The following is a 55,258-nucleotide window of genomic DNA, read 5'->3' as shown; positions in this document are numbered from 1 at the left end:
GCGCGCGTAGTCGCGGATATTCGCCACGACGATGCCCCGCTCGCGGCAGGCGGCCAGGTCGAGGATATCCGTGCCCGTGGCGGCCACGGCGATCATTTGCAGGTCCGGCAACTGCGCCAGATCGGCCGCGCGCAGCGGCACCTTGTTCGTGATGGCGATCGTGGCGCCTTGCAGGCGAGCCACCGTCTGTTCGCTGCCCTTGGTGTGCGCATGTTCTTGCCAGCTATGGGCGAAGGCGGGCGGGCGCACGGTGGCGATCAGGCTGTCGCGGTCGAGAAAGACGATGCGGTGCGGGGGCGGCGGTGTGCTTGCTGCGGTCATGGCTGGGCCTCGGTCAGGGTGGCACGCGCGGGCAGGGTGCTCTTGCCCTTCAGTTGCGTGGCCGGGTGGTTGGTAAACATGTCGGCGACCCATTCGACGAATACGCGCACCTTGGCGGACAGGTGGCGGTTGGGCGGATAGATCACGTGGATGGGCAGCGGGTCGGATTCCCATTCGCTGAGCAATTCCACCATTTTGCCCTGTTCCAGCAGCGGTGCAAGCATGAAATGCGTCATTTGCACGATGCCCAGGCCCGCCAGGCCGGCGGCCGCGTAGGCGTTCGAGTCGTTCAGGGCGATATGGCTGGGCATGGACATCTGGATGCGTTCGCCGGCGCGCGTGAAATCCCAGTCGAAGGTCTTGCCCGTCTTGGCGGAGAAAAAATTCACGCCCCGGTGCTGCGCCAGGTCGTTCGGGTGCTGCGGCGTGCCGTACCGCGCCAGGTAGCCGGGCGCGGCGCAGGTGATGAAATGCAATACGCCGACCCGGCGCGCGATGAGGTTCAGGTCGCCCAATTCTCCGCCGCGCACGGCGCAATCGACGCCTTCCTCGATCAGGTCGACGGGGCGGTCGCTGCAGCCCAGTTCCAGCGAGATGTCCGGGTAGCGGGCAAAGAAGTCGGGCAGGGCGGGGATGATCAGTTCGCTGGCCAGGGCCGTGGGCGCATCCACGCGCAGCCGCCCGCTGGGACTCAAACGCGTGCGCGACAGCGATTCTTCGGCCTCGCGCACGTCCGACAGGATGCGCACGCAGCGTTCGTAATAGGCGGCGCCATCGGACGTGATGCTGACGTGGCGCGTGGTGCGGTTGAGCAACTTAACCGACAGGCTCGCTTCCAGCGACTGGATCAGGGTCGAGACAGTGGCTTTCGGCAGCTGCATGTTTTCCGCCGCGCGCGTAAAGCCGCCCGCATCGACGACTTGGATGAAAACTTCCATGGCTTGCAGCTTGTTCACTTGATTTCCTATCACTTTACGTTCGATTATTCAGAATCCTGAATAATCAATTCGTCATTGCACTCTTTATCAGATTGTAGATCAAGTCTATAGTTGTTGTACTGCAGCATAAATGTGATTGCCGCAGGAAGTTCACAGGAGAAATATCATGGGTCATCGGAATGGAATCTTTGCAGTGCTCGCTCTCGCTATGAGCTCGCTCGCTCTGGCCGCGATGGTATCGACGGATGCATACTCGATGGCGGCGCAAAGCGAAGCGAGCGGGTATAGCGCCCTGACCCATGAAGTGGGCGGCGTCGCCCTGTTGTGCCTGAACGACACGGTGCTCGATGCTGCGGTGCCGCCGGTGGTGGCGCAATGAGCTTTGCCGACACCGCGGCCGAACTGGCGCCTGGCCAGGCGCTGAAGATACGCGACATCCAGGTGCAGGGCGCGCAGGATGCGCTCGGCGCGCGCGTCTACACGGCCGGCGTGCCGGGCGCCAAGCAGCCGAACCTGATGGTTTTCTTCCATGGCGGCGGCTTTGTCGACGGCGACCTGGACGACGCGGACGACTTCCTGCGCTGCCTCGTGCTGAGCAATCCCGACCACGTGGTGCTGGCCGCGAACTACACCCTGGCCCGCGTGCGGCCATTTCCCGCCGCCGTGGAAGACGCGCATGCCGTGCTGCTGTGGGCAAAAAAGAACAAGTCCAAGCTGGGCTGGACGGGCAAGCAGATGGTGGTATCGGGCATCGAAGCGGGCGCCAACCTCGCCGCCGTATGCGCGATGATGTCGCGCGACCGGGGCGGACCGCCCCTCGCGGGCCAGGTGCTGATCATGCCCATGCTCGACCCCGGCCTGTCGACCTGCTCGATGCGCCACTTGCCGAGCTGTCCCGACCTGGCGGAAGTGGCGGACCAGTGCGCCGCCGCCTACCGTGGCTACTTGCCGAATGCCGCTGACCGTACCCATCCGTACGCGTCGCCATTGCAGTCGAGCCGCCTGAAGAACCTGCCGCCAGCCTTGATCTTGTCCAGCGAAGACGACCCATTGCGCGACGAGGCTGAACAATACGGCAGCAAATTGATCGCCTGCGGCATCAAGACCACCGTGCGGCGCATGGCCGCCGCGCCGCTGCAAGACGCCACCGCCCGTAATGAATGCGCCTGCAAGGTGCAGGTATTGAGCGAAATTAGCAGTTTCGTCGCCGGACTGGGGCAGGAGCCCGAGTCATGACGCCGCCATCCGCGGCACCGCAAAAAAACTTACACTAATCAGTTTACTTTTTGAGTTTTGGTTGCTACACTACGCAGTGTAGTTCCCTTCCTGCCTGAGTTGTGCGTTCGCACAGCCAGCTTCGTCGTCCCCGTCCGCTTTTAAGCAGCTGGCGGCCTGTTTACCTTTGATCGAGCGCCGTCGGGCGCCATGGCACCACCATTCACTTTTTCAGTTGGGTTGCTTCCTGCCGCCCATACCATTAGAAATTTTCATAAAACAGGGAAATAAAATGAAAAACGTTCAACAATTTTCCACTCTGCTGAAGCCCCTGGCTGCCTCGCTCGCGCTGGCAGGTCTGGTGGCCGTGAGCCTGGCCGGCTGCGATTCGGCCAACAGCAAGGTGCCCGACGCGCCAGCGGCCGGCGGCCCGCCCATCTCGGCCGCCGCCGTCGTGGAAAAACAGATCACGGAAACGCAGGAATTCTCGGGCCGCCTGGAAGCGATCGAGCGCGTGGAAATCCGCTCGCGGGTCGGCGGCTTCATCACGGCCGTCAACTTCAAGCCGGGCAGCGAAGTCAAAAAAGGCGACGTGCTGTTCGTCATCGACCCGCGCCCATTCCAGGCCGAAGTGTCGCGCGCCGAAGGCACGGCTGCCTCGGCCCGCGCCAAGGCGGAACTGGCCAAGCTGGAATTGTCGCGCGCTGAAAAGCTGCTGGCCGAAAAAGCCATCGCCCAGCGCGAATTCGATGAAAAGGCCTCGGGCTTGAAAGAGCTGGACGCGAATGCCCGCTCGGCGCAAGCCGCGTATGAAGCGGCCAGGCTGAACCTGTCGTACACGCAGGTGCAGGCGCCGATCAGCGGCCGCGTCAGCAAGGCGGAAATCACCGTCGGCAACCTGATCGACGCTTCCGCCATCCTCACCTCCGTGGTGTCGACGGACCGCATCTACGCCAGCTTCGACGGCGATGAAGATACGTATCTGCGCGTGGCCGGCACGGCGCAAAAGGGCACGCCCGTCACCGTCAAGGTGGGCCTGGCCAACGAAACGGGCTTCCCGCACGAAGGCAAGCTGGAATTCGTCGACAACCAGCTCGACCCGGCCACGGGCAGCGTGCGCATGCGCGCCACCTTCGCCAACGCCGAGCGCCAGCTGGTGCCGGGCCTGTTCGCGCGCATCCAGCTCGACGGCGGCAATGGCCCGCAGGCGCAAAGCACGGCGCTGTTGATCAGCGACCGCGCCGTCGGCACGGACCAGAGCCGCAAATACGTCTACGTGGTAGGCGCAGACAACAAGGCTGAATACCGCGCCGTCAAGCTGGGCCCGGCCTCGGACGGCTTGCGCGTGGTGCGCGAAGGCTTGAAGGCGGGCGAAAAGATCGTCGTCAACGGCTTGCAGCGCGTGCGCCCCGGTGCGCCCGTGACGCCGCAGATGGTGGCGATGGATTTCGACCCGACCGCGCCCGTCGCTCCCGCAAAACCTGAAGTAAAAGACGCCAAGATCGCCGCGAAAGCAGCATCGACTTCCAAGGAATAAACATGAATTTTTCCCGCTTTTTCATCGACAAGCCGATTTTCGCGGCGGTGCTGTCGATTGTCATATTCGTGGCCGGGCTGCTGTCGATTTTCGGCCTGCCCATCTCCGAATATCCCGACGTCGTGCCGCCATCCGTGGTGGTGCGCGCGCAATACCCGGGCGCCAACCCGAAAGTGATCGCCGAAACCGTGGCCGCGCCGCTCGAAGAGCAGATCAACGGCGTCGAGAACATGCTCTACATGTCCTCGCAAAACACCTCCGATGGCGCGATGATGCTGACCGTGACCTTCAAGATCGGCACCAACGTCGAGCAGGCCGAGACGCAGGTGCAGAACCGCGTGCAGCGCGCCTTGCCGCGCCTGCCCGAGGAAGTGCGCCAGATCGGCGTGACGACCGTCAAATCGTCGCCGAATCTGACCATGGTGGTGCACCTGGTCTCGCCGAACAAGCGCTATGACGACATGTACCTGCGCAACTACGCGGTGCTGAACGTCAAGGATCAACTGGCCCGTTTGCCCGGCATGGGCGACATCCAGATCTTCGGCGCCGGCGACTATGCCATGCGCATCTGGCTCGACCCGCAAAAGGTAGCGGCGCGCGGCATGACGGCGAACGATGTCGTCGACGCCATCCGCGAGCAGAACGTGCAGGTGGCCGCCGGCGTGATCGGCGCCTCGCCAGCGAAGAACTCGGACTTCCAGCTGACCGTCAACACCCAGGGCCGCCTGCAGACGCCCGAGGAATTCGGCGCCATCATCGTGCGCACCAATGCCGACGGCGCCGTCACGCACCTGAAGGACGTGGCGCGCGTGGAAATGGGCGCCAACAGCTACTCGCTGCGTTCGCTGCTGAACAATAATCCGGCCGTCGGCATGGGTATTTTCGAAGCGCCGAACGCCAACGCGCTGCAATTGTCGTCCGACGTGCGTTCCAAGATGGAAGAACTGAAAAAAGACTTCCCGCAAGGCGTGGAATACCGCATCGAGTACGACCCGACGCAGTTCGTGCGTTCGTCCATCGAAGCCGTGATCCATACCCTGCTGGAAGCCATCGCCCTGGTGGTGCTGGTGGTGATCATCTTCCTGCAAACCTGGCGCGCATCGATCATTCCGCTGCTGGCCGTTCCCGTCTCCATCGTCGGCACCTTTGCCGTGATGCTGGGCTTTGGCTTCTCGATCAACACCCTGTCGCTGTTCGGTCTCGTGCTGGCCATCGGTATCGTCGTCGATGACGCCATCGTGGTGGTGGAAAACGTCGAGCGCAACATCGAAGAAGGCTTGTCGCCGCGCGACGCCACCATCCAGGCCATGAAAGAGGTCAGCGGTCCTATCGTCGCCATCGCCCTGGTGCTGTGCGCCGTGTTCGTGCCGATCGCCTTCGTGCCAGGTTTGTCCGGCGAGTTTTACCGCCAGTTCGCGCTGACGATCGCCATTTCGACCGTGATTTCCGCTTTCAGCTCGCTGACCCTGGCGCCAGCCCTGTCGGCCGCGCTGTTGAAACCGCACGATGCGCCGAAAGACGCGCTGACGCGCGGCATGGACATGGTCTTCGGCCGCTTCTTCGCCTGGTTCAACCGCTTTTTCGGCCGCGCTTCGCACCGCTATGAAGCGGGCGTGAAGGGCGTGCTGGGCCGCAAGAGCGCCTCGCTGGGCGTGTATGCGCTGCTGGTCGTTGCCGCCATCTTCACCTTCAAGTCCGTACCGGCCGGTTTCGTGCCGGCGCAGGACAAGCAATACCTGGTGGGCTTTGCGCAATTGCCCGACGCCGCTTCGCTGGACCGCACGGAAGATGTCGTGCGCCGCATGTCCGACGTCATCAAGTCGGTGCCTGGCGTCGAATCGACCATCGCCTTCCCCGGCCTGTCGATCAACGACTTCACCAATGCGCCGAACGCCGGCATCGTCTTCGCCACCCTGAAGCCGTTCGATGAACGCGGCAGCAAGGAATTGTCGGGCGGCGCCATCGCGGCCGAGATCAACAAGCGCCTGGGCGGCATCCAGGACGCCTTCATCATGGTCTTCCCGCCGCCGCCTGTGAATGGCCTCGGCACCATCGGCGGCTTCAAGATGATGATCGAAGACCGCGGCAACCTCGGTTACGACGCGCTGTACAACGCCACCCAGGCGCTGGCCGCCAAGGCCTACCAGACGCCGGAACTGGCGGGCGTGTTCTCGGGCTACCAGATCAACGTGCCGCAGCTGTTCGCCGACGTCGACCGTGTAAAAGCCAAGCAGATGGGCGTGCAGCTGCAAACGATTTACCAGACCTTGCAGATCAACCTCGGTTCGCTGTACGTGAATGACTTCAATCAGTTTGGCCGCACCTACCAGGTGCGCGTACAAGCCGATGCGGCTTTCCGTTCACATGCCCAGGATATCGCGCAGCTGAAAGTCCGTAATGACAAAGGCGAAATGATCCCGCTGTCGTCGTTGATGCGCGTCAAGGATAGTTACGGTCCTGACCGCGTGCAGCGCTACAACGCGTATGCAGCAGCCGATTTCAACGGCGGCGCCGCGCCTGGCGTGTCGAGCGGCCAGGCGCAAGCCGCGCTGGAACGCATCGCCAAGGAAGTGCTGCCGCAGGGGATTTCGTATGAATGGACGGAGCTGACCTACCAGGACATCTTGTCCGGCAATACGATGATCTATGTGTTCCCGCTGTGCGTGCTGCTGGTGTTCCTGGTGCTCGCTGCCCAGTACGAAAGCTGGACCCTGCCGCTGGCCGTGATTTTGATCGTGCCGATGTCGATCCTGTGCGCCTTGCTGGGCGTCAAATTGACCGGCGGCGACAACAACGTGTTTACCCAGATCGCGCTGTTCGTGCTGGTGGGGCTGGCGTCGAAGAATGCGATCCTGATCGTGGAATTTGCCCGCGAACTGGAAGAGCATGGCCGCACCGTCGTGCAAGCGGCGCTGGAAGCGTGCCGCCTGCGTCTGCGTCCGATTTTGATGACGTCGATCGCCTTCATCATGGGCGTGGTGCCCCTCGTGTTCTCGCACGGCGCCGGTTCGGAAATGCGCCATGCGATGGGCGTGGCGGTGTTCGCCGGCATGCTGGGCGTGACCTTCTTCGGCCTGTTCCTGACGCCCGTGTTCTACGTACTGCTGCGCACCCTGGCGCAGCGTTTTGAGAAAAAACCAGCCGATGCTGCCGCCAAGCCTGCCGCCGCGCCAGCATTGAACCTGGAAGGAGATATATATTGAAAACCAAGGAAATCATCCGGCGCGCGGCGCCCGTCTTGAGCGCCATGGCCGCAGCCGTGCTGCTGGCCGCCTGCGCGGCGCCGGAATTCAAGCAGCCGCAGATCGAGACGCCGGCGGCGTTCAAGGAAGCGCAAACGCCTGCCGTGCAGACGGCGGCGGACGGCACGCGCTGGAAGCAGGGCGTGCCAGCCGAGCGCCAGGCGCGCGGCGAGTGGTGGCTGGCCTTCAATGATCCGGCCCTCACAAGCCTGATCAACGAGGCCACGCAAGCCAATGCCAACCTGGCGGTGGCCGCCGCCCGCGTCAAGCAGGCGAGGGCGATTGCCGGCATCGCCGAAGCGGACCGCATCCCGCAAGTGGGCGTCAACGTGGGCGGCCAGCGCAACCGCGCTTCCGCCGTGTCGCTCGGCTTGCCGAACGGCGCGCCGGTGGCGGCGACCAACGTCTACCAGGCCAACCTGACGGCCAGCTATGAAGTCGACCTGTTCGGCCGGGTGGCGGCCAACGTCAGCGCCTCGCGCAGCGATGCGCTGGCCGTGGAAGCGACTTACCGCTCGGTGCTGCTGTCCTTGCAGGCCGACGTGGCGCAAACCTACTTCCAGCTGCGCGCCACGGATGCGGAACTGGCGACCCTGGAACAGACGGTGCGCCTGCGCGAGGAAAGCGTGCATGTGAACCAGCGCCGCTATGACCTGGGCGACATCGGCGAATTCGACTTGTCCCGTGCCCGCACGGAGCTGTCGACCACGCGCGCCGAAGCCATCGGCCTGCAGCGCCAGCGCGCGACCAGCGAACATGCGCTGGCCGTCCTGCTGGGCAAACCGGCCGCCAGCTTCACGGCGGGCGTCAACCCGCTGCAGGACAGCGGCTTCCTGCCCGTGATCCCGGCCGGCATGCCGTCGTCCCTGCTGGAGCGCCGTCCCGACATCGCGTCGGCGCAGCGCACCATGGAAGCGTCGAATGCGCGCATCGGCGTGGCGAAATCGGCCATGTTTCCGGCCTTGACCCTGAACGCTTCCGGCGGCGGCGCGTCCGATACGTTCTCGGACATCTTCAAGTGGAGCAGCCGTTCCTGGCTGCTGGGCGCCCTGATGTCGATGCCCATCATCGACGGCGGACGCAATAAAGCTGCCGTGAGCCGCAGCGAAGCGCAGCTGGAAGAGTCGGTGGCCACGTATCGCCAGAGCGTGCTGGTGGCGTTCGCCGAGGTGGAAGACAACCTGGCCGGCCTGCGCATCCTGTCGGGCCAGACGCAGCAGATCGACGAAGCCGTCGTTTCGGCGCGCCGCTCGGCCGACCTGGCGCAAAAGCTGTACGACGCGGGCCGTTCCAGCTACCTCGATCTGCTCGACGCGCAGCGCAACCTGGCGGCCATCGAGCGCAACGCCGTGCAATTGCGCGGCAACCGCGCCGTCACCACCGTGGCGCTGATCCGCGCCCTGGGCGGCGGCTGGGGAGATGCCGAGCCGCAGGTGGCGGCCAACTGATTTCCGGCACCGCGGGCTGGCATGTCCGGCCCGCGGCAAGGAAAACATCGTCAAAACGGCGTCGTGCGCTTGCACGGCGCCGTTTTTTTGTTTTCAGCGAGTTGAATCCGTTTGCGGCAAGGCCGCGTAAGTACTCCTGCAATCACGCAAACGCAGTCATCCAGGAGATACCATCATGCGCACCTTTATTCCCGCAGCACTGTTTGTCACCGCCTTTACTTCCCTGCTGGCCGCCAGCGCCCCGTTTGCCGCCGACATGGCGACCATGGTGGGCGGCCAGAGCATGTATCCGAGCAAGGACATCGTCGACAACGCCGTCAATTCGGCCGACCATACGACCCTGGTCGCCGCCGTCAAGGCGGCCGGCCTGGTCGATACCTTGAAAGGCAAGGGCCCGTTCACCGTGTTCGCGCCGACGAATACGGCCTTCGGCAAGCTGCCGGCCGGCACCGTCGATACCCTGGTCAAGCCGGAAAACAAGGCAACCCTGACGAAAATCCTCACCTACCACGTGGTACCGGGCAAATACGACTTCAAGGCGCTGGCGAAGGAGATCAAAATGCATGACGGCAAGGCGACCCTGCCCACGGCCAGCGGGGGCAAGCTGATGTTCGCCATGAACGGCATGCACAACATCGTCGTGATGGACGAGGGCGGCAACAGCGCCAATATCAGCACCTATGATGTATATCAATCGAATGGCGTGATCAATGTCATTGACACGGTGCTGATGCCAAAATAAACGGACGAAAAAAAAGACAGGGAAAACCCTGTCTTTTTGGACGCTGCAGCCCTGATTACTTGGCTGGCGCTGCTGCCGGTGCGGAAGCTGCTGCTGCGGCCGGAGCTGCTGGCGTTGCCGGTGCGGCTTTCTTCGCCTTGTGATGCTTGGCTTTTTTGTGCGTCGCTGGCTTGACGGCTGCCGCTGGCGCTTCGGCCTTGGCGACAGGGGCGACGACAGGAACCGGTGCCACCGGTGCGACTGGCGCGACGGCTGGGGTCTGGGCGAAAGCGGCGGTGGCGAACAGGCTGGCGATCAGGGTGGCGATAACTTTTTTCATGATGAGATCCTTGGTGTATTTTCGGGGCGATGCAGTGAGAAGGAATTACTTGGCTGGAGCCGCTTCTGCGGTGGCCGATGCCATTTTTGCGTCAGCCTTGGCCTTGGTTTTCTTGGCCTTGTGGTGTGCCTTGGCTTTCGTGGTGGCCGCTTCCGCCTTGGCGCTGGCCACTTCCGTTTTCGCGGCGACGACAGCTTTCGCTTCTTTGGCGTCCGCCTTCACGACGGCTTGCGCTTCCTTGGCGTCAGCCTTGACGACGGCCTTGGTGTGGGCTGCCTCCACTTTGGCGGGAACCGAGGCTGCGGGAGCTGCGGGCGTTTGAGCAAAGGCAGCGGTTGCGAACAGGCCGGCGATCAGGGTAGCGATTACTTTTTTCATGGTGCAGTCCTCAGTGGTGGTTTGTCTGGTATGTCTGTTGGTGCCGGGATGATTCCCGTGTCACTGAGCATAAAACGCGCCCCCGGACGCTTGCGTTGACGCTCATTACAAACGCTTACATCTGCGTGGCATCCACGGCCAAAATGGCTTTCAGGATGTCTTCCGAACGGCGCTGCCCGTAGCCCTTGCCGTACGCGCTCGATGCGATGCTCACCACCATGCGGCGCGCCGGTATCACGTAGATCTTGTTGCCGCCGTTGCCCGAGGCGAAATGCACGGCGATCTTTTTCCCGGCCACGTCCTGCGACTTCGCGTACCAGAAATAACCGTAGCTGTCCGCGTAACGGTCGACGGCGCCGATGGCCACGCGCGGCGCCAGCGCTGCCTTGAGCCAGGCGGCATCGATCACCCTCTTGCCGTCAAATATGCCGTCGTCCAGCACCATCTGGCCGATTTTGGCCGTGTCGCGTGCGCGCAGCGACAGGTTGCCCTGGCCTTTCGGGTGGCGTGCCACGTCGCGGCCCCAGCTCCAGCGCGTGATGCCCAGCGGTGCGAACAGCGCCTTGGCGGCGTAGTCTTCCAGGTCGGCGCCGCTGGCGTTTTCCACCACGCGCCCGGCAATGTACGAACCCAGGGAGTTGTAGCGGTAGATGCTGCCCGGCTTTGTTGCGGCCGGCACGCCGCGCACGAAGGCGGCGGGGTCGGGCGCTTCATCGAGCTTGTCTTCATTGCCGGGCGACTGTTCGTCTTCATCGAAGGCGGCCAGGCCCGAACGCATGGTCAGCAAGTCGTCGAGGACGACCTTGCCCGCCGGGCTGGCAGCGACTTCGGGCCAGTAGCCGCCCACCGTTCCTGTTGTCGCCAGCTGGCCGCGCGCCACGGCTGCCCCCACCAGCAGCGCGGTGATGCTCTTGCCGGCCGAGCGGATGTCGTGCAGGGTGTCGGCCGTCTCGCCGTTGTAATAGCGCTCGGCGACGATGGCCCCGTCGCGCAGCACGACGACGGCGCGCAAGTCGCCATGGCTGTCGCGCTCCCGGGCTTGCAGGACTTGATCGAGGGTGGCGGGGGCGCTGTCCTGCGCCAGGACAGGGCATGACAGGAAGAGGGCACTCAATAGTGACAAGGGCAGGCGGCGCATGGACAGCTTTCGTGGCGATGGTCGGATTGCCAGTGTCGCCCATGTGCGCCGTTTTGTCGCGCGCAAGCTGGCCTGTTCGATGAAGTTCGCGTGAAGGCGCGCCGGACGAGCGCCATGCAAAAGGGACAGCCGAAGCTGTCCCTGGTACTGCAAGTGGCCACGCAAGCGCAGACCCGGCGGATGCGCTCCCGTGGCTACCTTTGTGCTTACTTTGCCGGTGTGGCAGCAACTGCGGCGTCCGCTTTTGCCGCATCCGCTTTTACCTTGGCTTTGCCGGCCTTGTGATGGGCCTTGGCCTTGGTGGCTTTGGCGTCGGCCTTGGCGCTGGCGACATCGGCTTTCGCATCGGCGACGACGACCGCTTCCTTGGCGTCGGCTTTCACGACAGCCTTGGTTTCCTTGGCTTCTGCCTTGGCGACGGCTTTCGTGTGGGCCGCTTCCGCCTTGGCGGGAACCGACGCTGCCGGGGCGGCAGGGGTTTGGGCGAAGGCTGCGGTAGCGAACAGGCCGGCGATGAGGGTAGCGATAACTTTTTTCATTTTATTTTCCTGGCGAGTGGTAAGTGATGGTGTGTCGATGATTACTTGGCGGCTGCTGGCGCTGGTGCAGATGCTGGCGCTGCAGCGGTGGCCGAAGCCAGTTTTGCGTCGGCCTTGGCCTTGGTTTTCTTGGCTTTGTGGTGCGCCTTGGCCTTGGTGGCAGTTGCTTCCGTTTTTGCGCTGGCCACTTCCGTTTTCGCGGCGACGACGGCTTTCGCTTCTTTTGCATCCGCTTTCACGACGGCTTGCGCTTCCTTGGCGTCGGCTTTGACGACAGCCTTGGTGTGCGCCGCTTCCACTTTGGCGGGGACCGACGCTGCCGGGGCGGCAGGGGTTTGGGCAAAGGCTGCGGTAGCGAACAGGCCGGCGATCAGGGTAACAATTGCTTTTTTCATGGTGCAGTCCTCTGTGGTGGTTTGTCTGGTATGTCGGTTGGTGCCGGGATGATTCCCGTGTCACTGAGCAGAAAACGCGCCCCGGAAGGTTATGGTTGACCTTGTTTACACTTGCTTACAATCAGGTGATTTAAGCGACGTTCATTGAAGAAGGCTGCATGAAAATGCAAAAAGACAGCCGAGGCTGTCTTTTTGTGTGGCGCGGAAAAGCGCGGAGGGACTTACTTGGCTGCTGCTGCGGTCGCTTCAGTTTTGGCTTCGTCAGCCTTGGCTTTGGCTTTTTTCGCTTTGTGATGGGCTTTTGCCTTGGTGGCGGCTGCGTCGGCCTTGGCGCTGGCGACATCGGCCTTGGCATCGGCGGCGACGGCTGCTTCTTTCGCATCGGCTTTGACTACGGCCTTGGTTTCCTTGGCTTCTGCTTTTGCCACTTCCTTGGTGTGCTTGGCTTCGGCCTTGGCAGGCACGGCTGGCGTTTGAGCAAAGGCTGCGGTAGCGAACAAGCCGGCGATCAGAGTAGCGATTACTTTTTTCATGGTGCAGTTCCTCGAGAAGTGGGGTTGTAGTTCAGGAGATGCATTTCCCCTGTCACTGAGCCAAAAACGCGCCGCACGGCAATAGCGTTGACAACGATTCGATCTAATTACAAACACTTACATTTGCCGGGGCGGGCGCTCTGTTAGCTGGCGTACCGCGCCAGGTGCCGCGGCGGCCTAGACTCAAGGCCACATGCCGTTCCGGGGACGGTGTCAAGCTCAAATGCGGGCTGCGCCAGGAATGCCAGGAATTCGTCACCGGCGGCGGCCCGATCGACAGGGAGACGACGATGCAGAACACATCCACGCGGGACGGCGTCTTGCCGGCCAGTTTCAGGGTCAGCCATGCGAACCGGGTGATCGACAGGGACAGCGGCGCCAGGAAGATCGACCTGGTGCGCTACTACGCGCTGGTGGGCAAGCTGATGCTCGTGCATCTGCGCGGCCGGCCCGTGTCGCTCGTGCGCGCGCCGTCCGGCGTGGGCGGCGAGTTGTTCTTCCAGAAACATGCGGAGTCGTCGGCCATGCCCGGCGTCAAGCAGCTTGATGCACGACTGGCCCCCGGACACCCGCCCATGCTGGCCGTGATCGGCCTGCAAGGCTTGCTGGCGGCGGCGCAGTGGAATGTGGTGGAGTTTCACACGCAAAATGCGCTGGCCAGCGCCTACGACACGCCGAACCGCCTGGTGTTCGACCTGGATCCGGGCAAGGGCGTGGCGTGGCCCGCCATCCGCGAAGCGGCCGTGCTGCTGCGGGCCTTTTTGACGCAGCTGGGCTTGCCAGCCTGGCTGAAAACCAGCGGCGGCAAGGGGCTGCACGTGGTCGTGCCGATCCGCCCGCAACACGACTGGGAGACGGTGAAGGCGTTTTCGCAAGCCGTCGTGGCCCACATGGCGCAGCACATCCCGGCGCGTTTTGTCGTCAAGAGCGGTGCCGCCAACCGGGTCGGCAGGATTTTCATCGATTATTTGCGCAATGGCCGGGGTGCCACCACCGTGTGCGCATGGTCGGCCCGCACGCGTTCCGGGCTGGGCATTTCCGTGCCGCTGGCCTGGGAGGAGCTCGACCAGCTGAAGGCGGGCGATCAATGGAACGTGGGCAATGTCCACAGCCGCCTCGACGTGGGCAACGCGCCGTGGAATGGCTATGCGCGCAGCGCGAAGGGCCTCGATGCGGCGATGAAAAAGCTGGCCTTTAGTCCTCCTGCCTGAACGGCACGACGGCGCGCGCCAGCTGCAGCGCTTCGTCGATGGCCGCGTTGAGCTGGGGAATCTCGACGGGCTTGGTCAGGTAGCGGAAAAAGCCCGCGGCCAGGCCATGCCGGATATCGCCCTTCATGGCATTGGCCGTCAGGGCGATGACGGGGATGTGCGCCGTACGCGTATCGTTGCGCAGGATGCGTTGCGCCTGGTTGCCATTCATGCCAGGCAGGTTGATATCCATCAAGATCACGTCCGGGCGGCGTTCCAGCGCCAGCGCGATGCCCTGGCGCGCGTCGGTGGCCGAGATCATGCGCAGATGGGGCAGGAAGCTGACGATGTCTTCGACCAGGCGCAGGCTGGCCGGATTGTCTTCCACGTACAGCAGCAGCGCCTGGCCGCCGGCATCGTCCCCGGCGTCGCTGGCATCGCCGGCGGCTTCGGGCAGGTAGTCCGTTTCCGTCTGCCCGGCGGGCGGCGCAGCCATCGTATCGAGTTCGATCCAGAATACGCTGCCCACGCCGAGGCAGCTGTGCACGCCCATGCTGCCGCCCATCAGCTCGACCAGGCGCTTGGTGACGACCAGGCCGATGCCCGTGCCTTCCTCGCTGCCCGCCTCCTGTCCCAGGCGGTTAAACGGCTGGAACAGCTCGGCCATCTGCGCATCGTCCAGTCCCTTGCCCGTGTCGCGGATGGCGATGCGCACGCGCTGCGCCTCGGGCTGCGAGACTTCCAGCTCCACCTTGCCGGCCGGACGGTTGTACTTGATGGCGTTTGACAGCAGGTTCAGCAGCACTTGCTTGAGGCGCGTATGGTCGGCCCTGAGCGTCAGCGCCTCGCAGGCTGGAAACACCAGGTGAATCTGGCGCTGCTGCGCCTGTTCTTCCACCATCACGCGTACTTCATCGAGCAGCACGGGCAGCGCCACCGGCTCGATCGACAGGCTCAGACTGCCTGATTCGATCTTCGCCAGGTCGAGGATTTCATTGATCAGGGTGAGCAGGTGGCGGCCCGAGGTGACGATGTTTTGCACGAAAGCGCGTTTTTGCAGCACGGTCGCGGGCAGGGCTTCATTGGCCAGCAGCTGGGCGAAGCCGAGGATGGCGTTCAGCGGCGTGCGCAATTCATGCGACATGCTGGTGAGAAAGCGGTCCTTTGCCTGGCTGGCCCGTTCGAGTTCGATTTTCTGTTCGTTCAGCGTGCGCTCGATGCGCTTGCGCTCCGTGATGTCGCGGATGGCCGACGAGACCAGCACGCCTTCCTCCGTTTCCAGCGGCGACAGGCTGATTTCGACGGGAAACTCGGTGCCGTCGCGGCGCAAGCCATACAGTTCCAGGCCCGCGCCCATGGAGCGGGCGCGCGGCGCCGCGGAAAAGGACTGGCGGTGATGCGGATGATCGTGTGCATAGCGGGCTGGGATCAGCACTTCCACATTGCGCCCGAGCAACTCCGCGCGCGAGTAACCGAACAGGCGTTCCGTTTGCGAGTTAACGAGCACGATCTCGCCATCGCCGTTGACGATGACGATGGCGTCCGGCGCCGATTCGAGCAAGCCGCGGAACTTTTGCTCGGCCCGGCGGCGATCGCTGACGTCGCGGATGGCGCTGATGACGAAGGTGCCGATTTCCGTCTGGATCGGTGACAGGCTGATTTCCACAGGGAATTCGACGTTGTCCTTGCGCAAGCCCAACAATTCCAGGTCGGCGCCCATGGTGCGCGTGCGCGGCTGGTCGAAATAGCGCGCGCGGTGCGCCACGTGCGTATGGCGCAGGCGTTGCGGCAGCAGGCTATCGATTTGCCTGCCGCTCAATTCGCCTTCCGCATAGCCGAACAGGCGCTGCGCCTGCTGGTTGGCCAGCACGATGGCGCCCGTCGCATTGACCATGATGACGCTGTCCGGCGTCGATTCGAACAGCACGCGGTAGCGCACGTCGACGAACTGGGCGTCGCGCGCCGCCTTCAGCAAGGTCGTGTCCTTCATGGTGGAAATCAGGTAGCGGGGGGCCTCCGTCCCGGCCTGTGCGGCCTGGCATGCCACGTCGACGTAGATGAGTTCACCATCCTTGCGCCGCCGCAGCGATTCGCGGTCGTAGCTGCCGTGCAGGGTCAGCTGCTCGGCGATCAGCGGGCCAGCCTCGGCCTGTCCCGGCAGCGAGATCAGTTCCCACAGCGTGCGGCCCAGCGCTTCGTCGCTGGCATAGCCGAAAATGCGCTGCGCCCCGACAGTCCAGCGCACGACGACATGGTCTTCGCTCGTGATGACAACGCCGCCAGGGGCGCCGCTGAGGATAAGCTGATCTAACTCGGCATCCATTTTTTCCGCACGCATGACAGGGCTTGCCGGGTGGCAGGCTGTGTGCATAACGTAGCGAGAAGCTTGACCAAAGTCAATGCATTTATCTTCCTGGCGATGCTGCCGGAGCCGGTGGGTGGTTCAGGCCGTCTGACGGGGATGTGCACGAGGCCGTAGCTGACGGCGCCATTCCACCGTGCGCGCGCCATCGCTCAATCCCCTGCGCTGCCGGTGACGGGCAGGACGATGCCGCTGATATAGCTGGAACAGGCGGGCGAGGCCAGGAAGACGTAGGCGGGCGACAGTTCCTCTGGCTGGGCCGGGCGGCGCATGTCCGTGTCCGCGCCGAATTGCCGGATGTCCTCGGGCGACTTGTCGGCCGGGTTGAGCGGCGTCCACACGGGGCCGGGGGCGATGGCGTTGACGCGGATGCCCTTGTCCAGCAAGTTGCCGGCCAGCGCCATGGTAAACGCATGGATGGCGCCCTTGGTGGTGGAATAATCGAGCAAGTGCTTCGAGCCGTGCAAGCCCGTCACGGAGCCCGTGTTGATGATGGACGCGCCGCGCTGCAAGTGGGGCAGCACGGCCTTGGCCATGTGAAAGTAGCCGTAGACATTGGTTTTCATGGTGAGGTCGAAGCGTTCCTCGCTGAGGTCCAGCAGCGATTCGGCGTGTTCCTGGAAGGCGGCGTTGTTGACCAGCACGTCGATATGGCTGAACTTGTCCAGTACCTGGCTGACGGCTTGCTGGCAAAAGCCCTGGTCGCGCACATCGCCGGCAATCAACAGGCAACTCTGGCCTTCCGCTTCCACGTAGCGCTTCGTTTCGTGGGCGTCCGCGTGTTCGTTCAGGTAAATGATGGCGACATCGGCCCCTTCGCGCGCGTACAGCACGGCCACGGCGCGGCCGATGCCCGAATCGCCGCCCGTGACGATGGCCACCATGCCGGCCAGCTTGCCGCTGCCGCAGTAGTCGGGCGCCAGGAAACGCGGTTTCAGCTGCATCTGCGCCTCGCTGGCGGGCTTGTCCAGGTGCTGGGCGGGCAGGGGAGGCGCCGGCTGGCTGCGGCTCCCCGTCTGCACGGGCGGCTGGCTGTCCCGTTTGTCTGGCTTGGCGGCATCGCGGCCGTCTTGCTCCTGCTGGATGGCGCGCTGCAAATTGCCGGCGGACTGATCCTTGTTCTCGTTCATGCTGGCCTCCCTGGAAACGACTATCCAGTATCGGCGCGGCACCCGCATCGAACGGTGCGCTTGCTAACAGAGTGGCGCAAACGGGCGCAAAGTTATATGATGGTTGACATAAATGTGGGAGGGCAGCATGAAAGTGAGCAGGGAGCAGGCGGCGCTGAACCGCGAGCGCATCGTGGAGGTGGCGGCAAGGTTGTTCCGCGAAAAGGGCTACGACGGCATCGGCGTGGCCGACCTGATGAAGAACGCGGGCCTCACGCATGGCGGCTTCTATGGCCATTTCGCGTCCAAGGAAGACTTGATGATCGAGGCGTGCCAGCATGCCTTGAATAAATCGCTGGAAGGCTGGCGGGCGAAGGTCGCCAGCGACCCGCAGCGGGCGCTGCCGGCGATTATCGACAACTACCTCACCCCGAAACACCGCGACCAGCCTGGCGGCGGCTGCCCGGCGGCGGCCATGGGCGTCGACGTGGCGCGCATGTCGCCCGGCGCGCGTCCCGCGTTTACCCAGGCCACGCGGCAGCAGTTCGCCTTGCTGCAGGGCTTGCTGCCCGACGGCGCGCCGGATGAGCAACGCCAGCAGGCCATCACCACGTTTGCCGCCATGGTGGGCGCCATGGTGCTGGCCCGTTCCGTCGATGACGAGTCCCTGTCGACGGAAATCCTCGACGCCGTGAAGGCGCAATTGCTGCAAGACTGATCCCGTGCCCCCTGTCAGCCGGCCTCGTCGCATGATAGGCTTCGGTTTTCAGATTTCGGGATCATTCATGCTGCTCTGGCTCAGGCAATACCGGCGTCCTCTGTTGGCCGGAGACATCACCGCCGGTATCGTGGTCGCCATGATGATGGTGCCGCAAGGCATGGCTTACGCCCTGGTGGCGGGCTTGCCGCCCGTGGTGGGCATCTACGCCAGCATCCTGCCGCCCGTGCTGTACGCCCTGTTCGGCAGCAGCATGACGCAATCCGTGGGACCGATGGCCATCGTTTCCCTGATGACGGCCGCCGCTCTGGCGCCGCTGGCCGATCCCGGTTCCTCTTTATATATCGTGCTGGCCGCCCAGCTGGCCTTCATCAGCGGCGTCGTCCTGCTGCTGTGCGGCGTGCTGCGCCTGGGCTTCATGGCCAGTTTCCTGTCGCGCCCCGTGATCAGCGGTTTCAGCAATGGCGCCGCGATCCTGATCATCTGGGGCCAGATCACGCCCCTGCTGGGCGCAACGCTTCCCCACTGGCATACGCCCAGCCTCGTGCTGGGGCTGTCCGGCCTGCTGTTCCTGTGGCTGGCCAAGCGCTATGCGTCGCGCCTGCTGCAGCGCTGCGGCTTGAACAAGGTGGCGGCCGACGTGGGCGCGCGCCTGGCGCCGATGGCGCTGGTGCTGGCCGGCATCGCGCTCGTCGCCTATGGCGGCCTGGAAGCGATGGGCGTGCAGACGACGGGCCACGTGCCCAGCGGCTTGCCGGGCCTGAACCTGGCCACCTCCGGCGCCCATTGGCGCACTTTGCTGTCGCCCGCGCTGCTGATCGCCTTCATCGTCTTTTTGATGAGCATGTCCGCCGCCCAGACACTGGCGCAAAAACGGGGCGAAAAACTGCACACGAACCGAGAACTGCTGGGGCTGGGCGCGGCCAACGTGGCCAGCGCGCTGTCGGGCGGCTTTCCCGTCACGGGCTCCATTTCGCGCTCGGCCGTCAATTTCCAGGCGGGCGCCAACACGCCGCTGGCCAGCATCATCACGGCGGGCTTGCTGGCGCTGGCGCTGGTGGCGCCCACGGGCTGGCTGGCCCTGCTGCCGCTGCCCGTGCTGGCCGCCACCATCATCTTTGCCGTGTCCAGCCTGCTGGACTGGGATACCTTGAAATTGTCGTGGCGCTACGACCGCAGCGATGCGCTGGCCCTGCTGGCGACCACGGCCGGCGTGCTGGTGCTGGGCGTGGAAGCAGGCGTGGTGATCGGCGTGCTGTTGTCGATGGGTACCCTGATCTGGCGCGCCAGCCGCCCGCATATCGCCGTGCTGGGCCGCATTCCGAACAGTGAGCACTTCCGCAACGTGGAGCGCTACGAGGCGCAAACCCTGCCCGACGTCTTGCTGCTGCGCATAGATGCGGGCCTGTTCTTCGGCAACGTCGAAGCCGTCACGGAGCGCGTGGAGGACGAGCTGCGCGGCCACCCGACGGCGCGCCACCTGGTGCTGGTGTTGTCGGCCGTCAACCAGATCGACAGCACGGCCTTGCTGGGCTTGATCGAACTCAACAGCACGTTGGCCAAGCGCGGCATCAGCCTGAACCTGGCCGAAGTGAAGGGTCCCGTGATGGACCGCTTGCGCCAGAGCAGTTTATTACAAGACCTGAGCGGCAAGCTGTATCTGAGCACGGCGCTGGCGACGAACGATTTGAGCGGGAGCAAAGCATGACGATGGAGTTGAACCTGCATGGCGAGGCGCGCGCCGTTGACACCATCGCTGCGGTGGAACAGGCGCTGCAGGAAGCACGCGCGCTGGCCCAGTGCGAGCTGTGGCTGACCATGGCGAGCGATGCGGAGCAGGGCCCGGCCCTGTGCATGCTGCGCAATGGCGGCAATGCATGGCTGATGTATCTGTCGGGCCAGGATGACCTGAGTTTTCACTCGCTGGGCGACGAGGAGGCCGAGGGCGTTTGCAGCTACCTGCTGGCGAACGGCCAGGTGGATGAGTATCCGGAAGCGTGGTGCATTGATGTGGAACAATGCCAGCGCGCCTTCGTCGCGTTCTTCAAGACAGGCGGCACGCGGCCGGCCGCCATCGCGTGGGAGGCGGATTGACATGCCGCACACCATCATCGCCGATATCGACAGGGACTTGCTGGCCGCGCTGGACGCCAGGGTAGGTTTATTGACGCTGCGCGCCATCCTGCTGCGCTACAAGGCCAGCGACGTGACGGCGCAGCAAGTGGCCGGCTTGCTGCAGGAATTGCGCGCGTCTGCGCAGGACGGCGTGCAGGATGAGGCGCGGGAAGACGTGATACTGGATGCCCTCGACATGGTGACGGGCTGGTGCGCGCCGCAGCTGCGGGTATGGGACGAGGTAGGGGAAAACCGTGCATCCTGAAAAGTTCAAGCAGGTGGCGGGGCTGCCGTCCGCCGAACGCCATGGCTATTTTGTGCGCAAGGTGGCCGATACGCAAGAAGTGTGGGGCTTGCACCATGACGGCTGGGCCACGGCGCAAGCCGGCGGCAAGGTCGCCATCCCGTTCTGGCCGGAAGCGGCATTCGCGCAAGCGTGCGCCAGCGGCGAGTGGGAACATTTCCAGCCGCGCGCCATCGCGCTCGGCGATTTCTTGGCCAAATGGCTGCCCGGCATGGCGGGCAACTTGCAGCTGGCATCCGTCTTTCCTGTGCCGCAAGGAGCGGGCGTCATCGCGGCGCCGGCCGATTTACTGAGGGATTTGCAGCATGAATCAGATCAATATGAATGAGGGCCAGGAGCGTCTGGACGCGTGGTACGACGGCTCGGCCATCTGCCTGATCGCCGTCGGTGCGCAGGGCGACCCGCTGGACCTGGGCGACGACGAAGTGCGCGCCCTGATCGCGAAGCTGCAGCAATGCCTGGCCGAGTCCGAGGCAGGCGCGGTGCCTGACTGAAGGCTCAGGCAGTCGCCAGCGCCTTTTCCATCGCCACGCTGGCCAGGCTGATGCCGCTGGGGTGCGCATACGCTTCTGCGCGCAAGGCAACAAAACCGGCGGCCCGGTAAAACGGCTCCGCATTGAGCGACGCGGACAGGTGCAGGCGCACTATGCCGCGCCCGCCCGCCAGCTGCTCCAGCGCCGCCAGCAGCCGCTTGCCGATACCGAGTCCTGCGCGGGCCGGATCGACGAACACGGCTTCCACTTCCTGCTTGTCCGCATCGAGCATGGCGTAGCCGGCAATGGCCTCGCCCTGCATCGCCACGACGCCGCCACCCGCGGCCAGCATGGCGGCATACGCCGGCGGCACAGGCGTAGCCGTCCACGCAGTAATTTGCTCCGGCGCATAGTGCGTGGCGCAACTGACGCGCACGGCCACCGTGCGCAGCGCCCACAGGGCGTCGATATCGTCGGGCAGGGCGGGGCGCAGGGTGATGGTGATGCCGGCTTTCCGGGCAAAAAGATCATGCTAGCGCAATAGATGACTTGACGCCAGCATGGCCTACTGCCAGGGTAGTGCATCCATCACTGCGCCGGCTTGTCCGGATTGATGTAATACGAACCCGGCGGCGCACCCGGCACCTTCACCCGGAACTTCAGGCCGGACAGCAGCTTGTCCCACAAGGCGATCGCCTCTTCGTCGGTCAGCGACGCGGCTTCGGCGGCGCCGACCATGTTGTGGGCGACTTTGGTGTACATGGATGCTTCCAATACCGCTGGATAGGCGATATCGCGCGGCGTGCCTACCAGTGTCCATTCAAAATCATGCACGCCGTCGGTACGCCGTATCAACGATTCCTCGCCGTGCCAATGCTGCACGTCACGCTTGCCTTCGCGTAGCAGAGTACGAGGAGGGTAGTTCTTGCCTTGCTGGTCTTTTGCTTCCTGGATACGAGCAAGTAATGATAATTTCCCACGTACTTTTGCATCATATTCGGCAGGAGGATAATCGCCGTAGGCATTTTTATTTGATGTGATGGAAAAAGTCACGTCTGGAAAGCTGGGGAAATACAGGCCTGCATCTGCCATTTCCTGACTATTATATTTGTTGTCGGCCATGAAGCCATTTTTGACGCAATAGCCAGGTTCCTTGGGAATTTCATTTTCATCGCGTAGACGTAAGTTATTAGCGCGAACCATTTGATTTCCTATGGAATCTGCTATTGTTTCACCTTTTCGTGTTGATCCGTCAAGAATGAATATATGGTTTCCTTTTGAGATGTAGGTCTTGAAGATTAAACGCCCACCTTCTTTGGAGAATTCTCCATCATAGTATTGAAGTTGCCAGCTATTTTCTATTGGACCTTTTCCATTGTATGTAATTTCAGAGGTTGGGTCATTTTTTTTTATTTTTTCAATTTCTTCTGCTATGCGTTCGTTTTTTTCTGTTATTCCGCCTGGTATGGTCTTGATTTCCGAAAGAATTGTTGTCCCTCCTGATATAAGTTGTGCTTCTTGCGGAACCTCTATGGCATAGCGCCCGAAGCATACTATTTTTGTTTTTAAAAATAGTGTTTCCAGGCGTTTGCTGATTTTGAAATTTTCAGGCATTATGATCTCCTTGGCTGAATTTTTTTTCGCGTAGGCGGATAGGAATGCCATCGCAATAACCGTAATCGTGAGGAAAATTGTTTTCTCTATCTTATTGTTCATGGCTTACTCCCATTTTGCCGTCTTGGCAATTTGTACGATGGAATACAGCATGGATGCCATTACATTTGTATCGGCGTAGCTGTTCTGGTGTTCATAACCGTTCGCTTCCGCCGTGCCATGTATGAAAAGTGTGCCTGTGATATGCTGGGCAGAACGGTCTGACGGCACCGTTCCATCACCGCGTGCATTAGCTGCTTGTAGCCTTAACTTTAAGAATTTACCTCCGGCCTGGACGAGGAGTTGTCCCTTTGCATCATCTTCAAGTAACTTCCATTTTTCAGGTAACGGCTCGAATTTATTTCACGGATCATTTGAGCCACTATGAAGACCTTCAATTAATTTAAATACGACATCGCCGTAACTTAAAAAATTTCGGGAAGCGCAATAGCTTGCATAAGTCTTTGGGTGGAATTTTTCTTCTATGGACGATAGAAATTTTGAAGCGGATGTTATTCTTTCCATTGTTCTTTCTATACCCCCACCTTTTTCATAAGGAAGGTCTGCGGGGTTTACCCATTTTGGATTGATTAGCCTCCACCACGCATTGGCGGGTTGAAGGTAAATGCTTTCCAGTGCAGTGGCCTTATCGCGTGGCCAGCTCCATAAAACTTTATCCTGTGCATCTACAATTTTCAGCCAATTCTGGCCATATGCCGCACCTGGCAACATTTCCAGTGGCGCTGGTGCATTTGCCAGAATGGCGGTAGCATGTACACCGTCGATGCCTAGAATGCTGGCCTCTATTTCGGCAATGGAACCTTCCCTTTCCTGAAAGCCAAAACGCATGCGTTTATACGCTCCTGCGGCGCCAATGGTCGGCATCACGTTGTGATAAATGCCCAGAATTTTCACATCTTTATCGTCTAGCATCTTTCCATAGCTGGGATGTATCAATGCACGGGCCAGCAAGCCCCCCATGCTATGTGTGACGATGATGACTTCGTTACATTTGAATCCGCGTTGTTGGTAGCCTTTGACTAGGCCGCGTAGTCGCTCTGCAATAGTGACGGCGGATACTCCATTGCTCTTGATAAAGTTATAACCCATCGCGTGCACGGGATACCAGCAAGGAGAAATTTTCTTTAAATCGCTGACGGTAATGGCGTTGCCAGCTGACGCGCCAAAATTTTTTGGATCTTGCAAAAGCAGTGCGCCAAGGCCACTCGTTTGACGCCAGACAGGATGTGGCTTACCGTCGGAAATCATGTTATTGAGATGCAATTCGGCAGCCCGCAACATTGTTCCGTACGCACCAGCAAATAACACTTCACTCCATCCTCGCCAACGGGCTATTTGTGCTGGGCTTTGATATGAGCAGGCTTTACCTTGATTCGGGCGTGATGTTGTCGCGATCCTGTTCGTTCCCATCAGAGGAGGAATGGGGGTAAAGCTGTCAGGCACATTTTGATGCCGCGCATCTGCGGCCTTGGTTTCCGCACCATCTGGATCGAAGCGGCTATTGCTCTCGGTATAGTGGTAATACTCGACTTCGGTTTCTGTGGGATCGAACACCAATTGACGCTGCCGTGGCGACGCATCTTTGAACCAGCCCCCCAGGCCATTGCTTGTGAGGACAGCCGCCTTGCCTCCCGCACCCATCATATCGTCTGGCCGCCAAGCCCGATTGTCTGGACGGCGCAATTCTTCTTGGCGAACCCTGCTCATCCGCAGATTGCTCCCCATCACGCCTGGCAGGAAGATGACAGGAATGACTTTGCCTGGCGGCACGGTGACATCGTGTCGCGCGGTATCTTTCGTTTCCGTCATCGAAACAGCGAGTTCCGCCCACCCTCCCACGCCCTGACTAAACTTTGCAGGATGATTGCCGCGCTTATTCAAGTCATCACATTTGCTCATGGCAGTTCTCCCTTATAGCGAATGATGTAGCTGTCCATGCCCGTGGATTTTTGTAGTTGCGTGGAACCGTCTTCCGCACTTTTGCCGGCCACGTTGCCGTCATCGCGCAGGATTTCAAAAGCAAGGCCAACGGCCGGCGTATCGTCGGCATTCACCAGCAAGACCTCCTGGTCAAAACTGCTGTGTGGCCGGTCATTGAATTCCTGCGACACGCTCTTCGGCGCCAGGGTTTCCAGGTTGCCGTTGAAGAGCACGGGTGAGGAGGTGAAGAACTGCACCTTGTCGCTGATTTCCAGCATGTGGTTGGCGCCGTGCAGGCGCACGCCTTTCTTGCCCTTGATGTCGACCCAGTCCGCTTCGCTGATCAGCGACAGTACTTTTTGGGCGAGGATTTCCACCTCGTCGCTGTGGGCCTGGATGGCTACCTTGCCGCTGGCGGCGATCAGTTTCATGCCGGCCTTGTGCACGAACAGGCTGAAGGTTTTGGCGATGCTGGCAAACATGCTGTCGCCGCTGGCGAGTGAAATATGCTTGCTGCTGCTGAGCGCCACATGCTCGCTGGCGGCCAGGTGGATGGACTGGGCCGTGCTCAGTTCGATGCCGGCCGGGCTGGCCAGCAGCAGATGCGGTTCGGACAGCTCCGGGAAATCGCCGCCGCTGCCCTTGATGGCGGCGTTTTGCCGCTGGATGGCGTCGGCCACGGCGCCTTGCTGTGCGGTACTGTCCTGCGCGCCTGCGTCCACGGCCATGCCGGCCAGTCCCTCGTGCAGTTGGCGCGCTTGCGCCAGGCGGGCCTGCGTTTCGTCGAGCTGTTTGACTGATCCCGTTCCTGTTGATGTTTCGGTGGTGATCAGCATGCCTTTGGCTGCGCGCAGGGCGCCCCAGGCATTGCTGGCCAATTCAAAGCCCGCGCCGCGCGCTTCCTTGCGGCCGGCGTTGTCGTCGATGCGGGTGATGTTGCCCAAGGAAAGGCGGCTATCCTGGTGCTCACTGCGCAGCTGTGCCTGGATGGCGCCCTTGGTATCGTCGAGCACGAGATGGTTGGCGCTGCGGGCGCCCAGCTCGCGGCTGCGCACGCCGGACAGGGCGCGTTGCTGGGGCAATTGCCATGGCGGCGGATTGGCGCTGTTGTAGACCACGCCGATGACGATGGGGTGGTCGATATTGCCGTCCTGAAATTGCACGACCACTTCCTGACCCACGCGGGGCAAGGCGATCTGTCCCATTTGCGCTCCCGCCATCGGCATCATGACCCTTATCCATGGCGAGCTGCGCTCATCGAATGTACCCAGGCGGTCCCAGTGAAATTGCAGGCGGATGCGTCCCAGCGCATCGGTATGGACTTCCTCCCCGGCCGGCCCGACGACCAGCGCCGTCTGCACGCCGGCAACGATGCACGGCGTGCTGTTGTAGCCGCGGCCCGGGCGCCAGCGGATGTCCCGCCGCACGCATACGAGCGTGTTCGCATAATCCGATGGCGCGCTGGGGCCTGCCTGATAATTATTGCTGGCGCTATGCTCGGCTGACAGGATCAGGTATTCGCGTTCGGCAATGCTGTCCGGGCGCTCCTGGCCGGGCTGATAGCGTTTTTCCTCGGCGCTGAAATGTCCATCGAGGCGGAAACAAAGGCCGGGCTGTGCGCCACGGTGATTGCCTGCCGCCTCGAAATACTGGCGCAGATGGTCGCTTTCTTCCATGCGGCGCTGTGCCAGGGATTCCCCAACATCGACATTCCTATAGCCATAGGCGCCCGTGTTTTCATACAGTTCGTGGGCAAATACGTCGCCCTGGCGATTCAGCGAGTAGCCGCTGGCAAGGCGTGGCTGCGGATGCTTATAGTCGAAACTGGCCAAGGTCAGCTGCCCGGAGCCGATCCGGCGCACGGCTTGCCATTGTTGCAAGCCATCGTCTTCCATGGAGCCCGACCCTGAGTGGAAACGCATGGCGCCGTCGCCGGATGCTGTGGCAATCATGTCCGCCAGGGTGCTGTTATCTGCGAGCCACAAGGTATGGCCATCGGCACGGTGCTCGTACCAGTAATGCCAGCCGAGGGCTTCCCAGCGCCGGTGCAGGTGGTTGTAGTCGGTTTCATTGTGCTGGTTGGCGCAGGTGATCTGCGGATCGTCGCCATGGATGCTGGTTTTCCAGTCGCGCTGCGCGTAGTGCGCAAACGTTGTTTCGGTCAGCTGCATCACGCTTTGGCCATGAAAGGAGACGTTGTCCTGGCGCAGCCGGGCAAAGGCCAGCCACGGTTGCAGCACCATGCGGTACCAGGCGAAGCCGCCGTCGGCGCGCAGCAGGCAAAATTCGCCCACATAGCCGTTAAAGTGGCGCAGCGTGCCATCGTCGCGCACCATCGAAATGGTCACCATGCGGCCCATCATGGCCTTCAGTGCAATATGCGCGTCGTCCGACAGCAGTTCGGCTTCGAAACGGAAGTCGCGCGATACGTCTTCCCTGGCGGTCAGCGAATTGACCAGCAGTATGGCGCCGGCCGGTCCATCGTCATGGGGGAAATCGATCTTCAGCAGGCGCCGCTCTTGCGCGGCGAGGTCGAAGGCCGATAGCGCCGCCTGGATGCTTGCATGCATGCCCTGCCTCCGTTATAGCGATGTGATCAGGCGGGCGCCGCAGGCGGTGGCATCGCCGTCATAGGCGTACGGCTTGCCCATGTGTTTTGCGCCGGCGCCGTCGGGCGTGATCGGGAAGCTGCCCTTGCACTTGGGGCAGAAGGTCATGTCATCGGCCAGCGCCGCCGTCTTTCCCATGACGGTGCTGCCCGACGATGCGCTGGTGACCTTGCCGCCGTGATCGGTTGCGTCTCCGAGCCGGATGACGCCGCGTCCCGCATGTTTCATGCTTGCCTCGCTTTCCAGGGATGAACTGCTCAAGCCAGCTGCAGCAAATAACGCACTTCGGCGCCGCGCACCTTGCCTTGCGCCGTCTGCAAGAACGCCGTCCAGCCGAGGCGCCGCCTTTCTGACGGGTTGGCGCTCAGGAGCAGGGGGGTAATGCATGGCGGACTCAGTATCAGCCGCACTTCATATTGCAAATCAGGTACGCCAAACAGCGCCAGCATCTTTGCCAGTGCCGCCGCGCCTGCGCTGCGCGGCAGGAAGCGTTGCAGGCCGGCGGGATCCAGCGGGCCGATATGCAGGCAGACGCGCATGTCCTGGCGCCACAGCCGCAGTCCCACGGTTGCGCCGCGCGCCAGCGTAAAGTTGGCACTGCCCAGCAGGCTGCGCCGGTTTTTTTCCAGATAGTCCCAGCCGCCGACAAATTGTTGCAGGGCGACGGGGACGCCGCAGTACTCGGCCAGCACGGGACCGATCGCCTGCGCGGAGACGGGGCGGCAGCGCAGCAGGCCCGCGTACCAGGCCGCCACGTCCTGCGTCACGGCATCGGGTTCGGCGCTCGGCGGCAGCGCATCGCGCTGGACGCCGGCCAGTGCCGTCAGCAATGGCCGTTGTGCATCTCTTGCCCGGGTCTGGAGCGTGGATTCCAGTCGATACTTTTCCCACGCCTGGTAATACAGCGCTACCATGCGGTGCGAAAAGATATCGAGGAAGGCCGAGACGCCGGCGTCCTTGCCCGACAAGCGGCAGGCGGCGATGCGTTCCGAGTGATGCAAGGGCAAGGTGCCGCCGACGCCCAGAAAACGCATGAACGTAGGTGTCACGGTCAGTTGTTCATTCTCGTCGAGTGAAAGCCGTTCGATTTCACTGGCCGGAAAATTCAACGACAGGCTGTTCTTGAAGCGCAATACCTGGCTGAAGGCTTGCGCATGGGACACGTTCTGCTGACGTAGCCAGCACAGCAGAATACGCACCGCCTGCACGAATTGGTAGCGGTACGGCTCGGCGAGCAAGTGTTGCATTACACCAGATTCTGCAGTCCGCTTCTTGGCTTGCATCGGATCAGTTCCTCTCCGTTTTGCATTGACAGCACTACCAGTTCGATGAAACTGTTGATTTGCACATACAGGCCAAGGAAGTGATCGATCACTTGCACAAACAGGTGCATGCCGCTGCCGATAAAGGCTTCCTCGTCCAGCGTGATGCGCACTTCCACGCCGTGCGCCAGCGCGGTGCCGCGCCTGTGCCGCAGCCATGTCGTGGTCGGCGCGTGCGCCAGGGCGACGATGCCGCCGATCTGGCGCTGCGAGGTGGCCGATTGGGACAGGTCATACAGCGTCAGCATTTCGCGCAGCGCCGGCAGGCCTTCCTGGACCAGCGCGTGATGATTCAGCGCCAGGTGGGAAATCAGGCGCCAGTGCAAGCCCGCACCAGGGGAAAAGCGTCGCGGCTGGCTCGGGCGCCGCAGCAATCGCAGTGCGGGTCCGCCGGCGCATGGCTGCAGGTCGCCGTGCGGCTGGCCGTATTTGAGTGACAGCGGGAGATCGCGGTTGCTGCAGGTCAGCGACAGCGACAGGCTGGCCTTTTCATGGATCAGGGGATTGAAGTCGCTGTCGACCAGCGTGATTTTCTTTTCGTGGCCAGGACTTTTGATGGCCAACGCCGTATCGTGGCGCATGACCCAGTAATGGCCTTGTTGCGCCGTGCCCTCGCCATGGCGCAGGCTGTACAGGGGGCGAAATTCGCTCAGCGTGCTTTCGCTGCCGCATTGGCGCAGCAAACGTACCGCATCGACGGAGACGACTTCGTAGCCATGGGCATGGGTGGCATGGGCCAGCACGGAATAGTCGGTTTTCTGCCGGGTGATGGAAATCGGCACGCCTTCCTGACGGAAGAGATTGACCGCCGGACTGCAGCCCAGCCTTAAGTTTTCGCTGGAAATACTGGACAACATGCGCGCCGCAGCGGAATCGGGCCGCAAACCGGCCATGCACAGATGCAGTGTAAAGCGCTGGCAAGCAGGCGGCAGGGCCGCACTCAGCGTCGCGATATCGATGTCAAAGAAGTTGAATTTTTCCGGATACGCAAAATACTCGCTCAGGATGCGGTAGGCCGGCTGCGAACGGGCACCGAAAGGTATCAAGGCATCCGTGTCGCCGAAGCCGACCGGCGTCACAGGCAAGGCGGGCAAGGCTATCCATTGCGCCGCGTCGGTCGACACAAAAGCGCAGATGGTCTGCATGAACAAGGCATCGCGCAAGGCGGCGGAAAAAGAAGCTTCGCCATCGATGAAAACGCGCAGCGATGCGGGCGCCGCATCGAGATGCCGGATGCCGATGTTCAGCGAGGAACTGGTCGATGCCGGCAGGCGCACGCCCGGCGGCGCCTTGATCATCGCATCGAAAACGGCGCTGTCCAGTACCGATGCTCCGGTCGTCATGTCGTACACCGTCTTGAAGCGGCAGCGCACGCCGCGCACGGGCGTTGCATCCATTTCACTGCCGGCCGGCAGGTGCAATACGCCCGCTCCAGCTGCTGGGGTGGACTGGCACACGATGGTGCAGGATGGAAAGGGGCGCAGATAATGGGGGAACAGGGCTTCGAACAAGGCTTCGGTAAATTGCGGATAGTCGTCATCGAGCCGTTTCGAGATGCGTGCCGCCAGCATGGCAACCGATTCGATCAAGTGTTCCACGTGCGGGTCTTCGCACGACTCGCCGGACATGTGCAATTTGCCGGCGATTCTCGGATAGCGTTCGGCAAACTCGCGGCAATGTCGCCGCAGCATCACCAACTCGCGTTCGAAATACGGCAGCAAGTCCTCCATCTCTCTTTTCCTGTGTCTTTGCAGCGGAATGGCCAGTATCCGAGCGTTTGCTCCAAGGTAAATTGCGTTTGCGCAAATAATTGAACAGGGTTGCTGCGCAACATCAAGGACGTTCAAACTGATGACCTCAGACTGGCAAGGCAGCAGGATTCCAACGGTCAACATGGAGAACGCAATGACTTTGCCATCCAAATTACTTTGGTCCGAGGGGCTGGCCATCGGTCCCCAGCAATTCCAGCAGCTGGACCGCTACCATGAAGCGCGCCTGCAGCGCCTGGCCTCACTCATTAATCCGCATTTGTGGGGCGTGCATGGCGTCAGCTGGAATGCGGATGCACTGGCCAACAATAGCCTGCGGGCGGATGCCATGTCGCTCGTCTTTCAGGATGGAGAACTGTTTGAAGCGCCGCTGGGCGATGTATTGCCCAGTGCGGTTGACCTGTCCAAGCTGCCTTCCGGCGAACATAGTTTTACGTTCTATGCCGCGCTGCCCATGTTGCAGGCACATGGCGGCAATTTGCATTCTGCGGGTGCGCGCTATGTCCAGGCGGATATCGAAACCCCGGATCTGTTCAGCGAGGCAGTCAGCATAGACGTGGCTTACCTGAAGAAACGCGTGTACCTGCTGTCGCAACTGGACCCCCTGCATGATTATCTTGCCATCCCGGTGATCCGCTTGTATCGCGCTGGCAACGGCAGCTTTGAAATCGATGCCTCCTTCATTCCGCCTGGCCTGAGCATCAGTGCTGATTCCTCGCTGCAGAAACTGCTCGAGTCACTGATCGACCGCATGGGCGCGAAAATTGAGGCGCTGTACAGCCGCCACCGCCAGCCCGGTAACAATACGGTTGAATTTCATGGCGGGGATATTTCCTCGTTCTGGATGCTCAATACCTTGAGCACGGCCAGCGCCACGCTCAGTCATTGCGCCAGTTACCGGCGCCACCATCCCGTGTATCTGTTTGAAAAATTGATGGCGTTGGCCGGCGGCTTGATGACATTTTCGAAAAAATACGCGCTGAGCGACTTGCCGGCATATTGTCACGATGACGCCGCTCCCGGTTTCGGCAAGCTCGACGGCATCATTCGCGACCTGATCGATACCGTGCTCCTGTCGCGCTACTTCCCGATTGCGCTGTCCAATGACACGCAACAAAATACCCACTATCACGGCTTGCTCGATGCCAAGCGGATTGACCGTCAGACCGAACTCTGTCTTGCGGTGAACGCCGATATGCCGGCGCTGGAACTGGTCGCCACGGTGCCGTTGCAGTTCAAGATTTCATCTCCGGACAATATCGACCTATTACTGGGCCGGGCACTTCCGGGTGCCGAGTTGCGCCATATGGCCCAGGTTCCTGCCGAGGTGCCAGTACGGCCCAATACGTATTACTTTTCGATCGATAACAAGGGCAGTATTTATGACAGCATGATCAAGGCCCAGGCGATTGCGATTTATGTGCCGTCTGGCATAAAAGGGTTGAAGCTGGAATTGTTCGGTATCAGCGGCACCGCCGCGTAACGATGGTCGGCATTACGCGAAGGTGTATTGTCAAAAGATTGCCCTAAGGAATAGACTTGCCCCTGCAGTTGACGTTATCATGTTTTTGTAAGTGTCGGTGGCTGAGCAGTCAGCGCATAGTTGAAACATGGTGACAGGCGGGGGTGAGCATGGGCATGGCGAAGGATGCGTGAGGTGCCTGGCGGCGGGCTGGGCAGGGCAGCGGTGCGCCGCTGTAGCTGCGCATTGCTGCTGGTATTCTGTGTTGCCGCGGCCCCTGCCGCCGTGCCGGCCGGGACGCCGGCCACGGCGGCCCCGCACCAGGGACAGCGCGTGCTGTTTCTCAACGCTTACGATTACGGCCGTGCCGGCGTGGAATCGTACACGCGCACTTATGTGGCCGCCATGGCCGCCGCGGGCCTGGCCAGTGAAGACATCATGGTCGAGCACCTGAACCTGAATACCCAGGGCGACCCGGCGCTGCGTAATGAGATGCGTGATTTGTTGCTTTTAAGATACACCAAGATGATGGGCCGCAAGGCCGACCTGATCATCGCCATGCAGCAGCCGGCGCTCGATTTGTTGCTGTCGGACCTGGCGCCGCTGGCGCGCGGCGTGCCCGTGCTGGCGATTAACACCTCGGGCAAGGCCTTGCCGGCCGGCAGCCCGTCTTCCATCTGGCAGCAAAAGGCGAACGTCGATTTTGCCGGCACGCTGGCACAAGCCATGGCGCTGTTCCCGGAGACCAAAACCATCGTCATGGCCGTCGGCGCCAGCGAGGCCGACCAGGCCCTGAAGCGCAACATGCAGCAGGCGGCGCAGGCGTGGCAGGGCAAGGTGGCCATGCGCTACCTCGATGATCTGACCCTGGCGCAGATGCGCGCGGCCGTGGCGCACCTGCCCGCCGATACCTTGCTGGTGGCGGGCAATGTCAACCGCGACGTGGACGGCGCCATCGCCACGCCCGTGCAGTTTGCCGCCCAGCTGGCGCGGCTGGCGAACGTGCCCGCGTTCGGCATGTACAACACGAACGTGGGCAAGGGTATCCTCGGCGGCTCCATCCTGCACATCGAAGGGGCCGCGCAGCAGGTGGCGCAGATGTCGCTGGCCGTGTTGGCCGGCAAGGCGCCTGCCGCGCCGGGCGCCTTGCTGCCGCCGGTCCGCCCGGTGCCCATGTATGACTGGGAACAGCTGCAGCGCTGGGATGCGGACTTCAGCCGGCTGCCGCCGCACACCCTGTTCTTCAACCGCCCGCCACAGCTGTGGCACGAACACCGCGTCGCCGTGCTGTCGGCCGGCGCCGTGTTTCTCGCCATGGCGTGCATGCTGAGCGCCTTGCTGCTGCAGCGCCGCCGCCTGCGCCGCGCCGAGAGCGATGCGCGCGAAAGCGAGCAGCGCTTCCGCATCCTCGTCGAGCATGCGCCCGAAGCCATCGTCGTGTATGACCTGGACCTGGACCGCTTCATCGACGCCAACAGCAGCGCGCAGCGCATGCTGGGGATGTCGCGCGAAGCGCTGCTGGCGCGCGGGCCGTTCGACCTGTACACTGGCGAGCAGCCTGATGGCCTGCCGCTGGGACTGATGATGGAAGAGCATCTGCGCCGCGCCATGCTGGGGGAACCCATCCTGGTCGAGCGCAATGTGCGGCGCGCCGACGGCAGCATCTTTCCCTGCGAAGTGCGGCTGGTGCGCCTGCCGATGGAAGGGCGGCGCCTGGTGCGCAGCGGCATCGTCGACATTTCCGAGCGCAAGCACAGCGAGCAGGAATTGCTCGGCTACCGCGACCACCTGGAGGAACTGGTGCAGCAGCGCACGGCGGCCCTGTCGGTGGCCGTCACCGAGGCCGAATCGGCGAACCGCGCGAAAAGCGTCTTCCTGGCCAACATGAGCCACGAATTGCGCACGCCCTTGAATTCCGTGATCGGCTTTTCGCAGATGATGGCCGATTCGAGCAGCATGATCGAGGAAGAAAAGCATAACCTGGCCATCATCAACCGCGCCGGCCATCATTTGCTGACCTTGATCAACGATATCCTGGAATTGTCGAAAATCGAGGCGGGCCGCATGCAGCTGCAAGCGGGGCCCGTGGACTTGAACGGCTTGCTCGACGAGGTGCTCGAGATGGTGCGCATGCGCTCCGGCGATCAGGGCATCGCGCTGCGGCTGGAGCGTTCCGGCGTGCCGCCGCTGGTGCGCCTCGACGGCGCCAAGCTGCGCCAGGTGCTGCTCAATTTGCTGTCGAACGCGCTCAAGTTCATCGAGCAGGGCAGCGTGACCCTGTCGCTGGCTTGCCAGGCAGACAAGGATGGGCAAGTGGCGCTGGCGTTTGCCGTGCGCGACACGGGCAGCGGCATTGCGCAAGAGGACCTGGAACGCATCTTCGAACCGTTCGTGCAGGCCGACAGCGCCGTGGCGCAGGCCGGCACGGGGCTGGGGCTGACCATTTCGCGCGAATTCGTGCGCCTGATGGGCGGCGAGCTGCGCGTCGAGTCGACCTTGGGGGCCGGCTCCGTGTTCCACTTCGACTTGCGCGCGCCCGGCGTGCAGTGCCCTGCCGCCGCACCGCTGGCGCCGGGCCGCGTGGCGCGCCTGCCGGCGGGCCAGCGCGGGCGCACGGTGCTGCTGGTCGACGATGACGACAACTGCCGCAAGCTGCTGGCCGGCTTGCTGGCGCCGCTGGGCTTCCAGCTGCAGGAGGCGGCGGGCGGCGCGCAGGCGCAAGCCATGCTGGCGGCGCAGCGCTACGACATCGTGCTCAGCGACTGGCGCATGCCGGACATGGACGGCCTGGCGCTGACGCGCTGGCTGCGCGCGCAGCCGGCGCTGGTGCAGCCGCGCCTGGTGATCATGACCGCCTCCGCCTTCGAGGAAGAAAAGCAGGAGGCGCTGGCGGCCGGCGCCGACGGCTTCCTGCGCAAGCCGATCGAGCAGGAGCACCTGTTCGCCATGCTGGAGCAGCAACTGGGCGTGCGCTTCCAGCGCACCGCCGCCGCGCCGCCGCGCGTGCCGGCGGCCGCCTTCGACCTGCAGCAGGCGCTGGGCCAATTGGGCGCGGCCGAACGGCAGGCGCTGCTCGAATCCGTGCGGGCCCTCGATTTGCGGCGCAGCGCCATCGTGCTGGCCGGCGTGGCGACCAGCCTGCCGCAGCTGGCCGCGCACATCGCCGCCATGCTGGAACAGCACCAGTACCAGCCGCTGTGCGCCTTGCTGGCGCAGCTGGCCAGCGAACCGCAGGGCGAAGACGCATGACGGTTCACGCATCCAAGGGCGCGCGCCTGGGCGGCGTCTCCATCGTGCTGGCCGTCAGCGTGGCGCTGACCTTTGTCGTCACCGCGCTGCTGCTGGTGTTTGCCGTGCTGTTTTACCAGTCCGAACGCGAGCAGCGCTGGCAGCAGCTGCACCGCAGCCTGGCCGTGAGCGCCGACCAGCTGGCCGTGGCCATCGAACTGCCCTTGTGGAATCTCGATGAAAAGCAGATGCAGGCCATCATGCGCAGCACGCTGGGCAAGCGCGACCTGGTGGCCAGCTCCCTGACGCCGGGCATCGGCAAGGAAGCGCTGGTCCTGCGCCGCACCGCGGCCGGCGCCATCGGCAGTTTCTCCTCGCTGTCCGCGGAACCCGGCTGGCTGGTGCAGCGGCGCCCCGTGACGATGGGCGGGCAAGTCATCGGCAACGTGGCCGTGTACGCGACGCCGGCCCTGCTGCACGCGCAGCTGCGGCAGCGCGCGCTGGGCATCGGCGCCATGATCGTGGCGCTCGACGTGATCCTGGTGGCCAGCATCTGGCTGCTGATGTGGTGTCTGATGCTCAAGCCCCTGAAGGCGATCGGCCAGTATGCGGCCGGCGTCCAGGCAGGGCAGAGCGAAGCGGCCGGCACGCCGCCGAAAGCGTGGTTCCTGGGCGAGCTGCGCACGCTGTACCGTTCCATCCGCGACATGGTGGCGCTGCTCGACAGCCGCTACCGCGCCTTGCAGCGCAGCGAGGAGCGCGTGCAGATGGCCACCGGCGCGGCCAGCATCGGCATCTGGGACTGGAACGTCATCAACGATGCCTTGCAGTGGGACGAGCAGATGTATGCGCAGTTCAAGGCCGATGCGGACAGCACGATGGCGCCGGCGGCGATCTGGCGCGCGGCGCTGGTGCCGGACGACGTGTCGGCCGCCAAGCAGGCCCTGCGCGCCGCGCTGAGCGCCGGCCAGGCCTTTACGCACGAGTACCGCATCCTGTGGCCCGATGGCGCCATCCGCTACATCAAGGCCGACGCCGTGATCTTCCGCGACGGGCAGGGGCGGCCCATGCGCCTGGTGGGTTCGAACTACGACATCACGGCGCACCGCGAGGCCGAACTGGAACTGCTGCGCCACCGCCATCACCTGGAAGAACTGGTGGCCGAGCGCACGAGCGCCCTGTCGGTGGCCGTCAGCCAGGCGCAGGCGGCGAACCGCGCCAAGAGCACCTTCCTGGCGAACATGAGCCACGAACTGCGCACGCCCTTGAATTCCGTGATCGGCTTTTCGCGCCTGATGGCCGCCTCGCCCAACATGCAGGACGATGAAAAGCGCAACCTGGCCATCATCCACCGCTCCGGCAATCATTTATTGACGTTGATCAATGAAATCCTCGAACTGTCGAAGGGCGAGGCGGGGCGCCTGCACGCGCAGACGGCCGTGGTGGCGCTGGCGCCGCTGCTGCAGGAAGTGATGGACATGCTGGGCATGCGCGCCGAGCAGCAGGGGCTGGCCTTGCGCCTCGATTGCGCCGACGTGCCGGCGGCCGTGCTGCTCGACGCGACGCGTTTGCGCCAGGTGTTGCTGAACCTGATGTCGAACGCCGTCAAGTTTGCCGGCGGCGGCGAGGTCGCCTTGCGCGTGCGCGGCGAGCGGCGCAAGGGCGGGCAATGGATGCTGTCGTTCGCCGTCAGCGACACGGGCATCGGCATCGCCCCGGAAGACCAGCAGCGCATCTTCGAGCCTTTCGTGCAGGCCGACAGCGCGGGACCGAAGGATGGCACGGGCCTGGGCCTGGCCATCTCGCGCGAATTCGTGCAATTGATGAAAGGCGAACTGACGCTGGAATCCGTGCCGGGGCAGGGCGCCACCTTCCGTTTCAGCATACCCGCGCAGGCGGCCGAGGCGCCCGTGGCGGCGCCCGTGCCGCTGCCCGTGGCGCCGGCGCCCGAGGCGCCGCCGGCGCTGCGGGCGCAGGACTTGCTGCTGCTGGCCGGGGAAGAGCGCGCCGCCCTGCTGGTGGCGCTGCGCGAATTGAACCTGGCCAGGGTGGCGCTGCTGCTGGGCGCCTTGCCGCCGGCGGCCGCGCCCGTGCTGGCGCCGCTGCAGGCGATGCTTGACCAGCATCAATACCGTCAGCTGTGCGACTTGCTGGAGAATGAGGGCGCGCTGGCGCACGCTTGAAAAGTGTGGGCTGACAACATCGGATTCGCTGAAAAGACGGACTAAGTGCCGCCGATGGATGGTGCTAAATTGCAATAAAGATTATGATGATAGTACGTAGTTCATCGCAAAGAAATGTCTTGTCCAGCGCGGCAACGGATCGCCGCGCCTCATCCAAAGCTGAGAGAACTGCTACATGCACCGCGATTTTTCGGAAGTGAATTCGAAGGGCGAAGTACTGATCGTTGAAGATACGCCGGCTTCGCTGAAGCTGTTGAGCGATTTGCTGGGCGGCGCCGGCTATGCGGTGCGCCAGGCGCCGAACGGCGAACTGGCCCTGTGGACGGCCCAGGCGCGCCCGCCCGAGCTGATCCTGCTCGACGTGCGCATGCCCGGCCTCGACGGCTTTGAAGTGTGCCGCCGCCTGAAGGAGATACCGTCCCTGCGCCAGGTGCCGGTGATCTTCCTGTCGGCCCAGTACGATACGGACGACAAGGTGCGCGGCTTCGCGCTGGGCGCCGTCGATTTCATTGCCAAACCCTTCCAGGCCGAGGAAATCCTGGCCCGCACGGACGCCCACGTGCGCCTGGCACGCGCGCAGCTGCAGCTGGCGCAGGAGCGCGCCAACCTGGAACGGCGCGTGGCCGAACGCACGGCCGAACTGGAGCAGGTGGCCAGTACGCTGGCGCGCGAAGTGCAGATCCGCCGCGCCAATGAAGAATTGCTGCGCCTGTCGGGCCAGGTCTTCGAAGCGACGCAGGACGCCATCCTGATCACCGATCCGGCCGGCGTCATCGTCACGGCCAATCCCGCCTTTACGCGCATCACCGGCTACGCGGCGCAGGAAGTGGTGGGCACGGACATCCTGCGCCTGCACGCCGAATACACGGGCGAGGCGGTGCTGCTGGCCCTGCGCCAGGGCTTGCGCAGCAGCGGCTGCTGGTCGGGCGAGGTGCAGACGCGGCGCAGGAGCGGCGACACCTATCCCTGCCTGCTCAGCGTCTCCACCGTGCACGGCCCCGACGGCGCCGTCGTCAACTACATCGGCGTCTTCCTCGACATCAGCGAGCGCAAGGCCGAGCAGCATCTGATCGATTTCCTCTCCTACCACGACGCGCTGACGGGCTTGCCGAACCGCGTGCTGCTGCGCGAGCGCTTCGAACAGGCGCGCGCGAACGCCCTGCGCGACGGCCAGCAAGTGGTGCTGATGTGCCTGGACCTGGACCGTTTCAAGAACATCAACGATTCGCACGGCCAGGCCGTGGGCGACAAGGCGCTGCAAGTGGTGGCGCGTTTCCTGTCCGGCTGCGTGCGCGAAGGCGACACGGTGGTGCGCCAGGGCGGCGACGAATTCCAGATCCTGCTGCAGGACGATGCCCTGCTGGGACGCACGCTTGCGCTGGCGCAAACCATCCTGGCCGGCTTGCGCGAGGAACTCAGCGTCGATGGCGAGCGCCTGGCGCTGACGACCAGCATCGGCATCGCCATGTGCCCGGCCGACGGCGACAGTCTCGACGACGTGCTGCGCCACGCCGACACGGCCCTCGTGCGCGCCAAGGAAATGGGGCGCGACCATTACGCCTTTTTCACGGAGCGCATGGGCAGCGATATCCGCGCCCGCCTGGCGATGCAGCAGCAGCTGCGCGGCGCCATCGGCCGCGATGAATTCGAAGTGCACTACCAGCCGCAGATGTGCTTGCGCACGGGCGCCTTGCTGGGCGCGGAAGCCTTGCTGCGCTGGGATAACCCGGTGCTGGGCAAGGTGCCGCCCGGCCTGTTCATCGCGCTGGCCGAGGAATATGGCTCGATCACGGCCATCGGCGAATGGGTGCTCGAAAGCGTCTGCGCGCAAATCCGCGCCTGGCACGACGCGGGCCTGGGCAGCATCAAGGTGGCCGTCAACCTGTCCGGCAAGCAGTTCGCGCAAGACCGCACGGTGCCGTTCGTCGAGGCGGCCTTGCGCAAATACGCCATCGCGCCCGCCTGCCTGGGCATCGAAATCACGGAAAGCACGGTGATGGGCGACCCGGACAAGGCGGTGGCGGCCCTGACGCGCCTGAAGGACATCGGCGTGGGCATTTCGCTCGACGACTTCGGCACCGGTTATTCCAGCCTCGGCTACCTGAAACGCTTCCCCATCGACGTGCTGAAGATCGACAAATCGTTCGTTGACGACGTCACCACCAGCAGCAGCGATGCGGCCATCGCCCGTTCCGTCATCTCGCTGGCGCACAACCTGGACATGCGCGTCATCGCCGAAGGCGTGGAAACGCGCGCACAGGTGGATTTTTTGACGGAACACGGCTGCGACGAAATGCAGGGCTATTATTTCAGCCGCCCCCTGGCCGCGGAAGCCTTCACGGCGCTGCTGCGCGAACGGCGCGTGCTGACGGTGGCGCCGGCATGCGTGTCGGCATAAGCACACCCCGCGCCGCGCCTGCACTATAACTGCACTGATATGGTGCGGGCGCCGCAATGCGGTGCATGATTCTCACGTTTCTTCCCTCTGACGCTGGCATGCATCCTGCTTTGTAGATCGTTATTTACACGATTGCAGTGCATGCCAGACAGCTCACATTTCGCAACGCCTTCTGCCGCCAGCGCGCACAGCGCCTGGCAGGCGCATTTGCGTCTGGGCTTTGCGCTGCACGATGGCGTCAGCCGCCTCGTCGAGCGCGCGCACAGCGGGCCCCTGCGCGTGCAAAAGGCGCTGTATCCGGAAGGCGCAGCCGTCTGCCACGCCATCATCATCCATCCGCCCGGCGGCGTGGTGGGCGGCGACCAGCTGGCCGTCGACGCCACGGTGGGCGAGGGCGCGCACGCCTTGCTCACGTCGCCGGGCGCCGCCAAGTGGTACCGCGCGAACGGCCATGTCTCGGGCCAGCACCTCGTGCTGCGCGCCGGCAGCGGCGCCGCCATCGAGTGGCTGCCGCAGGAAAGCATCTTTTTCGACCAGGCTTGCGTGCGCCTGCGCCACGAGGTGGAGCTGGCGCCGGACGCCGGCTACATCGGCTGCGACATCGTCTGCCTGGGCCGCGGCGCCTCGGGCGAAATTTTCAATGAAGGCAGCATCAGCCAGCAGGTGCAGATTCGCCGCGGCGGCAAGCTGCTGTGGTGGGAGCAGGGCGTGCTGGCCGCCGGCGGCGCCCTGATGGCCAGCCCGCTGGGACTGGGGGGGCACACGGTGTGCGCCACCCTGATCGCCGTCGGCATGCCCGTTTCTCCCGCCGTGCTGGCGGCCGTGCGCGACATCGCCGTGCCGGCCGGCGCCGCGTTTGGCGCCACGCACATGAAAGCGCTGGTGGTGGTGCGCCTGCTGTGCGGCGACAGCGAGGCGGCGCGCCGCGTCATGCTGGCCGCCTGGCAGCTGCTGCGTCCCGCCATGCTGGGACGCGACGCCGTCGTGCCCCGCATCTGGAACACTTAATCAGGAAAGAAGCGCAAGGAAAACCATGGACCTGACTCCCCGCGAAAAAGACAAGCTGCTCATTTTTACGGCTGCGCTGCTGGCCGAACGGCGCCTGGCGCGCGGTTTGAAGCTCAATTATCCGGAAGCGGTGGCCCTGATCAGCGCCGCCATCATGGAAGGGGCGCGCGATGGCAGGTCGGTGGCGCAGCTGATGTCGGACGGTACGAAGATACTTTCGCGCGCCGATGTCATGGACGGCATCGCCGAGATGATCCCCGATATCCAGGTGGAAGCGACCTTTCCCGATGGCAGCAAGCTGGTGACCGTGCACCACCCGATACCGTAGTTTTTCGAGCGGCCAGGGCGCCACCCGCGCCGTGGCTGTTTTTGCGCCGGCGACCGGCCGGCAAGCATAACGCGATCTTTGAAGGAGCCCCTCATGACCCCAGGCGAATACAAATTGGAAGAAGGCGAAATCAGCCTGAATGCGGGCCGCGCCACGGCTACCGTAGTGGTGGCCAACCGGGGCGACCGGCCGATCCAGGTGGGCTCGCACTTTCACTTTTTCGAAGTCAACCCGGCGCTGGCCTTCGAGCGCTGGCGCGCCTACGGCATGCGGCTGAATATCACGGCCGGCACGGCCGTGCGCTTCGAGCCGGGCCAGCAGCGTACGGTGGAACTGGTGGCGCTGGCGGGTGAACGCAAGGTCTACGGCTTCAATGGCGCAGTGATGGGCGATTTGCAAGACACACCACCGGGAAAGGATTGAGATGGCCAGCATTCCCCGCAGCGCGTATGCCGAAATGTTCGGCCCCACCAAGGGCGACCGCATCCGCCTGGCAGACACGGAACTGTTCATCGAGATCGAGCATGACTATGCGATCTACGGCGAAGAGGTGAAATTCGGCGGCGGTAAAGTCATTCGCGACGGCATGGGCCAGTCGCAGCGCTGCGCGGCCGAGGTGATGGACACCGTCATCACGAATGCCGTCATCCTCGACCACTGGGGCATCGTGAAGGCGGATATCGGCCTGAAAAACGGCGTGATTTTCGGCATCGGCAAGGCGGGCAACCCGGACATCCAGCCCGGCGTCACGCTCGCCATCGGCGGCGCCACCGAGATCATCGCCGGCGAAGGCATGATCGTCACGGCCGGCGGCGTCGACACGCATATCCACTTCATCTGCCCGCAGCAGATCGAGGAAGCGCTGATGAGCGGCGTGACCACCATGCTCGGTGGCGGCACGGGGCCGGCCGTGGGCACGGCTGCCACCACCTGCACGCCGGGACCGTGGCATCTGCACGCCATGCTGGCGGCCGCCGACGCTTTTCCCATGAACCTGGGCTTCATGGGCAAGGGTAACGTCAGCTTGCCGCTGCCGCTGGAAGAGCAGGTGCGCGCGGGCGCCATCGGCTTGAAACTGCACGAAGACTGGGGCAGCACGCCGGCCGCCATCGACAATTGCCTGTCGGTGGCCGACCGCATGGATATCCAGGTGGCGCTGCACAGCGATACCCTCAACGAGGGCGGCTTCCTGGAGCACACCCTGGCCGCCTTCAAGGACCGCACCATCCACACGTTTCACACGGAAGGGGCGGGCGGCGGCCATGCGCCCGACATCATCGCCGCCGTCGGGCAAGCCAACGTGCTTCCCTCGTCGACCAACCCCACGCGCCCGTTCACCGTCAACACGCTCGACGAGCACCTGGATATGCTGATGGTGTGCCACCACCTGGACCCGGCCATTGCCGAAGACGTGGCGTTCGCCGAGTCGCGCATCCGCCGCGAAACCATCGCCGCGGAAGACATCCTGCACGATATCGGCGCCATCTCGATGATGTCGTCCGACTCGCAAGCCATGGGGCGGGTCGGCGAAGTGATCATGCGCACCTGGCAGACGGCGCACAAGATGAAGGTGCAGCGGGGAGCGCTGGCGCCCGACACGGCGCGCAGCGACAATTTCCGCGCCAAGCGCTATATCGCCAAGTACACGATCAACCCCGCCATCACGCACGGGATTTCGCACGTGGTGGGCTCGATCGAGGCGGGCAAGATTGCCGACATCGTGCTGTGGAAGCCAGCCTTCTTCGGCGTCAAACCGTCGATGATCTTAAAAGGCGGCATGATCGCGGCCGCGCAGATGGGCGACCCGAACGCCTCGATTCCCACGCCCCAGCCCGTGCACTACCGCATGATGTTCGGCGCCTTCGGCGGCGGCCTGAAAAAGTCGTTTACGTTTGTCTCGCAGGCGGCCTACGAGCTCGATATCGGCCACCAGCTCAAACTCAATAAATCCGTCATCGCCGTGAAGAACATGCGCGGCTTGCGCAAGCACGACATGGTCCACAACAGCGCCACGCCGCACATGGAAGTGGACCCGGAAACCTATGCCGTGCGTGCCGACGGCCAGCTGCTCGTGTGCGAGGCTGCCGCCGTGCTGCCCATGGCGCAGCGCTATTTTCTATTTTAGGCAGGAGACAAGCATGCTGACTTTGCATACCAAACTGACGGCTGACGACCATCGCGCCGCCGTTGCCCAACTCGTGCTGCCCTATGACCAGCGCGAAAAATGCCGGCTGCGCGCCGTGCTGTCGAATGGCGAGGATGTGGCCGTGTTCACCGTGCGCGGCACGGTGCTGCGCGACGGCGAACGCATGACAGGGCCGGATGGCCAGGTGGTGCAGATCGTCGCCGCGCGCGAGCCGACCTATCTGGTGCAGTGCGCGGATGCGCATACGCTGCTGCGCTGCGCTTTTCATTTGGGGAACCGCCACACGCAGGCGCAGGTGGGCGACGGCTTTTTGCGCATCCGCAAGGACGTGGTGCTCAAGGAGATGCTGGAAGGCTTGCAAGCGACCGTGACGGAAGAAAGCGCGCCGTTCGAACCCGAGGCGGGCGCATATGGCGGCGGCCATGGCCACCACGACGGCCATGGCCAGCACTTGCTGGCGCCCGTGCCGCTGCGGCAGAAGATCCACCGCCCCAGTGATACGCCGGGCGCGCCAGGCGCCGCATGATGCAGGCGTCGGCCCTACTGCATTTGCTGCAGTTCGCCAGCCCGGCCTTGCCCATCGGCGCCTACAGCTATTCGCAGGGGCTGGAGGCGGCGCTGGAATCGGGCCTGGTGGCGGATGCGGCCACGGCGCGCGAATGGATCGCCCAGCATCTGGCGCAGGTGGTGGCGCGCTGGGAGGCGCCCCTGTGCTGGCGCTTGATGCAGGCCTTCGAAGCGCAGGATCTGCACGCCGTGCAGCGCTGGAGCGAGCGTTTCATTGCTTCGCGCGACACGGCGGAATTTCGCGCCGAAACCATCCAGATGGGCTATTCGCTGACCAAATTGCTGGCCGAACTGGGCGTGGCCGACGGCGTGTTGATCGACATGCTGCAGGGCCAGCCGGAGGTGGCCCTGCCCACGGCGTATGCCTGCGCCGTGGCGGCGCTGGCCATCCCGCGCGAAGAGGCGCTGCTGGCCATGCTGTTCGCCTGGGCGGAAAACCAGGTGCTTGTCTGCGTGAAATCCGTGCCGCTGGGGCAGGTGGCGGGTCAGCGATTGCTGCTGTCGCTGCGGCAGGAGCTGGAAGCGGCGGCCCTGACGGCGCAAACGTTACTAGACGACGAGATGGGCAACTGGGCACCGGGCCTGTCGCTGCTGTCGATGCGGCACGAAGTGCAGTACAGCCGGCTGTACCGCTCCTGAACACTACCACGAGAGACTACAACATGACATCGATTACCTCAAACCCCCTGCGCGTAGGCATCGGCGGCCCCGTCGGCTCGGGCAAGACGGCCCTGTGCGAAATGCTGTGCAAGGGCATGCGCGAGCGCTACGACATGGCCGTCATCACGAACGACATCTATACCAAGGAAGACATGGAAATCCTGCTGCGCGCGGATGCCTTGCCGGCCGAGCGCCTGATGGGCGTGGAAACGGGCGGCTGTCCGCACACGGCCATCCGCGAAGATGCGTCCATCAACCTGGAAGCCATCGCGCGCATGCAAGCAGATTTTCCCAATCTTGATTTGATCCTGGTCGAATCGGGCGGCGATAACCTGGCCGCCACCTTCAGCCCGGAACTGTCGGACTTGACGATTTATGTGATCGACGTGGCTGGTGGCGAAAAGATCCCGCGCAAGGGCGGGCCCGGCATCACGCGTTCCGATTTGCTGATCATCAACAAGACGGACCTGGCGCCCTACGTGGGCGCCAACCTGGACATCATGGCGCAAGACGCCAAACGCATGCGCGGCGAGCGTCCCTTCGTGTTTACCAACCTGCGCAGCGGCGACGGCGTGCAGGTCGTTATCGATTTTATCCGCGAGCAAGGTTTGCTCGATCAACCAGGCAAGGAGCTGCAATGAGCGCAAGACTGATGAAGAAGACGGCCGCCGTGGCGGCGCTGTGCCTGCTGGCCTTGCCCGTCATGGCCCATCCCGGTCATGGCGAGAACGCCGGCTTCCTGGCCGGTTTCGCCCATCCGTTCACGGGCATCGACCATTTGCTGGCCATGCTGGGCGTGGGCATCTGGGGCGGCCAGCAGCGCGGCGGCCTGGCACAGCCCGCCACCTTTCTCGGCATGATGCTGCTGGGCGCGCTGGCCGGCATGGTCGGATTGACGGTGCCGGGGCTGGAAACGGGCATCGCCGCCACGGTGGCGCTGGTGGGGTTGGCCATCGCGCTGGCGCTGGCCTTGCCGAACTGGCTCGGCATGGGCCTGGTGGGCGTGTTTGCCTTGGCGCATGGCAATGCGCATGGCCAGGAATTGCCGGCCGCCTCGGCCGCGTGCGGCTTCATGCTGGCCTCGGCTGTCTTGCTGGGGGCCGGACGTTTCCTCGGCCAGGTATTGGCCGAGCGCATGCTGCGCGTGGCCGGCATGGCCTTGACGGCTGCCGGCGTGGTGCTGATGGGGCTTGCTTAATCGTTTAAGCGCCGGGGCGCTTGTCGGACAGCACGATGGGCGCCGCCTTTTCCGGATGTAAACCCTGGTGGCCCGCATACACGGCGGCAATGGCGGCCATGTCGGCATCCTTGTCGCCCGTCAAATATAAATGGTCGACCACGCCCAGCACCTTGTTCGGGTAGTCGATGTACACCAGCAACAAGGGCACCTTGGCGGCCACGGCCAGGTGATAAAAGCCGCTTTTCCAGTTCGGGCGGTAGCTGCGCGTCGCTTCCGGCGTGATCGCCAGCCAGTACCAGTCGGCGGCCAGCATGCGTTCGGCCTGGCGTTGAATCGTGCCGCTGGTGGTGCTGCGGTCGACGGGTTCGCCGCCCAGGTAGCGCAGCACCTTGCCCATCGGGCCGCGGAACAGGGAGTCCTTGGCCAGCCAGCGGAAAGGCAGCGACAGCGCCCATTTGCCGAACAGGCCCACCATGAAATCCCAGTTGGACGTGTGTGGGTAGACGACGGCGATGCCGCGCGGCCCCGGCAGGGGACGGAAGCGCATGCGCCAGCCAAACAGGTGCAGCACGCGCAGCGCGCAACGCTGGTGCCAGGTTGGCAAGTCGCCCGCTTGTACAAATAAATCGTCCATTGATACCCTTCAGTGACACTGTTCTTAATGGGATGGCGCTGGTGGCCATTTTCCTTGAAGCAAAATTCTGCGCAGGCATTCTATACGGGGCTGGCGATGGCGACAAGCAGCCGAGGCCGCTATTCATGCGGTGTCGGGGCCGTTGCTGCTGCTATTTTAACGATGCTTGACCTCCGTGTCGGGCACTAAATGCGCACAATGTGGTCAAAACTTCATGCAGTGTTGATCCACCCGACAGGGAGCCATGGCATGAAAAACAGCATCGACGAGGTGAATGGGGAGAATGTGCGAACGGACAAAGTGATGGCCGAGCTCGTTGAGCGGGGCGTTGCTTTCCATCACGCACTGGGGCGGACGGTGGCGACAGCGTATTTGCGCGAGCACGCGGTACCGGTCGAGGTGATACGCCGCGTCTTCAGCAGCGTGCAGGCGCGTCGCCCGGCCCGGCCGGCACGGCGCCGATGGCGCTGAAGGTGGGGAAGGTGGCGTACATAAGGCTTGGTAAAGCACGGCGGCGGGCGCTGTGATCGTCACGCAGTCAGTGCGTTGGCATCGTTGCGTCCGCCGCCAGGGGAAAGGAGCGGCGCAGTGCCGCTCAGGGGGCTTTCAGGGTGCCGTTCAGCTTGCCGTTCAGGCTTGCGCCGCCAGCGCCGGGTAGTCCGTGTAGCCGGCAGCGTCCGGCGCGTACAGCGTCTCCGGATTCAGCGGATTCAAGGGCGCGTCGCTGTGCAGGCGGATGGGCAGGTCGGGATTGGCGATGAACCACAGGCCAAAGGCGACGGCATCGGCTTCACCGTTGGCCAGCAAGGCTTCGGCCGCTGCCTTGTCCATTTTCTCGTTGGCAATGTACACGCCGCCGAATTCCTGCTTCAAGTACGGGCCCAGGCGGTCTTCGCCCAGCGCTTCGCGCGCGCAGATGAAGGCGATGCCGCGCTTGCCCAGTTCGCGCGCCACGTAGCCGAAGGTGGCGCGCGGGTCCGAATCGCCCATGTCGTGCGCGTCGCGGCGCGGCGCCAGGTGCATGCCGACCTTGTCCGCGCCCCAGACTTCGATGCAGGCATCCGTCACTTCCAGCATCAAACGGGCGCGGTTTTCAATCGAACCGCCGTAGTTGTCTGTGCGCAAGTTGGTGCTGTCTTGCAGGAACTGGTCGAGCAGATAACCATTGGCGCCATGGATTTCCACGCCATCGAAACCCGCTTTTTTCGCATTTTCGGCGCCCAGGCGGTAGGCTGCCACGATGCCGGGAATCTCTTCCGTATCGAGCGCGCGCGGCGTGACGAACTCCTGTTTCGGACGCACCAGGCTGACGTGGCCGGCCGGCTTGACGGCGCTGGGCGCCACGGGCAAGTCGCCATCGAGGAAGACGGGGGCGGAAATGCGGCCCACATGCCACAGCTGCAGCACGATCAGGCCGCCTGCGTCATGCACGGCCCGGGTGATGTGTTTCCAGCCTTCCACCTGTTCCTCGGACCAGATGCCCGGCGTGTCGGCGTAGCCCACGCCCTGCGGCGTGACGGCCGTCGCTTCCGAGATGATCATGCCGGCCGAGGCGCGCTGCGTGTAGTACTCGGCCATCAGGGCGTTCGGCACGCGGCCCGGATTGCCGGCGCGCGAACGGGTCAGCGGCGCCATGATGATGCGGTTTTTCAGTTGCAGACTGCCAATGGTGATGGGGTCGAATAAAGTTGCCATGATTGTTATTTCCTTGTTGGGGCCGCTCGGGCGGCGTTGAGACGGAGTTATCGAGATGAAAGCTGTGCTTACAAACCTTGCTGCATATGATCGAGAAAGGCCTGGATGGTGGCTTCGTTGCGGCTGAAGAAACTCCATTGGCCCACCTTGGTTGCGGAAATCAGGCCCGCCTTCTGCAGGCTGGCCAGGTGCGCCGAGACCGTCGATTGCGACAGGTTCAGGCGGCGGTCGATCAGGCCGGCGCACACGCCCAGGTGCAGCGGGTGGTCCTGCTCCTGGAAATACTGTTCCGGCTCCTTGAGCCATTGCAAAATCTGCCGGCGCACCGGATTGGCCAGCGCCTTGTGGATGGCGTCGATATCCATATTGTTTCTCCTGAGCATATAATTCGCTTTTCAGCGATGTATATATCGTATTTTCCAAATTCTAATATCGTCATCTTACGATATAAATGAAAAGCGTGCTGGCGGCGCGTGTTTTTGAACGGATTCAGGCGGGAAGGGGATTGCGCTGCAGCACGGCCGGGCCCGTCAACACGATGCGCACCAGGTCCACCTGGCGCTGGGCGCCGGCCTTGGCGGTGGCGCTCTTGATCTGCGTGCGCGCTGTGTGGATGGAAATGCGCTGGCGTTCGGCGTATTCCTGCAGGGAATAGCCATTGACGAGCGCTTCCGTCAGGCGCGCCTCGGCCACCGTCATGCCATAGAAATTGCGCAGGGTGGCGGCCAGGGAGGTGATCAGGTCGCTGCTGTCGCTGAGAAAGACGGCGATGGCGCTGGCCGCACCGAACGGACTGTGCCAGGAGGGCAGGGGCGTGACGCGCAGGCGCAGCTGTTCTCCCGTCAAGCCGCTCAGGTTGAGCACGCCGCCGGGACCGCCTGCCGCCGTCGTGCCCGTTTGCGCCGCCTCGTGCAGCATGCGCCGCAGCGCGCCGTTGTCCGCTTCGCGCGGGCAATACAGGGGCGCGCCTTCGCGCAACTGCAGCAGCCGCGTCGCAGCCGTCATGGCCAGCGCCCGCTCGTTGGCGTATAGCAATTGCGACGTGGCGTCGAGCAGCAGCACGCCAAACGGCAGCAATTCCAGCACCTGGGTGGAACTCCGGGACAGCACTTCCAGCCGGCGCAGCTTGCGCTGCAGGGCAAAGGCCGTTTGCAGGTGCGGCATCAGGCTGCGGATCAGCGCCAGCTCGCCCGCCTCATAGGCGCCCGCCCGTTCGCGGCGCACCACGGTGACGTTGGTGGAGCGCTCGGCGCGCAATTCGACGATGGCCGCCGCCGTATAAAAGATGTCTTGCGGGCGCAGCCAGTCCGCCCAGTATTCGGTTTTCTTCAGGCAATGGTCGGGAAACAGCATGGAGCCGGTGACGACGGCGCCTTCGTGGTGCAGGGTGGCGTCTTCCAGCCAGACATTGCGCGCGCCGTAATAGCTGGCAAAGCTGGCCATGGCGTCCGTTTCGAAGCCATAGGCGGCGGACAGGCCGCTGCCGGGCAGCTGGACGTCGACCGAGCGGTTGCTGAAATCATTGGCCCAGATCAAACCCGCGTGCGATTTCAGCTGGCGTGCAAAAGCGGCAAGGAAATCTTGCCATTGGATATGTTGTGTGGCCGCTTCATAGATCAGGGTAATCAGTGCCTGGCTGGCGACGGCGAGCGATGGCGTCATTGGCGATCCTCATGGCGGCAAGCGGTGGACAAGGCATGGCTCGTGCGGCCTTGGCAGCGGCCGCCCGGCTTCCCTAGTGCGATTCCAGCCAGCTTTTGCCGCCGGAGGTGCACGTGCTGAGGCTGGCGTACTGGCTCACATAGTTATAACCGCTGCCGCAGCCCCCTTCGCCGGATTTGACGGGGCCGTAGCAAGCGCCTTCATAGCTGAGCTTACCATTGACGGTGGTGCTTTTGACACAGAAATTGTAGTTGCTGGCCACGGTGTTGTTGGGCAAGGTGGCGCCGTTGTTTTGCCCGCAGCCGAGTTCCTTGCTCACGGAGCGCGCGTAGTCGACCATTTTCTGGTACGTGCCGCTGTAGTAGGCATCCGCCTTGGCCTTTTAGCCCTGCTTGCAGGCGGCGATCACGCTGTCGTAGCCGGAATCGGCCTGGGCGTAGTTGCCCGATACCTGGATGCCGCAGGCGCTGGCCTGCTTGCGTTCCGCGTCGCTGATCAGATTGTTGTACTGGCAGGTGGACGAGGTGCCGCCGCTGGCGCTGGTGGAGCCGCCGCTCGAGCCACTGTCGTCGCTGCCGCCGCCGCAGGCGGACAGCATGAGGCAGCCGAGCAAAGTGACGGCAAAGGTGGTTGAATGTGCTTGCATGATTTTCCCTGTGGACGGTGACTTGCCACCATGTGTCTGGTGGTATCTTTACTACAAGGAATTGTATCGGGCATGTTTTTTGGAAACATCACCCATTTGGGGTATGCGCCGGCGGCGCGGAGTGGGGTAGGGCGGCCGGGCTGGCCGCCCCGGCAGGGATCAGGCGAAGTGGAACAGCAGCAAGGCGATGACGGCAGGTACCGTTTGCAGGTAGAGGATGCGCGTCATGACGGTGGCCGCGCCCCATGCGCCGGCCACGGCGATGCACGCCAGGCCGAACACGGTAAACGCATGGGCAATGGCCGCGTCCGGGTGAAAAAAGCCCAGCGCCAGCGCCGCGACGAGAAAACCGTTGTAGCAACCCTGGTTCGACATGGCGGGACGCACGATCTCCGCCTTTTCCTTGCTCAAGCCAAACACCTTGCGTCCGCGCGCATCGAACAGCACGGTTTCCAGCAACACGATGTAGACGTGCAGCAGCAGGATGAGGGCGGTAAGAATCTGGGCCAGTAGCAGCATCATCGTTCCCGAGAGTGAGTGAGATAGCCATTATGCTGCCACCAGCATGTTTTCTGGCAATTTTTGATTAGGGCGGCCGCACTAGTAAAAGATGTGCTTGCGGCAAGCCTTTTCACCCAATGGTATACTTTTCCTTTTGCTCCTGTGGGGACGACCCCGCTCGATGACGGGGCTGCATGGCGGGGACGACCCTGCCGCATCAGGAGAGTACGATGGCGTGGATTATTTTGGTATTGGCTGGTTTGCTGGAAATCGGCTGGGCCATCGGCCTCAAATACAGTGCCGGCTTTACCCGCCTCGTGCCGTCCGTGCTGACGGCTATTTCCATGCTGGGCAGCGTGGTGATGCTGGGCCTGGCCTTGCGCACCTTGCCGCTGGGCACGGCGTATGCCATCTGGACGGGCATCGGCACCGTCGGCACGGCCATCTTCGGCATCATGGTGCTGGGCGAGCCGGCCAGCGCCGCGCGCATCGCCTGCATCGCCCTGATCGTGTCGGGCATTCTGGGCTTGAAATTGCTCAGCCCGCAATAAAGGACGCCAGCATGAGTCTCGCCATGACGTATTTCTACCTTGCCATCGCCATCATCGCCGAAGTGATCGCTACCAGCGCCTTGAAGGCGTCCGACGGCTTCAGCCGCTTGTGGCCCAGCGTCATCACCGTGGTTGGCTACAGCATCGCCTTCTGGTGCCTGTCCCTGACCTTGAAGGTCATTCCTACCGGCATCGTGTACGCGATCTGGTCGGGCGTGGGCATCGTGCTCATTTCCGCCGTCGGCTGGTTCTGGTTCAAGCAAAGCCTCGACACGCCGGCCTTGATCGGCCTGGGGCTGATCATTGCCGGCGTGCTCGTCATTAACTTGTTTTCCAAGTCCGTCGGCCATTAATCAAAAGCTGGCAGCCACCCGCGCCAGGTAATACCACTCGGCATTGGCTTGCGCATTGACGTCCGGGAACAGGATATAGGCGTCGAATTCGGCCGTCACGGGCGTGCCGTCCGCACGCACACCGATTTGATCGCCCTGTTTGACCTTGTCAAAGCTGGACCAGGTCTTGATGAAGCGGTCGCTTGCATGCAGCTTGTCATGCACGACGACCATGTTCAGCGCTTCCATGTCGGCGTCGGCGATGGCTTCCGGTTGCGGCGCATCAATGAAACCGAGGAAAGCCAGGGTGTTCATGATGGCGCGGTAGGCCACGTCCGGCGCGGCCGGGTCCGCGTGCTGGCCGCATTCCAGGGTGAGCGCATAGCCGCCCGTCGAGCGCATGTACTCGGTGGTGCCCACGCCATAGCGCAAGACCAGGCCCACCTGGTCGCTATTGCCCAGGCGGCGCTGCACGCCCTGGCCATACGCATGCAGCCAGCCGTCGACGAAGCGGCGCACGCCCAGGCGGCGCGCCAGCGCGCGTTCCTTGTCTTCGTGCTGGAACGGTTGCAGCGGACCGTCGTTGTTGCGCGGTCCCACCATGACGAAAGGTTGGCTGTCGGCATTGAACGAGTGCAAATCCAGCAGCACGTCGTGCTGGCCCAACAGCGGGCACAGCCAATTGGCGATGCGGTCTTCGAAATCTTGCGGATTGTCGTTCGGGAACAGGTTGCGGTTCAGGTTGCGGTCGCCGCTGCGCACGCCCTTGGCGTAAGCGAGCGGGTTGGTGATGGGCACGAAAGTGACGCTGCCGGCCACGATGGACAGGGCGCCGCTGTCGAGTTCAGCCATCACGCGGTGGATGCCCTTGGTGCCGCAGGTTTCATTGCCGTGCACGGCGCCGGTGACGATCAGGCGCGGGCCGCTGCCCTGGCCCGTGTAGTTGATGGACTTGAAGTGGAGTGCGCTGCTCATGCTGGACATATCCTATTGGTATCGGGGAAGGGAAAGCGGGGTCGGCATATTTTAGCGGGATTCGCGGCGGCACCCGTAAAAATGTCGCCAGGAATGTACCCATCGCCCACCCCGGCATGGCATGATCGGCGCCAATGTTGTTTTCCCTTGCCGATTCCATGTCCAGTACGTCCCATCCTTCCCGCCTGTACGGCCTCGACACCTTGCGCGCGCTGGCCATCGTGCTGGTCTTCATGAACCATTATTTGCTGTTCGTCAGCGAGGGCGGGGCGTTTGATTTCTGGGGAGAAATCGGCTGGACGGGCGTGGACCTGTTCTTTGCCCTCAGCGGCTACCTGATCGGCAACCAGATCTTTGCGGCCTTGCGCAGCGAGCAAGGCTTTTCCTTGCCGCGCTTCTATGCGCGCCGTTTCCTGCGCACCTTGCCCAGTTTCTATGCCGTGCTGGCCCTGTATTATTTGTGGCCCGCGTTCCGCGGCGACAGCGCGTTATTGCCCCTTTGGAAATTCCTGACGTTTACGCAAAACATCAATCTGACGCCGGGCACGGCGTTTTCCCATGCGTGGTCGCTGTGTGTGGAAGAGCAGTTCTACGTGCTGCTGCCGGCCGTGGCGCTGGCGATCGCGGCTTGCCGCAAGTCCCTGCTGTGGGCGTGGGTGGCCGTGGCCGCCAGCTTTATCGCCGGCATGCTGCTGCGAGCCTATCTGTGGAATGAATATGTGCACGTGCCGCGCGGCGGCCTCGGCTATTACAAGTACATTTATTACGCGTCGTGGTGCCGCTTCGACGAGCTGGTGGCGGGCGTGGCGCTGGCGCTGCTGAAGAACTACCATCCTGCCGCCTGGGCGCGCCTGACCGCCTACGGCAACCGCACCTTGCTGGCGGGAATCGCGGGCACGGCGCTGATGTTTTATGTGTTCCTCACCGATCACTATGGTTATTGGGTAACGGTGTTCGGCTATCCGGCCCTGGCCGCCAGTTTTACCTTATTGCTGATCGCCGCGCTGAGTCCTGCCAGTGCTTTGTATCAACTGCGCGTGCCGGGCGCGGCCAGCCTGGCATTGTGGTCGTATGCGATTTATCTGTTGCACAAACAACTGTGCATCCTGCTGCGCCCGCTCTTGCAGGATATGGGGTATGGCCCGGACGGCGCGCCGGCGATACTGGTCAGTATCGCCGTCAGTATCTTTACGGGCTGGCTCTTATATAGAGTGGTGGAAACGCCGTTCATGCGATTGCGGGCGCGTTATGTGCCGGCTAATCACCGCTGAGGTACGGCATTTCCCGCAGTGGGCTTTGCCAAGGCTGCATCATGCATGTTTAACGCCGGCCAAAGCCCGAGCCGGAGCCAACCCTCGTGCCAGCGCAGCAAAATATATCGTCGAATCTTTCAACGGATTTCATTTTTTCAAACAAGCTGGTCTTGAGTATTTCTCCCCTTTCCCTCTCTCTTTTGCTCATGTGAGATAGTGCCTCGTTGATTTGTGGCCAATCGCAAAAGGTGTCATGTGGCGCGCAAAAAGAGTGCCATGCATAGGCCTCGGCAATATCGTAGACCTTGGACTTTTTGTCTACGTAGTACAGGAGGACGTTCATCTCTGCCTTGGCAAATCCCCGTTCCGCAGCGCCGCGAAATAATTGCAGCAAGTCCGCATCGCGCGCGCCTCCGCGGAGCTGCAAGACGCTGGCAAGGTGGAACATGGATGGCGGGAAAAATTTCGCGGCGGATTTTGATAGGTAGAACACCGCAGTGTCGAGGTCACGGTCCTCGCAAGCGCCGAGGTAGGCCTTGATGCCCATCAAGTGCTGAGCCTGCGTATCGCCGCTGTCGGCGCGCGTCTTGACGAGTGTGTGTGATTCAGTGCTGCAATCTTGCGGCAATGCCTCTACGATACGCTGGCTCGCAGGTGCCTGCACATCTTCTGCGCCGGCTACGCCTGGACCAGCCATGGCGGCAATCAAGAGGGTAGATTGCAGCCACATGGCGATCTTGGTTGAACGTTTTTTCATTGTCTCTCCTGGCCTGATGGTCATTTCAAATGGCGTGCTGCCGGTGTTGTCGGCAGGCATCATTGTTCTTGGAATGTACAGGAACCTGCTACGACGAAATTGACGTGGCGCATTTGACAGGCAAGTTCGCAGGAGTAAATTACATATCGATCACATCGAGTCCTCGCGGCGTGCCCACCAGCAATTCCAGGATGGCATGCACGCGCAGGTTCGTCTCTTCATGTTCCGTGTTGACGATCAAGGCGCGCAGGCCGGGCACGGCTTCCATGATGTGCTCGCTGGCGTAGGCATTGATCAATAACAAGACCAGGTCCGTGGCGCCTGCGCCCGGTTGGCGCCGCAGCCGGTCGTGGATCACGTTCAGCAGCGCGCGCTGCATGCGCGGCGTGGGATTGGTGATGTAGGCGAAGACGCTCGGCGTGTTGGTGATGGCCGCGCACAGGCGCCGCTCCATCTCGTCGGGCTTCACGTCGGAAGCGATATCGAAATACGCGGCTTCCCAGCGCGTGCGCGCATACGGGTGGCCGGGCGGGAAGGAGTCGGCCGTTTCAAAACCGCAGATGCGGCTCAGGGTTTTCAGCCAGGCGAATAGGGTGGAGTTCATGCCGCGATTCTAGCGGCATTCCGCGTGCGCCGGGCCGTCTCTATATAAAGGGGGCTGACGCCCGGAGAAATGATTAAAGTTTCCTGTAAAACAGCCCTTGTCATTCTGGGAAAGCCTCTCTATAATGCTGGTCTTCGGGGCGGTTAGTTCAGCTGGTTAGAATACTTGGTCGACATCC

Annotated in this window: 55 protein-coding genes, 1 tRNA gene and 1 pseudogene (2 of these 57 running past the window's edge); 30 read left to right on the top strand and 27 right to left on the bottom strand. The window is 63.0% G+C overall.

The window, feature by feature from the left end; translation table 11 throughout:
- On the bottom strand, positions 1 to 321 hold the start of the coding sequence (locus BZG29_RS19115) for a D-2-hydroxyacid dehydrogenase (RefSeq protein WP_077406339.1). It extends 657 nt beyond the left edge of the window; 321 of the gene's 978 nt are visible here — the first part of the coding sequence; its start codon is at positions 319 to 321; its stop codon lies beyond the left edge, outside the window.
- Positions 318 to 1,277: a LysR family transcriptional regulator gene (locus BZG29_RS19110; protein ID WP_077406336.1), complete on the bottom strand. Its 960-nt coding sequence runs from the start codon at positions 1,275 to 1,277 to the stop codon at positions 318 to 320. The genes BZG29_RS19115 and BZG29_RS19110 overlap by 4 nt, the downstream gene beginning before the upstream one ends.
- A 190-nt stretch (positions 1,278 to 1,467) precedes the next feature.
- Here BZG29_RS19110 and BZG29_RS28205 point away from each other — a divergent pair, with 190 nt between their 5' ends.
- From BZG29_RS28205 to BZG29_RS19080, 6 genes are all read left to right on the top strand, one after another.
- Positions 1,468 to 1,638, top strand: coding sequence for a hypothetical protein (locus BZG29_RS28205; protein ID WP_171985059.1), 171 nt, complete (start codon positions 1,468 to 1,470; stop codon positions 1,636 to 1,638).
- Positions 1,635 to 2,495 carry an alpha/beta hydrolase gene (locus BZG29_RS19100; RefSeq protein WP_077406330.1) on the top strand — a complete coding sequence of 287 codons (861 nt, stop codon included), beginning with the start codon at positions 1,635 to 1,637 and terminating at the stop codon, positions 2,493 to 2,495. Before BZG29_RS28205 ends, BZG29_RS19100 begins: the two co-directional genes overlap by 4 nt.
- 271 nt (positions 2,496 to 2,766) lie before the next feature.
- Positions 2,767 to 4,011 carry an efflux RND transporter periplasmic adaptor subunit gene (locus BZG29_RS19095; protein ID WP_070258022.1) on the top strand — a complete coding sequence of 415 codons (1,245 nt, stop codon included), beginning with the start codon at positions 2,767 to 2,769 and terminating at the stop codon, positions 4,009 to 4,011.
- Positions 4,012 to 4,013: 2 nt separating this feature from the next.
- Positions 4,014 to 7,214: an efflux RND transporter permease subunit gene (locus BZG29_RS19090; protein ID WP_077406327.1), complete on the top strand. Its 3,201-nt coding sequence runs from the start codon at positions 4,014 to 4,016 to the stop codon at positions 7,212 to 7,214.
- A 44-nt stretch (positions 7,215 to 7,258) separates the two neighbouring features.
- Entirely contained in the window at positions 7,259 to 8,701 is a 1,443-nt protein-coding gene (locus BZG29_RS19085; protein ID WP_077409188.1) for an efflux transporter outer membrane subunit, read from the top strand.
- A gap of 265 nt (positions 8,702 to 8,966) precedes the next feature.
- A complete protein-coding gene (locus BZG29_RS19080) occupies positions 8,967 to 9,443 on the top strand; it encodes a fasciclin domain-containing protein (RefSeq protein ID WP_253192906.1) in 477 nt (158 codons plus the stop codon).
- Positions 9,444 to 9,498: 55 nt separating this feature from the next.
- Here the strand turns inward: BZG29_RS19080 and BZG29_RS19075 are convergent, their stop codons facing one another.
- The 6 genes from BZG29_RS19075 to BZG29_RS19050 form a co-directional block, all read right to left on the bottom strand.
- Positions 9,499 to 9,762, bottom strand: a complete 264-nt coding sequence (locus BZG29_RS19075; RefSeq protein WP_077406321.1) for a hypothetical protein — start codon at positions 9,760 to 9,762, stop codon at positions 9,499 to 9,501.
- 45 nt (positions 9,763 to 9,807) lie between these two features.
- Positions 9,808 to 10,140 (bottom strand): hypothetical protein, encoded by a 333-nt coding sequence (locus BZG29_RS19070; RefSeq protein WP_077406318.1) that lies wholly within the window; start codon positions 10,138 to 10,140, stop codon positions 9,808 to 9,810.
- A 115-nt stretch (positions 10,141 to 10,255) separates the two neighbouring features.
- The gene (locus tag BZG29_RS19065; protein ID WP_077406315.1) at positions 10,256 to 11,278 is read right to left on the bottom strand and encodes a serine hydrolase; all 1,023 of its coding nucleotides are present in this window, start codon (positions 11,276 to 11,278) and stop codon (positions 10,256 to 10,258) included.
- Positions 11,279 to 11,484: 206 nt separating this feature from the next.
- Positions 11,485 to 11,817, bottom strand: coding sequence for a hypothetical protein (locus tag BZG29_RS19060; RefSeq protein ID WP_077406311.1), 333 nt, complete (start codon positions 11,815 to 11,817; stop codon positions 11,485 to 11,487).
- 41 nt (positions 11,818 to 11,858) lie between these two features.
- Positions 11,859 to 12,212, bottom strand: coding sequence for a hypothetical protein (locus tag BZG29_RS19055; protein ID WP_077406308.1), 354 nt, complete (start codon positions 12,210 to 12,212; stop codon positions 11,859 to 11,861).
- Positions 12,213 to 12,433: 221 nt separating this feature from the next.
- Positions 12,434 to 12,745, bottom strand: coding sequence for a hypothetical protein (locus BZG29_RS19050; protein WP_077406305.1), 312 nt, complete (start codon positions 12,743 to 12,745; stop codon positions 12,434 to 12,436).
- A 320-nt stretch (positions 12,746 to 13,065) separates the two neighbouring features.
- On the opposite strand from BZG29_RS19050, the pseudogene ligD reads away from it, so the two are divergent.
- Positions 13,066 to 13,956: pseudogene (gene ligD / locus BZG29_RS19045) on the top strand (non-homologous end-joining DNA ligase); the annotation flags it as partial.
- Here the strand turns inward: ligD and BZG29_RS19040 are convergent.
- Positions 13,940 to 16,273 (bottom strand): PAS domain S-box protein, encoded by a 2,334-nt coding sequence (locus tag BZG29_RS19040; RefSeq protein ID WP_171985058.1) that lies wholly within the window; start codon positions 16,271 to 16,273, stop codon positions 13,940 to 13,942. The pseudogene ligD and the gene BZG29_RS19040 sit on opposite strands and share 17 nt — an antisense overlap.
- Before the next feature lie 176 nt (positions 16,274 to 16,449).
- Complete coding sequence (locus BZG29_RS19035; RefSeq protein WP_077406299.1) at positions 16,450 to 17,427, bottom strand: SDR family oxidoreductase; 978 nt, start codon at positions 17,425 to 17,427, stop codon at positions 16,450 to 16,452.
- A 127-nt stretch (positions 17,428 to 17,554) separates the two neighbouring features.
- On the opposite strand from BZG29_RS19035, the gene BZG29_RS19030 reads away from it, so the two are divergent.
- The 6 genes from BZG29_RS19030 to BZG29_RS27900 all read left to right on the top strand — a co-directional run bounded on the left by BZG29_RS19030 (position 17,555) and on the right by BZG29_RS27900 (position 21,037).
- Positions 17,555 to 18,124, top strand: coding sequence for a TetR/AcrR family transcriptional regulator (locus BZG29_RS19030; RefSeq protein WP_077409187.1), 570 nt, complete (start codon positions 17,555 to 17,557; stop codon positions 18,122 to 18,124).
- 67 nt (positions 18,125 to 18,191) lie between these two features.
- A complete protein-coding gene (gene sulP, locus BZG29_RS19025; RefSeq protein WP_077406296.1) occupies positions 18,192 to 19,832 on the top strand; it encodes a SulP family inorganic anion transporter in 1,641 nt (546 codons plus the stop codon).
- Positions 19,829 to 20,218, top strand: coding sequence for an Imm1 family immunity protein (locus tag BZG29_RS19020; RefSeq protein ID WP_077406293.1), 390 nt, complete (start codon positions 19,829 to 19,831; stop codon positions 20,216 to 20,218). Before sulP ends, BZG29_RS19020 begins: the two co-directional genes overlap by 4 nt.
- Before the next feature lies 1 nt (position 20,219).
- Positions 20,220 to 20,504, top strand: a complete 285-nt coding sequence (locus BZG29_RS19015; protein WP_077406290.1) for a hypothetical protein — start codon at positions 20,220 to 20,222, stop codon at positions 20,502 to 20,504.
- Positions 20,494 to 20,871 carry a DUF2750 domain-containing protein gene (locus tag BZG29_RS19010; protein ID WP_077406288.1) on the top strand — a complete coding sequence of 126 codons (378 nt, stop codon included), beginning with the start codon at positions 20,494 to 20,496 and terminating at the stop codon, positions 20,869 to 20,871. The genes BZG29_RS19015 and BZG29_RS19010 overlap by 11 nt, the downstream gene beginning before the upstream one ends.
- Positions 20,849 to 21,037, top strand: a complete 189-nt coding sequence (locus BZG29_RS27900) for a hypothetical protein (protein ID WP_150131001.1) — start codon at positions 20,849 to 20,851, stop codon at positions 21,035 to 21,037. Before BZG29_RS19010 ends, BZG29_RS27900 begins: the two co-directional genes overlap by 23 nt.
- Before the next feature lie 4 nt (positions 21,038 to 21,041).
- Here BZG29_RS27900 and BZG29_RS19005 read toward each other — a convergent pair whose 3' ends face one another.
- The 7 genes from BZG29_RS19005 to tssF all read right to left on the bottom strand — a co-directional run bounded on the left by BZG29_RS19005 (position 21,042) and on the right by tssF (position 30,271).
- Complete coding sequence (locus tag BZG29_RS19005; protein ID WP_253192648.1) at positions 21,042 to 21,389, bottom strand: GNAT family N-acetyltransferase; 348 nt, start codon at positions 21,387 to 21,389, stop codon at positions 21,042 to 21,044.
- 215 nt (positions 21,390 to 21,604) lie between these two features.
- Positions 21,605 to 22,732 (bottom strand): T6SS immunity protein Tli4 family protein, encoded by a 1,128-nt coding sequence (locus BZG29_RS28200; RefSeq protein ID WP_253192647.1) that lies wholly within the window; start codon positions 22,730 to 22,732, stop codon positions 21,605 to 21,607.
- Positions 22,733 to 23,032: 300 nt separating this feature from the next.
- Entirely contained in the window at positions 23,033 to 24,589 is a 1,557-nt protein-coding gene (locus BZG29_RS18995; RefSeq protein WP_253192646.1) for a hypothetical protein, read from the bottom strand.
- Entirely contained in the window at positions 24,586 to 27,180 is a 2,595-nt protein-coding gene (locus tag BZG29_RS18990; RefSeq protein WP_077406282.1) for a type VI secretion system Vgr family protein, read from the bottom strand. Before BZG29_RS18990 ends, BZG29_RS18995 begins: the two co-directional genes overlap by 4 nt.
- Before the next feature lie 12 nt (positions 27,181 to 27,192).
- Complete coding sequence (locus tag BZG29_RS18985; RefSeq protein ID WP_070219429.1) at positions 27,193 to 27,447, bottom strand: PAAR domain-containing protein; 255 nt, start codon at positions 27,445 to 27,447, stop codon at positions 27,193 to 27,195.
- A 29-nt stretch (positions 27,448 to 27,476) separates the two neighbouring features.
- Positions 27,477 to 28,466 carry a type VI secretion system baseplate subunit TssG gene (tssG, locus tag BZG29_RS18980; RefSeq protein WP_171985057.1) on the bottom strand — a complete coding sequence of 330 codons (990 nt, stop codon included), beginning with the start codon at positions 28,464 to 28,466 and terminating at the stop codon, positions 27,477 to 27,479.
- Positions 28,466 to 30,271: a type VI secretion system baseplate subunit TssF gene (gene tssF / locus BZG29_RS18975; RefSeq protein WP_077406276.1), complete on the bottom strand. Its 1,806-nt coding sequence runs from the start codon at positions 30,269 to 30,271 to the stop codon at positions 28,466 to 28,468. The genes tssG and tssF overlap by 1 nt, the downstream gene beginning before the upstream one ends.
- Positions 30,272 to 30,392: 121 nt before the next feature.
- Here tssF and tssK point away from each other — a divergent pair, with 121 nt between their 5' ends.
- The 12 genes from tssK to BZG29_RS18915 all read left to right on the top strand — a co-directional run bounded on the left by tssK (position 30,393) and on the right by BZG29_RS18915 (position 45,488).
- Positions 30,393 to 31,793 (top strand): type VI secretion system baseplate subunit TssK, encoded by a 1,401-nt coding sequence (gene tssK, locus BZG29_RS18970; protein WP_366928659.1) that lies wholly within the window; start codon positions 30,393 to 30,395, stop codon positions 31,791 to 31,793.
- Positions 31,794 to 32,018: 225 nt separating this feature from the next.
- Positions 32,019 to 35,021 (top strand): PAS domain-containing hybrid sensor histidine kinase/response regulator, encoded by a 3,003-nt coding sequence (locus BZG29_RS18965; RefSeq protein ID WP_150131000.1) that lies wholly within the window; start codon positions 32,019 to 32,021, stop codon positions 35,019 to 35,021.
- Positions 35,018 to 37,183, top strand: coding sequence for an ATP-binding protein (locus tag BZG29_RS18960; protein WP_077406267.1), 2,166 nt, complete (start codon positions 35,018 to 35,020; stop codon positions 37,181 to 37,183). Before BZG29_RS18965 ends, BZG29_RS18960 begins: the two co-directional genes overlap by 4 nt.
- A gap of 175 nt (positions 37,184 to 37,358) precedes the next feature.
- Entirely contained in the window at positions 37,359 to 39,581 is a 2,223-nt protein-coding gene (locus BZG29_RS18955) for a GGDEF domain-containing response regulator (RefSeq protein ID WP_077406264.1), read from the top strand.
- Positions 39,582 to 39,722: 141 nt separating this feature from the next.
- The gene (locus tag BZG29_RS18950) at positions 39,723 to 40,589 is read left to right on the top strand and encodes an urease accessory protein UreD (protein ID WP_171985056.1); all 867 of its coding nucleotides are present in this window, start codon (positions 39,723 to 39,725) and stop codon (positions 40,587 to 40,589) included.
- 25 nt (positions 40,590 to 40,614) lie between these two features.
- Positions 40,615 to 40,917, top strand: coding sequence for an urease subunit gamma (locus BZG29_RS18945; protein WP_077406261.1), 303 nt, complete (start codon positions 40,615 to 40,617; stop codon positions 40,915 to 40,917).
- Between the two features lie 93 nt (positions 40,918 to 41,010).
- On the top strand, positions 41,011 to 41,340 hold the full coding sequence (locus BZG29_RS18940; protein WP_071076649.1) for an urease subunit beta: 330 nt from the start codon (positions 41,011 to 41,013) through the stop codon (positions 41,338 to 41,340).
- A 1-nt stretch (position 41,341) separates the two neighbouring features.
- A complete protein-coding gene (ureC, locus tag BZG29_RS18935) occupies positions 41,342 to 43,042 on the top strand; it encodes an urease subunit alpha (protein WP_077406258.1) in 1,701 nt (566 codons plus the stop codon).
- Between the two features lie 13 nt (positions 43,043 to 43,055).
- Positions 43,056 to 43,589, top strand: a complete 534-nt coding sequence (ureE, locus tag BZG29_RS18930; protein ID WP_077406255.1) for an urease accessory protein UreE — start codon at positions 43,056 to 43,058, stop codon at positions 43,587 to 43,589.
- Complete coding sequence (locus BZG29_RS18925) at positions 43,589 to 44,269, top strand: urease accessory UreF family protein (RefSeq protein WP_077409184.1); 681 nt, start codon at positions 43,589 to 43,591, stop codon at positions 44,267 to 44,269. Before ureE ends, BZG29_RS18925 begins: the two co-directional genes overlap by 1 nt.
- 23 nt (positions 44,270 to 44,292) lie before the next feature.
- Positions 44,293 to 44,931 (top strand): urease accessory protein UreG, encoded by a 639-nt coding sequence (gene ureG, locus BZG29_RS18920; RefSeq protein ID WP_034783159.1) that lies wholly within the window; start codon positions 44,293 to 44,295, stop codon positions 44,929 to 44,931.
- Positions 44,928 to 45,488: a HupE/UreJ family protein gene (locus BZG29_RS18915; RefSeq protein ID WP_253192645.1), complete on the top strand. Its 561-nt coding sequence runs from the start codon at positions 44,928 to 44,930 to the stop codon at positions 45,486 to 45,488. The genes ureG and BZG29_RS18915 overlap by 4 nt, the downstream gene beginning before the upstream one ends.
- Before the next feature lie 4 nt (positions 45,489 to 45,492).
- Here the strand turns inward: BZG29_RS18915 and BZG29_RS18910 are convergent, their stop codons facing one another.
- Positions 45,493 to 46,104: a 1-acyl-sn-glycerol-3-phosphate acyltransferase gene (locus tag BZG29_RS18910; RefSeq protein ID WP_077406249.1), complete on the bottom strand. Its 612-nt coding sequence runs from the start codon at positions 46,102 to 46,104 to the stop codon at positions 45,493 to 45,495.
- Positions 46,105 to 46,353: 249 nt separating this feature from the next.
- Here BZG29_RS18910 and BZG29_RS18905 point away from each other — a divergent pair, with 249 nt between their 5' ends.
- Positions 46,354 to 46,575, top strand: coding sequence for a hypothetical protein (locus BZG29_RS18905; protein ID WP_077406246.1), 222 nt, complete (start codon positions 46,354 to 46,356; stop codon positions 46,573 to 46,575).
- Positions 46,576 to 46,734: 159 nt separating this feature from the next.
- On the opposite strand, the gene BZG29_RS18900 is transcribed toward BZG29_RS18905, so the two are convergent.
- From BZG29_RS18900 to BZG29_RS18875, 6 genes are all read right to left on the bottom strand, one after another.
- Entirely contained in the window at positions 46,735 to 47,799 is a 1,065-nt protein-coding gene (locus BZG29_RS18900) for an alkene reductase (RefSeq protein ID WP_077406243.1), read from the bottom strand.
- Positions 47,800 to 47,867: 68 nt separating this feature from the next.
- The gene (locus BZG29_RS18895) at positions 47,868 to 48,164 is read right to left on the bottom strand and encodes a helix-turn-helix transcriptional regulator (protein WP_034751927.1); all 297 of its coding nucleotides are present in this window, start codon (positions 48,162 to 48,164) and stop codon (positions 47,868 to 47,870) included.
- Positions 48,165 to 48,288: 124 nt separating this feature from the next.
- Positions 48,289 to 49,461 carry a helix-turn-helix transcriptional regulator gene (locus tag BZG29_RS18890; RefSeq protein WP_077406240.1) on the bottom strand — a complete coding sequence of 391 codons (1,173 nt, stop codon included), beginning with the start codon at positions 49,459 to 49,461 and terminating at the stop codon, positions 48,289 to 48,291.
- A 73-nt stretch (positions 49,462 to 49,534) separates the two neighbouring features.
- The gene (locus BZG29_RS18885) at positions 49,535 to 49,780 is read right to left on the bottom strand and encodes a hypothetical protein (protein ID WP_150130999.1); all 246 of its coding nucleotides are present in this window, start codon (positions 49,778 to 49,780) and stop codon (positions 49,535 to 49,537) included.
- 63 nt (positions 49,781 to 49,843) lie between these two features.
- Complete coding sequence (locus BZG29_RS18880; protein ID WP_077406235.1) at positions 49,844 to 50,107, bottom strand: hypothetical protein; 264 nt, start codon at positions 50,105 to 50,107, stop codon at positions 49,844 to 49,846.
- 159 nt (positions 50,108 to 50,266) lie between these two features.
- Positions 50,267 to 50,626: a DUF1304 domain-containing protein gene (locus BZG29_RS18875; RefSeq protein ID WP_150131136.1), complete on the bottom strand. Its 360-nt coding sequence runs from the start codon at positions 50,624 to 50,626 to the stop codon at positions 50,267 to 50,269.
- Between the two features lie 212 nt (positions 50,627 to 50,838).
- Between BZG29_RS18875 and sugE the strand changes: the two genes are divergently transcribed.
- A complete protein-coding gene (gene sugE, locus BZG29_RS18870; protein WP_034783172.1) occupies positions 50,839 to 51,159 on the top strand; it encodes a quaternary ammonium compound efflux SMR transporter SugE in 321 nt (106 codons plus the stop codon).
- Between the two features lie 23 nt (positions 51,160 to 51,182).
- Entirely contained in the window at positions 51,183 to 51,512 is a 330-nt protein-coding gene (locus BZG29_RS18865) for an SMR family transporter (protein ID WP_150131135.1), read from the top strand.
- Here the strand turns inward: BZG29_RS18865 and BZG29_RS18860 are convergent, their stop codons facing one another.
- Complete coding sequence (locus BZG29_RS18860) at positions 51,513 to 52,466, bottom strand: succinylglutamate desuccinylase/aspartoacylase family protein (protein ID WP_253192644.1); 954 nt, start codon at positions 52,464 to 52,466, stop codon at positions 51,513 to 51,515.
- Positions 52,467 to 52,624: 158 nt separating this feature from the next.
- Between BZG29_RS18860 and BZG29_RS18855 the strand changes: the two genes are divergently transcribed.
- A complete protein-coding gene (locus tag BZG29_RS18855; protein ID WP_077409183.1) occupies positions 52,625 to 53,737 on the top strand; it encodes an acyltransferase in 1,113 nt (370 codons plus the stop codon).
- Positions 53,738 to 53,786: 49 nt separating this feature from the next.
- Here the strand turns inward: BZG29_RS18855 and BZG29_RS18850 are convergent, their stop codons facing one another.
- Both BZG29_RS18850 and BZG29_RS18845 read right to left on the bottom strand, forming a co-directional pair.
- Positions 53,787 to 54,476: a tetratricopeptide repeat protein gene (locus tag BZG29_RS18850; RefSeq protein WP_077406223.1), complete on the bottom strand. Its 690-nt coding sequence runs from the start codon at positions 54,474 to 54,476 to the stop codon at positions 53,787 to 53,789.
- 139 nt (positions 54,477 to 54,615) lie between these two features.
- Positions 54,616 to 55,080, bottom strand: a complete 465-nt coding sequence (locus tag BZG29_RS18845) for a hypothetical protein (RefSeq protein WP_077406220.1) — start codon at positions 55,078 to 55,080, stop codon at positions 54,616 to 54,618.
- Positions 55,081 to 55,217: 137 nt separating this feature from the next.
- Here BZG29_RS18845 and BZG29_RS18840 point away from each other — a divergent pair.
- Positions 55,218 to 55,258 (top strand) — tRNA-Val (locus tag BZG29_RS18840) (it continues 36 nt past the right edge of the window).

This window comes from Janthinobacterium sp. LM6 (genome assembly GCF_002002885.1).
GTDB classification, from domain to species: Bacteria; Pseudomonadota; Gammaproteobacteria; order Burkholderiales; family Burkholderiaceae_D; genus Janthinobacterium; species Janthinobacterium kumbetense.
This window is presented reverse-complemented; position numbering and strand designations above follow the sequence as displayed.

What these genes read in the sequence shown, in the direction of transcription:
- BZG29_RS19070 (WP_077406318.1), bottom strand. Translation starts at nt 10,140, where the DNA reads ATGAAAAAAGTAATCGCTACCCTGATCGCCGGCCTGTTCGCAACCGCT.
- BZG29_RS18955 (WP_077406264.1), top strand. Translation starts at nt 37,359, where the DNA reads ATGCACCGCGATTTTTCGGAAGTGAATTCGAAGGGCGAAGTACTGATC.
- sugE (WP_034783172.1), top strand. Translation starts at nt 50,839, where the DNA reads ATGGCGTGGATTATTTTGGTATTGGCTGGTTTGCTGGAAATCGGCTGG.
- BZG29_RS18890 (WP_077406240.1), bottom strand. Translation starts at nt 49,461, where the DNA reads ATGACGCCATCGCTCGCCGTCGCCAGCCAGGCACTGATTACCCTGATC.
- BZG29_RS28200 (WP_253192647.1), bottom strand. Translation starts at nt 22,732, where the DNA reads ATGAACAATAAGATAGAGAAAACAATTTTCCTCACGATTACGGTTATT.
- ureG (WP_034783159.1), top strand. Translation starts at nt 44,293, where the DNA reads ATGACATCGATTACCTCAAACCCCCTGCGCGTAGGCATCGGCGGCCCC.
- BZG29_RS18985 (WP_070219429.1), bottom strand. Translation starts at nt 27,447, where the DNA reads ATGAAACATGCGGGACGCGGCGTCATCCGGCTCGGAGACGCAACCGAT.
- BZG29_RS19030 (WP_077409187.1), top strand. Translation starts at nt 17,555, where the DNA reads ATGAAAGTGAGCAGGGAGCAGGCGGCGCTGAACCGCGAGCGCATCGTG.
- BZG29_RS19040 (WP_171985058.1), bottom strand. Translation starts at nt 16,273, where the DNA reads ATGCGTGCGGAAAAAATGGATGCCGAGTTAGATCAGCTTATCCTCAGC.
- BZG29_RS18860 (WP_253192644.1), bottom strand. Translation starts at nt 52,466, where the DNA reads ATGAGCAGCGCACTCCACTTCAAGTCCATCAACTACACGGGCCAGGGC.
- BZG29_RS19085 (WP_077409188.1), top strand. Translation starts at nt 7,259, where the DNA reads ATGGCCGCAGCCGTGCTGCTGGCCGCCTGCGCGGCGCCGGAATTCAAG.
- BZG29_RS18945 (WP_077406261.1), top strand. Translation starts at nt 40,615, where the DNA reads ATGGACCTGACTCCCCGCGAAAAAGACAAGCTGCTCATTTTTACGGCT.
- BZG29_RS19035 (WP_077406299.1), bottom strand. Translation starts at nt 17,427, where the DNA reads ATGAACGAGAACAAGGATCAGTCCGCCGGCAATTTGCAGCGCGCCATC.
- BZG29_RS18900 (WP_077406243.1), bottom strand. Translation starts at nt 47,799, where the DNA reads ATGGCAACTTTATTCGACCCCATCACCATTGGCAGTCTGCAACTGAAA.
- BZG29_RS19075 (WP_077406321.1), bottom strand. Translation starts at nt 9,762, where the DNA reads ATGAAAAAAGTTATCGCCACCCTGATCGCCAGCCTGTTCGCCACCGCC.
- BZG29_RS18915 (WP_253192645.1), top strand. Translation starts at nt 44,928, where the DNA reads ATGAGCGCAAGACTGATGAAGAAGACGGCCGCCGTGGCGGCGCTGTGC.
- BZG29_RS18925 (WP_077409184.1), top strand. Translation starts at nt 43,589, where the DNA reads ATGCAGGCGTCGGCCCTACTGCATTTGCTGCAGTTCGCCAGCCCGGCC.
- BZG29_RS27900 (WP_150131001.1), top strand. Translation starts at nt 20,849, where the DNA reads ATGAATCAGATCAATATGAATGAGGGCCAGGAGCGTCTGGACGCGTGG.
- BZG29_RS18960 (WP_077406267.1), top strand. Translation starts at nt 35,018, where the DNA reads ATGACGGTTCACGCATCCAAGGGCGCGCGCCTGGGCGGCGTCTCCATC.
- BZG29_RS19095 (WP_070258022.1), top strand. Translation starts at nt 2,767, where the DNA reads ATGAAAAACGTTCAACAATTTTCCACTCTGCTGAAGCCCCTGGCTGCC.
- BZG29_RS18850 (WP_077406223.1), bottom strand. Translation starts at nt 54,476, where the DNA reads ATGAAAAAACGTTCAACCAAGATCGCCATGTGGCTGCAATCTACCCTC.
- ureE (WP_077406255.1), top strand. Translation starts at nt 43,056, where the DNA reads ATGCTGACTTTGCATACCAAACTGACGGCTGACGACCATCGCGCCGCC.
- BZG29_RS18995 (WP_253192646.1), bottom strand. Translation starts at nt 24,589, where the DNA reads ATGAGCAAATGTGATGACTTGAATAAGCGCGGCAATCATCCTGCAAAG.
- BZG29_RS18875 (WP_150131136.1), bottom strand. Translation starts at nt 50,626, where the DNA reads ATGCTGCTACTGGCCCAGATTCTTACCGCCCTCATCCTGCTGCTGCAC.
- BZG29_RS19015 (WP_077406290.1), top strand. Translation starts at nt 20,220, where the DNA reads ATGCCGCACACCATCATCGCCGATATCGACAGGGACTTGCTGGCCGCG.
- BZG29_RS18845 (WP_077406220.1), bottom strand. Translation starts at nt 55,080, where the DNA reads ATGAACTCCACCCTATTCGCCTGGCTGAAAACCCTGAGCCGCATCTGC.
- BZG29_RS19090 (WP_077406327.1), top strand. Translation starts at nt 4,014, where the DNA reads ATGAATTTTTCCCGCTTTTTCATCGACAAGCCGATTTTCGCGGCGGTG.
- BZG29_RS18895 (WP_034751927.1), bottom strand. Translation starts at nt 48,164, where the DNA reads ATGGATATCGACGCCATCCACAAGGCGCTGGCCAATCCGGTGCGCCGG.
- BZG29_RS18950 (WP_171985056.1), top strand. Translation starts at nt 39,723, where the DNA reads ATGCCAGACAGCTCACATTTCGCAACGCCTTCTGCCGCCAGCGCGCAC.
- BZG29_RS19080 (WP_253192906.1), top strand. Translation starts at nt 8,967, where the DNA reads ATGGTGGGCGGCCAGAGCATGTATCCGAGCAAGGACATCGTCGACAAC.
- BZG29_RS19020 (WP_077406293.1), top strand. Translation starts at nt 19,829, where the DNA reads ATGACGATGGAGTTGAACCTGCATGGCGAGGCGCGCGCCGTTGACACC.
- ureC (WP_077406258.1), top strand. Translation starts at nt 41,342, where the DNA reads ATGGCCAGCATTCCCCGCAGCGCGTATGCCGAAATGTTCGGCCCCACC.
- BZG29_RS18865 (WP_150131135.1), top strand. Translation starts at nt 51,183, where the DNA reads ATGACGTATTTCTACCTTGCCATCGCCATCATCGCCGAAGTGATCGCT.
- BZG29_RS18905 (WP_077406246.1), top strand. Translation starts at nt 46,354, where the DNA reads ATGAAAAACAGCATCGACGAGGTGAATGGGGAGAATGTGCGAACGGAC.
- BZG29_RS19065 (WP_077406315.1), bottom strand. Translation starts at nt 11,278, where the DNA reads ATGCGCCGCCTGCCCTTGTCACTATTGAGTGCCCTCTTCCTGTCATGC.
- BZG29_RS19100 (WP_077406330.1), top strand. Translation starts at nt 1,635, where the DNA reads ATGAGCTTTGCCGACACCGCGGCCGAACTGGCGCCTGGCCAGGCGCTG.
- tssF (WP_077406276.1), bottom strand. Translation starts at nt 30,271, where the DNA reads ATGGAGGACTTGCTGCCGTATTTCGAACGCGAGTTGGTGATGCTGCGG.
- tssK (WP_366928659.1), top strand. Translation starts at nt 30,393, where the DNA reads ATGACCTCAGACTGGCAAGGCAGCAGGATTCCAACGGTCAACATGGAG.
- BZG29_RS19055 (WP_077406308.1), bottom strand. Translation starts at nt 12,212, where the DNA reads ATGAAAAAAGCAATTGTTACCCTGATCGCCGGCCTGTTCGCTACCGCA.
- BZG29_RS28205 (WP_171985059.1), top strand. Translation starts at nt 1,468, where the DNA reads ATGAGCTCGCTCGCTCTGGCCGCGATGGTATCGACGGATGCATACTCG.
- BZG29_RS19060 (WP_077406311.1), bottom strand. Translation starts at nt 11,817, where the DNA reads ATGAAAAAAGTTATCGCTACCCTCATCGCCGGCCTGTTCGCTACCGCA.
- tssG (WP_171985057.1), bottom strand. Translation starts at nt 28,466, where the DNA reads ATGCAACACTTGCTCGCCGAGCCGTACCGCTACCAATTCGTGCAGGCG.
- BZG29_RS18880 (WP_077406235.1), bottom strand. Translation starts at nt 50,107, where the DNA reads ATGCAAGCACATTCAACCACCTTTGCCGTCACTTTGCTCGGCTGCCTC.
- BZG29_RS18990 (WP_077406282.1), bottom strand. Translation starts at nt 27,180, where the DNA reads ATGCATGCAAGCATCCAGGCGGCGCTATCGGCCTTCGACCTCGCCGCG.
- BZG29_RS18855 (WP_077409183.1), top strand. Translation starts at nt 52,625, where the DNA reads ATGTCCAGTACGTCCCATCCTTCCCGCCTGTACGGCCTCGACACCTTG.
- sulP (WP_077406296.1), top strand. Translation starts at nt 18,192, where the DNA reads ATGCTGCTCTGGCTCAGGCAATACCGGCGTCCTCTGTTGGCCGGAGAC.
- BZG29_RS18940 (WP_071076649.1), top strand. Translation starts at nt 41,011, where the DNA reads ATGACCCCAGGCGAATACAAATTGGAAGAAGGCGAAATCAGCCTGAAT.
- BZG29_RS19050 (WP_077406305.1), bottom strand. Translation starts at nt 12,745, where the DNA reads ATGAAAAAAGTAATCGCTACTCTGATCGCCGGCTTGTTCGCTACCGCA.
- BZG29_RS18910 (WP_077406249.1), bottom strand. Translation starts at nt 46,104, where the DNA reads ATGGACGATTTATTTGTACAAGCGGGCGACTTGCCAACCTGGCACCAG.